This is a genomic window from Klenkia sesuvii (assembly GCF_037083825.1).
Classification (GTDB): Bacteria; Actinomycetota; Actinomycetes; order Mycobacteriales; family Geodermatophilaceae; genus Klenkia; species Klenkia sesuvii.
In genome coordinates this window covers 1-57,671 of record NZ_JBAPLU010000006.1, presented here as the reverse complement: position 1 = coordinate 57,671, position 57,671 = coordinate 1, and the positions used below count along the sequence as shown (strand labels likewise).

Annotated in this window: 49 protein-coding genes and 1 pseudogene (1 of these 50 running past the window's edge); 33 read left to right on the top strand and 17 right to left on the bottom strand. The window is 74.8% G+C overall.

Annotated elements, in window-relative coordinates; genetic code table 11:
• On the bottom strand, positions 1–902 hold the 5' portion of the coding sequence (locus TEK04_RS07650; RefSeq protein WP_336403736.1) for a DEAD/DEAH box helicase. It extends 895 nt beyond the left edge of the window; only the first 902 of its 1,797 coding nucleotides appear in the window; its start codon is at positions 900–902; its stop codon lies off the left edge, out of view.
• A gap of 37 nt (positions 903–939) precedes the next feature.
• A complete protein-coding gene (locus TEK04_RS07645; RefSeq protein WP_336403735.1) occupies positions 940–1,668 on the bottom strand; it encodes a glutamine amidotransferase-related protein in 729 nt (242 codons plus the stop codon).
• 167 nt (positions 1,669–1,835) lie between these two features.
• Here TEK04_RS07645 and TEK04_RS07640 point away from each other — a divergent pair, with 167 nt between their 5' ends.
• Positions 1,836–2,699, top strand: coding sequence for an alpha/beta fold hydrolase (locus TEK04_RS07640; RefSeq protein ID WP_336403734.1), 864 nt, complete (start codon positions 1,836–1,838; stop codon positions 2,697–2,699).
• Here TEK04_RS07640 and TEK04_RS07635 read toward each other — a convergent pair.
• The gene (locus tag TEK04_RS07635; RefSeq protein WP_336403733.1) at positions 2,696–6,001 is read right to left on the bottom strand and encodes a DEAD/DEAH box helicase; all 3,306 of its coding nucleotides are present in this window, start codon (positions 5,999–6,001) and stop codon (positions 2,696–2,698) included. The genes TEK04_RS07640 and TEK04_RS07635 overlap by 4 nt on opposite strands.
• Positions 6,002–6,149: 148 nt before the next feature.
• On the opposite strand from TEK04_RS07635, the gene TEK04_RS07630 reads away from it, so the two are divergent.
• Both TEK04_RS07630 and pgm read left to right on the top strand, forming a co-directional pair.
• The gene (locus TEK04_RS07630) at positions 6,150–6,599 is read left to right on the top strand and encodes a DUF4190 domain-containing protein (RefSeq protein WP_336403732.1); all 450 of its coding nucleotides are present in this window, start codon (positions 6,150–6,152) and stop codon (positions 6,597–6,599) included.
• A gap of 55 nt (positions 6,600–6,654) precedes the next feature.
• Positions 6,655–8,289, top strand: coding sequence for a phosphoglucomutase (alpha-D-glucose-1,6-bisphosphate-dependent) (pgm, locus tag TEK04_RS07625; protein WP_336403731.1), 1,635 nt, complete (start codon positions 6,655–6,657; stop codon positions 8,287–8,289).
• Positions 8,290–8,423: 134 nt separating this feature from the next.
• Here pgm and glpK (TEK04_RS07620) read toward each other — a convergent pair whose 3' ends face one another.
• Together glpK (TEK04_RS07620) and TEK04_RS07615 are read right to left on the bottom strand one after the other, a co-directional pair.
• Positions 8,424–9,944, bottom strand: coding sequence for a glycerol kinase GlpK (gene glpK, locus TEK04_RS07620; RefSeq protein ID WP_336403730.1), 1,521 nt, complete (start codon positions 9,942–9,944; stop codon positions 8,424–8,426).
• Between the two features lie 37 nt (positions 9,945–9,981).
• Positions 9,982–10,722, bottom strand: coding sequence for an MIP/aquaporin family protein (locus tag TEK04_RS07615; RefSeq protein WP_336403729.1), 741 nt, complete (start codon positions 10,720–10,722; stop codon positions 9,982–9,984).
• Positions 10,723–10,902: 180 nt separating this feature from the next.
• Here TEK04_RS07615 and TEK04_RS07610 point away from each other — a divergent pair, with 180 nt between their 5' ends.
• Together TEK04_RS07610 and glpK (TEK04_RS07605) are read left to right on the top strand one after the other, a co-directional pair.
• Positions 10,903–11,619 carry an IclR family transcriptional regulator gene (locus TEK04_RS07610; protein ID WP_336403728.1) on the top strand — a complete coding sequence of 239 codons (717 nt, stop codon included), beginning with the start codon at positions 10,903–10,905 and terminating at the stop codon, positions 11,617–11,619.
• 6 nt (positions 11,620–11,625) lie between these two features.
• A complete protein-coding gene (gene glpK, locus TEK04_RS07605; RefSeq protein WP_336403727.1) occupies positions 11,626–13,131 on the top strand; it encodes a glycerol kinase GlpK in 1,506 nt (501 codons plus the stop codon).
• On the opposite strand, the gene TEK04_RS07600 is transcribed toward glpK (TEK04_RS07605), so the two are convergent.
• On the bottom strand, positions 13,128–14,333 hold the full coding sequence (locus tag TEK04_RS07600) for an APC family permease (RefSeq protein WP_336403726.1): 1,206 nt from the start codon (positions 14,331–14,333) through the stop codon (positions 13,128–13,130). The two genes, glpK (TEK04_RS07605) and TEK04_RS07600, sit on opposite strands and share 4 nt — an antisense overlap.
• Before the next feature lie 159 nt (positions 14,334–14,492).
• Here TEK04_RS07600 and TEK04_RS07595 point away from each other — a divergent pair, with 159 nt between their 5' ends.
• The 6 genes from TEK04_RS07595 to TEK04_RS07570 all read left to right on the top strand — a co-directional run bounded on the left by TEK04_RS07595 (position 14,493) and on the right by TEK04_RS07570 (position 21,713).
• A complete protein-coding gene (locus tag TEK04_RS07595; protein ID WP_336403725.1) occupies positions 14,493–16,223 on the top strand; it encodes a glycerol-3-phosphate dehydrogenase/oxidase in 1,731 nt (576 codons plus the stop codon).
• 193 nt (positions 16,224–16,416) lie between these two features.
• Complete coding sequence (locus TEK04_RS07590) at positions 16,417–16,851, top strand: SRPBCC family protein (protein WP_336403724.1); 435 nt, start codon at positions 16,417–16,419, stop codon at positions 16,849–16,851.
• Between the two features lie 62 nt (positions 16,852–16,913).
• Positions 16,914–17,534, top strand: coding sequence for a TetR/AcrR family transcriptional regulator (locus TEK04_RS07585; RefSeq protein ID WP_336403723.1), 621 nt, complete (start codon positions 16,914–16,916; stop codon positions 17,532–17,534).
• A gap of 8 nt (positions 17,535–17,542) precedes the next feature.
• The gene (locus TEK04_RS07580) at positions 17,543–19,852 is read left to right on the top strand and encodes an MMPL family transporter (RefSeq protein ID WP_336403722.1); all 2,310 of its coding nucleotides are present in this window, start codon (positions 17,543–17,545) and stop codon (positions 19,850–19,852) included.
• Between the two features lie 25 nt (positions 19,853–19,877).
• Positions 19,878–20,591: a hypothetical protein gene (locus TEK04_RS07575; protein ID WP_336403721.1), complete on the top strand. Its 714-nt coding sequence runs from the start codon at positions 19,878–19,880 to the stop codon at positions 20,589–20,591.
• A 30-nt stretch (positions 20,592–20,621) separates the two neighbouring features.
• Positions 20,622–21,713 carry a M20 family metallopeptidase gene (locus TEK04_RS07570; RefSeq protein ID WP_336403720.1) on the top strand — a complete coding sequence of 364 codons (1,092 nt, stop codon included), beginning with the start codon at positions 20,622–20,624 and terminating at the stop codon, positions 21,711–21,713.
• Here the strand turns inward: TEK04_RS07570 and TEK04_RS07565 are convergent.
• Positions 21,697–22,698: a LacI family DNA-binding transcriptional regulator gene (locus tag TEK04_RS07565; RefSeq protein WP_336403719.1), complete on the bottom strand. Its 1,002-nt coding sequence runs from the start codon at positions 22,696–22,698 to the stop codon at positions 21,697–21,699. The two genes, TEK04_RS07570 and TEK04_RS07565, sit on opposite strands and share 17 nt — an antisense overlap.
• Before the next feature lie 220 nt (positions 22,699–22,918).
• On the opposite strand from TEK04_RS07565, the gene TEK04_RS07560 reads away from it, so the two are divergent.
• Genes TEK04_RS07560 through TEK04_RS07525 form a run of 8 tightly spaced genes read left to right on the top strand, consistent with a single transcriptional unit; the run spans position 22,919 to position 29,930 of the window.
• Positions 22,919–23,758, top strand: coding sequence for a BtpA/SgcQ family protein (locus TEK04_RS07560; protein WP_336403718.1), 840 nt, complete (start codon positions 22,919–22,921; stop codon positions 23,756–23,758).
• Positions 23,755–24,636: a carbohydrate kinase family protein gene (locus TEK04_RS07555; protein ID WP_336403717.1), complete on the top strand. Its 882-nt coding sequence runs from the start codon at positions 23,755–23,757 to the stop codon at positions 24,634–24,636. Before TEK04_RS07560 ends, TEK04_RS07555 begins: the two co-directional genes overlap by 4 nt.
• A gap of 47 nt (positions 24,637–24,683) precedes the next feature.
• The gene (locus tag TEK04_RS07550; protein ID WP_336403716.1) at positions 24,684–25,697 is read left to right on the top strand and encodes a substrate-binding domain-containing protein; all 1,014 of its coding nucleotides are present in this window, start codon (positions 24,684–24,686) and stop codon (positions 25,695–25,697) included.
• A gap of 2 nt (positions 25,698–25,699) precedes the next feature.
• Entirely contained in the window at positions 25,700–26,485 is a 786-nt protein-coding gene (locus tag TEK04_RS07545; protein ID WP_336403715.1) for an ATP-binding cassette domain-containing protein, read from the top strand.
• The gene (locus TEK04_RS07540) at positions 26,482–27,519 is read left to right on the top strand and encodes an ABC transporter permease (RefSeq protein ID WP_336403714.1); all 1,038 of its coding nucleotides are present in this window, start codon (positions 26,482–26,484) and stop codon (positions 27,517–27,519) included. Before TEK04_RS07545 ends, TEK04_RS07540 begins: the two co-directional genes overlap by 4 nt.
• The gene (locus tag TEK04_RS07535) at positions 27,516–28,550 is read left to right on the top strand and encodes a phosphotriesterase family protein (protein WP_336403713.1); all 1,035 of its coding nucleotides are present in this window, start codon (positions 27,516–27,518) and stop codon (positions 28,548–28,550) included. Before TEK04_RS07540 ends, TEK04_RS07535 begins: the two co-directional genes overlap by 4 nt.
• A 1-nt stretch (position 28,551) precedes the next feature.
• Positions 28,552–29,301, top strand: a complete 750-nt coding sequence (locus TEK04_RS07530; protein ID WP_336403712.1) for a glutamine amidotransferase — start codon at positions 28,552–28,554, stop codon at positions 29,299–29,301.
• Positions 29,298–29,930 carry a TenA family protein gene (locus tag TEK04_RS07525; RefSeq protein ID WP_336403711.1) on the top strand — a complete coding sequence of 211 codons (633 nt, stop codon included), beginning with the start codon at positions 29,298–29,300 and terminating at the stop codon, positions 29,928–29,930. Before TEK04_RS07530 ends, TEK04_RS07525 begins: the two co-directional genes overlap by 4 nt.
• Before the next feature lie 22 nt (positions 29,931–29,952).
• On the opposite strand, the gene TEK04_RS07520 is transcribed toward TEK04_RS07525, so the two are convergent.
• A complete protein-coding gene (locus tag TEK04_RS07520; RefSeq protein ID WP_336403710.1) occupies positions 29,953–31,146 on the bottom strand; it encodes an AGE family epimerase/isomerase in 1,194 nt (397 codons plus the stop codon).
• Positions 31,147–31,233: 87 nt separating this feature from the next.
• Between TEK04_RS07520 and TEK04_RS07515 the strand changes: the two genes are divergently transcribed.
• From TEK04_RS07515 to TEK04_RS07500, 4 genes are read left to right on the top strand one after another with little or no spacing between them, the layout of a single operon-like run.
• Entirely contained in the window at positions 31,234–31,974 is a 741-nt protein-coding gene (locus TEK04_RS07515) for an AIM24 family protein (RefSeq protein ID WP_336403709.1), read from the top strand.
• Between the two features lie 29 nt (positions 31,975–32,003).
• Entirely contained in the window at positions 32,004–32,417 is a 414-nt protein-coding gene (locus TEK04_RS07510) for a VOC family protein (RefSeq protein ID WP_336403708.1), read from the top strand.
• 24 nt (positions 32,418–32,441) lie between these two features.
• The gene (locus TEK04_RS07505) at positions 32,442–33,380 is read left to right on the top strand and encodes a hydroxymethylglutaryl-CoA lyase (protein ID WP_336403707.1); all 939 of its coding nucleotides are present in this window, start codon (positions 32,442–32,444) and stop codon (positions 33,378–33,380) included.
• Entirely contained in the window at positions 33,377–33,892 is a 516-nt protein-coding gene (locus TEK04_RS07500; protein ID WP_336403706.1) for a flavin reductase family protein, read from the top strand. The genes TEK04_RS07505 and TEK04_RS07500 overlap by 4 nt, the downstream gene beginning before the upstream one ends.
• Positions 33,893–33,929: 37 nt before the next feature.
• Here the strand turns inward: TEK04_RS07500 and TEK04_RS07495 are convergent, their stop codons facing one another.
• From TEK04_RS07495 to TEK04_RS07485, 3 genes are all read right to left on the bottom strand, one after another.
• Positions 33,930–36,245, bottom strand: coding sequence for a SpoIIE family protein phosphatase (locus TEK04_RS07495; RefSeq protein ID WP_336403705.1), 2,316 nt, complete (start codon positions 36,243–36,245; stop codon positions 33,930–33,932).
• A gap of 71 nt (positions 36,246–36,316) precedes the next feature.
• A complete protein-coding gene (locus TEK04_RS07490; RefSeq protein ID WP_336403704.1) occupies positions 36,317–36,820 on the bottom strand; it encodes a hypothetical protein in 504 nt (167 codons plus the stop codon).
• Positions 36,813–37,178 (bottom strand): hypothetical protein, encoded by a 366-nt coding sequence (locus TEK04_RS07485; protein WP_336403703.1) that lies wholly within the window; start codon positions 37,176–37,178, stop codon positions 36,813–36,815. Before TEK04_RS07485 ends, TEK04_RS07490 begins: the two co-directional genes overlap by 8 nt.
• A 160-nt stretch (positions 37,179–37,338) precedes the next feature.
• On the opposite strand from TEK04_RS07485, the gene TEK04_RS07480 reads away from it, so the two are divergent.
• Together TEK04_RS07480 and TEK04_RS07475 are read left to right on the top strand one after the other, a co-directional pair.
• Complete coding sequence (locus TEK04_RS07480; protein WP_336403702.1) at positions 37,339–38,826, top strand: S8 family serine peptidase; 1,488 nt, start codon at positions 37,339–37,341, stop codon at positions 38,824–38,826.
• A 67-nt stretch (positions 38,827–38,893) separates the two neighbouring features.
• Positions 38,894–39,340, top strand: coding sequence for a peroxiredoxin (locus TEK04_RS07475; RefSeq protein WP_336403701.1), 447 nt, complete (start codon positions 38,894–38,896; stop codon positions 39,338–39,340).
• Between the two features lie 43 nt (positions 39,341–39,383).
• On the opposite strand, the gene TEK04_RS07470 is transcribed toward TEK04_RS07475, so the two are convergent.
• A complete protein-coding gene (locus tag TEK04_RS07470) occupies positions 39,384–40,472 on the bottom strand; it encodes a CaiB/BaiF CoA transferase family protein (RefSeq protein ID WP_336403700.1) in 1,089 nt (362 codons plus the stop codon).
• Between the two features lie 146 nt (positions 40,473–40,618).
• Between TEK04_RS07470 and crcB (TEK04_RS07465) the strand changes: the two genes are divergently transcribed.
• From crcB (TEK04_RS07465) to TEK04_RS07440, 6 genes are all read left to right on the top strand, one after another.
• A complete protein-coding gene (crcB, locus tag TEK04_RS07465; protein WP_336403699.1) occupies positions 40,619–41,068 on the top strand; it encodes a fluoride efflux transporter CrcB in 450 nt (149 codons plus the stop codon).
• Positions 41,065–41,418: a fluoride efflux transporter CrcB gene (gene crcB / locus TEK04_RS07460; RefSeq protein ID WP_336403698.1), complete on the top strand. Its 354-nt coding sequence runs from the start codon at positions 41,065–41,067 to the stop codon at positions 41,416–41,418. The genes crcB (TEK04_RS07465) and crcB (TEK04_RS07460) overlap by 4 nt, the downstream gene beginning before the upstream one ends.
• 40 nt (positions 41,419–41,458) lie before the next feature.
• Positions 41,459–42,865, top strand: coding sequence for an alpha,alpha-trehalose-phosphate synthase (UDP-forming) (locus TEK04_RS07455; RefSeq protein WP_336403697.1), 1,407 nt, complete (start codon positions 41,459–41,461; stop codon positions 42,863–42,865).
• Positions 42,862–43,602 (top strand): trehalose-phosphatase, encoded by a 741-nt coding sequence (gene otsB, locus TEK04_RS07450; protein WP_336403696.1) that lies wholly within the window; start codon positions 42,862–42,864, stop codon positions 43,600–43,602. Before TEK04_RS07455 ends, otsB begins: the two co-directional genes overlap by 4 nt.
• A 156-nt stretch (positions 43,603–43,758) precedes the next feature.
• On the top strand, positions 43,759–45,348 hold the full coding sequence (locus TEK04_RS07445; RefSeq protein WP_432277321.1) for a methyl-accepting chemotaxis protein: 1,590 nt from the start codon (positions 43,759–43,761) through the stop codon (positions 45,346–45,348).
• Positions 45,349–45,423: 75 nt separating this feature from the next.
• On the top strand, positions 45,424–49,032 hold the full coding sequence (locus TEK04_RS07440; protein ID WP_336403694.1) for a fibronectin type III domain-containing protein: 3,609 nt from the start codon (positions 45,424–45,426) through the stop codon (positions 49,030–49,032).
• Position 49,033: 1 nt separating this feature from the next.
• Here the strand turns inward: TEK04_RS07440 and TEK04_RS07435 are convergent, their stop codons facing one another.
• Both TEK04_RS07435 and TEK04_RS07430 read right to left on the bottom strand, forming a co-directional pair.
• Positions 49,034–50,908, bottom strand: a complete 1,875-nt coding sequence (locus tag TEK04_RS07435; protein ID WP_336403693.1) for an alpha-amylase family protein — start codon at positions 50,906–50,908, stop codon at positions 49,034–49,036.
• A gap of 34 nt (positions 50,909–50,942) precedes the next feature.
• The gene (locus TEK04_RS07430; protein WP_336403692.1) at positions 50,943–51,383 is read right to left on the bottom strand and encodes a MarR family winged helix-turn-helix transcriptional regulator; all 441 of its coding nucleotides are present in this window, start codon (positions 51,381–51,383) and stop codon (positions 50,943–50,945) included.
• Between the two features lie 91 nt (positions 51,384–51,474).
• Between TEK04_RS07430 and TEK04_RS07425 the strand changes: the two genes are divergently transcribed.
• Complete coding sequence (locus tag TEK04_RS07425) at positions 51,475–53,652, top strand: MMPL family transporter (protein ID WP_336403691.1); 2,178 nt, start codon at positions 51,475–51,477, stop codon at positions 53,650–53,652.
• A 14-nt stretch (positions 53,653–53,666) separates the two neighbouring features.
• Here TEK04_RS07425 and TEK04_RS07420 read toward each other — a convergent pair whose 3' ends face one another.
• A complete protein-coding gene (locus tag TEK04_RS07420; RefSeq protein ID WP_336403690.1) occupies positions 53,667–54,344 on the bottom strand; it encodes a response regulator in 678 nt (225 codons plus the stop codon).
• The gene (locus tag TEK04_RS07415; protein WP_336403689.1) at positions 54,341–55,945 is read right to left on the bottom strand and encodes a sensor histidine kinase; all 1,605 of its coding nucleotides are present in this window, start codon (positions 55,943–55,945) and stop codon (positions 54,341–54,343) included. Before TEK04_RS07415 ends, TEK04_RS07420 begins: the two co-directional genes overlap by 4 nt.
• Before the next feature lie 122 nt (positions 55,946–56,067).
• On the opposite strand from TEK04_RS07415, the gene TEK04_RS07410 reads away from it, so the two are divergent.
• On the top strand, positions 56,068–57,477 hold the full coding sequence (locus TEK04_RS07410; RefSeq protein ID WP_336403688.1) for a cation:dicarboxylate symporter family transporter: 1,410 nt from the start codon (positions 56,068–56,070) through the stop codon (positions 57,475–57,477).
• A gap of 91 nt (positions 57,478–57,568) precedes the next feature.
• Here the strand turns inward: TEK04_RS07410 and TEK04_RS07405 are convergent.
• Positions 57,569–57,671, bottom strand: a pseudogene (locus TEK04_RS07405) (IS5/IS1182 family transposase); the annotation flags it as partial.

Here is a 57,671-nt window from a genome sequence, read left to right as displayed (position 1 = left end):
GCGCGCAGCGGCTCGCCGTGCAGCGCGGCGAAGTGCGGCGCGAGGTAGGGCAGCTCCAGCGGGGAGTGCGCCGGGGTCGCCGTGGCCAGCAGCACGAACGGTGCGTCCTTGACCCGCCCGGACCCGGAGACCGCCTTCCAGTGCTTCCACCGCTGAGTGGTCGTGTGCCGGACCATGTGCGCCTCGTCGGCCACCACGACGTCGAACCGCAGGTCGCGCACCTTGGCCAACCGGTCCCAGGTGGTGACGCACCAGCGCAGGCCACCGTCGCCGAAGGCGCTGATCGAGCGCGTCCAGTGCGGCACGGTGATGGCCGCGGGCCGGTCGGCGACGACCAGCACGGTCCGGGCCCCGCGGCGGGCGGCGACCTGCTGCACGGCCAGGACGGCGGTGCCGGTCTTGCCGACGCCGGGGTCGTCACCGAGGAGGAACATCCGCCCCCCGGCTGCCTCGTGCGCGGCGACCGCGGCGGCGCCGGTGACCTGCTCGGCGCGCGGGATCATCCGGTCCCCGGCCGGCACGGGGCGCGGGGCGTCGTTGAGCTCGTCCTCCAGGAACCGCTCGAAGGTGTACGGGCCGGGGACGTAGGCCGCGAGCTCCGGCGGCGGGGCAGCGCCGATCCAGACGTGGGCCTGCAGGTCCTTGTCCCAGGTGGCCCCGGGCGCCGGTGCCCGGAAGGGGACGGCGAGCACCCACACCCGCTCCCCCGGCCCGGCGGTCGGTCGGGCCGGCTGCGCCGCGGGGCCGCGCGCCGCGGTCCCGGTCGGGGCCGCCTTCCGGCCCGCCTTCGGGGTCGCCTTCGGGGCGGTCGTGCGGGCGGAGGCGGCCCTCGACGGTGCGGCCTTCCGGGTGGCGGCCTTCCGGGTGGTGGCCGAGCGGGTGGTCCTGCGGCGTCCGGGCACGGGAGGCGACGCTACGGGTCCGTCGGACCCCGGTCGGTCAGGCCGCGAGCGCGCCGAGCGGCCGGGCGACGCCGGCGGCGGCCAGGACGGTGCTCAGCGCGGCGTGCGGGTCCACCGGGCCCGTGGCCGGCGGGGCGTCGGGGACGTCGAGCAGCGACCGGAAGGCCGCGGTCGCCCGGTGTGACTCCGGCTCGGTCAGCTCGGGGTGGAACTGCACCCCGACGGCACCGGCGCCCACGGCGAAGCCCTGCACCGTGGTGACGGGGTTGCTCCACAGCAGCCGGACGTCGTCGTGCGCCAGCAGCGCAGCGGGCACCTCCTGGACGTGGGCGGTGGCCACGGTCAGGTCGGGGACGCCGTGGCCGCGCACGGTGGTCACGCCGGCTTCGCCTCCGGAGGCCACCGGCAGCGGAGCGGCGCCCGCGGCGACGGCGGCCAGCAGCTGCGCGCCCTGGCAGACCCCGAGGACGGCGGCCCGGCCCGCCCGCGCCTCGACCAACGCGCCCCGGACGGCGTCGAGCCGCTCGGCCATCGCGGCGGTGCGGGAGCCGACGGCCTCCAGCCCGCCGCTGAACACGTGCACCACGCCGGGCCGGCCGCGGTGCTCACCGGCCGGGTCGCCCCACGGGACGAGGGACACGCGCCAGCCCAGCTCGGCCAGCCGGGCGGCCAGCGGCTCGCCCCAGCCGACGCCGGGCCAGGCAGTGCCGCTGCCCGACCACACCACCGCCTCGGTGGTCACCGCACCGTCCGTCTCGCCGCGCACGCCGTCCACCATGGCCGGGTGGCGGTGCCGCCGGGGGTGGCGACACGGCCGGGTGGGGCCGCACCCGGTCACACTGGCCCCGTGCTGCTCCTCCTGCCCCGTGCCCCGCTCGCGTCCCGCCCGGCCGGTGGGTGCGCCGTTGCCGCGCCGTCGTCGGCGGTGCCCCGGTGAGCGCCGAGCTGGAGCTGGCGACCCGGACCGTCGGGGAGGAGGGCCCCCGGGTGGTCTTCGTGCACGGGCTGTTCGGGCAGGGCCGCAACTGGACGACGGTGGCGCGCCGGCTGGCCGACCCGACCTCGGACGGCCCCGGCCACCGGGTGACGCTGGTCGACCTGCCCAACCACGGGCACTCGCCCTGGACCGACCGGGTGGACTACGTCGACATGGCCGGCGCGGTGGCCGACCTGCTCGAGGGGTTCGGCGAGCCGGTGACGCTGGTCGGGCACTCGATGGGCGGCAAGGTGGCGATGCAGCTGGCGCTGCGGCGGCCCGAGCTGCTGCGCGGTCTGGTGGTCGTGGACATCTCGCCGTCGGTCTACCCCGAGACCGGGGGCCGCACCGACGACCCCGACGAGGATGCCTCACCGTTCGCCGCGTTCATCGCCGCGATGCAGGCGGTCGACCTCGAGGGCCTGACCACCCGGGAGGACGCCGACGCCGCGCTGCGCACCGCCGTGCCCAGCGACATGGTGCGGGCCTTCCTGCTGCAGTCGCTGGTGCGGGAGAACGCGGCCGGCGGGGCGGGCAGGTCGTGGCGGTGGCGGTTGAACCTGGAGCTGCTGGGCCGGGACCTGGGGGTGCTGCGGGGCTTCCCCGACCCGCCCCCGGGTGCGGTGTTCGAGGGGCCGACGCTGTGGATCGCGGGGGCGGACTCGACCTACGTGCTCGACGAGGACCGTCCGCGGATGGAGGAGCTGTTCCCGCTGGTCAGGTTGGTGCGGGTGAAGAACGCCGGCCACTGGGTGCACTCGGAGGCACCCGAGGTGTTCACCGAGGCCGTGCGCCGCTTCCTGGTCCAGGTCGAGCGCTAGTCGAACAGGCCCCGGACGTCGTCGGCGGTGAGCGGGGCCGAGAGCACCCCGTCGTCGTCGACGACCTGGTCGAACACGGCCTGCTTGCGGGCCTTGAGCGCCATCACCTTCTCCTCGATGGTGTCCTTGGCGACCAGCCGGTAGACCATCACGTTGCGGGTCTGGCCGATGCGGTGCGCGCGGTCGACGGCCTGCGCCTCGGCTGCGGGGTTCCACCACGGGTCGAGCACGAAGACGTAGTCGGCCGCGGTGAGGTTCAGCCCGAAGCCGCCGGCCTTGAGGCTGATGAGGAACACCGGCACGTGGCCGTCGGTGAAGCTCTGGATCACCGCCGGGCGCTGGCGGGTGCTGCCGTCGAGGTAGGCGTAGCCGACCCCCTCGGCGTCGAGCTGCGCGCGGATGCGGGCCAGGTACCCGGTGAACTGGCTGAACACCAGCACCCGGTGGCCCTCGGCCAGCACCTCGCGCAGGTGCTCGAGGAAGGCCTCGGACTTGTCGGACCGGACCCCGTCGTGGGCCGGGTCGGCCAGTGCGGGGTCGAGCGCGAGCTGCCGCAGGAGGGTGAGCGACCGCAGGATCTCGAAGCGGTGGGCGTCCATGTCCTCCACCAGCCGCAGCACCTTGCGCCGCTCGCGCTGCAGGGCCGTGCGGTAGAGGGTCTCGTGCCGGCCGGTCAGCCGGACCTCGAGGACCTGCTCCTGCTTGGCCGGGAGGTCGGCGGCCACCAGCTCCTTGGTGCGGCGCAGCATCAGCGGCCGCAGCCGCCGGCGCAGGGTGCCCAGCCGGCCGGGGTCGGTGCCCCGCTCGATGGGCCGGCGCCACAGCTCGTTGAAGGCCTCGGGGTCGGGGAACAGGCCGGGCGCGCAGATCGACAGCAGGGACCACAGGTCCATGAGGCTGTTCTCCATCGGCGTGCCCGTGATGGCGAGCTTGAACGGCGCGTCGACGGTGCGGGCTGCGCGGTAGGCCTTGGCCTGGCGGTTCTTCACGAACTGCGCCTCGTCGAGCAGCATGCCGCGCCAGGTCTGCGCGGCGTACTCGTCCTCGTCGAGGCGCAGCAGGGTGTAGGAGGTGATCACCAGGTCGGCCCCGGCCACCCGGCCGGCGAGCGGCACCCCGGCCTTGGCCGAGGTCTCCTCGACGGCGGTGACCCGCAGGCCGGGGGCGAACCGGGCGGCCTCGGCCACCCAGTTGCCGACCACGCTGGTGGGCGCGACCACCAGGACCGGCGCGGTGAGCTGGCCGGCGTCCTTGGCCCGCTGCAGCAGCGCCAGGGCCTGCAGGGTCTTGCCCAGGCCCATGTCGTCGGCCAGCACCCCGCCGAGGTCGTGGTCCCAGAGGAAGGACAGCCACCGGTAGCCCTCGAGCTGGTAGGGCCGCAACTGGGCGGTGATCGCGGCGGGGACGTCGGGCACCGGGAGCTCGTCGAGCTCGAGCAGCGCCGCGGTGCTGCGCTCCCAGCGGGCGCTCTGCTCGGCCACGACGCCCAGCTGCCGCAGGTCGCCCCACAACCCGGCCTGCCAGCGGTTGATGCGCGTGGGTGGCTTGCGGGGGTCCTGCATGGCGCCGGCCTCGGCGATCAGCTGGGACAGCACCGCGAACTCGGGCCCGTCGAGCGGGAAGTAGGTGCCACTGGGCAGGAAGAGGTGGGCCTGCTTCGTGGCCAGTGCCCGGAAGAGGTGGGCGAAGGGCACGTCCTGGCCGTCGACGGTGACGGTGATGCCCAGGTCGAACCAGTCGGCGCTGTCGACCGCGGGGTCGGTGACCGACACGCTCACCACCGGCGCCGAGGTGGCCGCGCGGTAGTCGGGCGCGTCGCCGAGCTCCTCGACCCGCACCCCCTGGTCGCGCAGCGTGGGCAGCACGCCCTCGCAGAACACCGCCGCGTCGAGCTCGCGCAGCTCGACCGTGGGCACCAGGCCGCGCTGCACGGTGGCCTGGCGCAGCTGCGGGAAGCGCCCGTCGGGCAGCACCAGGGCGCCCAGCAGGGCGCGCTCGGCGCGGGCGTCGCGGCCGGGGTCGGCGGCCGCCGCGGTCAGCGCCAGCCGTCGCCCCCCGGGGACGCCGTCGGCCGCGGGGTCCAGCGGCTGCTCGGGGTAGACCACCGACCACTCGAGGGTGAGCCGGGCGCCGTCGGCGTGGCGGACGGCCAGCGCCAGCACCGGCGGCTGCACCGAGGGCAGCTCGACCGAGCCGTCGGGGGAGACCAGCTCGACCATGCGCTGCAGGGCGGGCACGAGCTCGGCCCGCACTCGCGGCACGTCGGGGGCCGGCACCTCCAGCCGCGGGAAGCGGGACACCATCCGGGACAGCTCGACCGGTACCCGGTCGGCGAAGGGGACCAGGTGCAGGGCGTCGTCGTCCACGACGAACGCGCCGTGCACCGGTGTGCCGACGAGGGTCAGCCCGGCCAGCGGGGTGGGCCCGGCCGTGCGGCCGAGGACGCCCTCCAGCAGCAGGTCGCCGGCAGCCGACGCGGTGGCGTGCATCCGCAGCGGTGCCGGGCCCTCGAGCACCACCCGGTCGGCCGGGGTCTTGGCGGTGACGAACGTGACCCCCGCGCGCCGGGCCTCCCGCAGCAGCCGCCACAGCTGCGGCCCGACGTCGTCGAGGAAGACCGCGTCGGTGGTGCCGTAGTAGCCGTAGCCGCCCGAGGCCCCCGACTGCGCCGCCCGGTACAGCTCGACCAGGACGTCGCGGTGCTCGGGCACCCGCCGCACCGGACCGTGCTCGAAGGGCAGGTCGCGCCAGGAGACCCCGGTGCGCACCCAGCGCCCCGCGCGGCCGGGCACCACCGGGCGCAGGCGCACCTGCACCGGCACCCGCTGCCCGGCGCGGCCGGTGCCGGCGTTCAGCTCGAACTGCAGGCCCACGGGGACCAGGTCGGTCGCGGCCGAGCTCGGGGTGAGGTCGGCCAGTGCCGTCTCCCACGCCGGCCGGGGGGCGGTGGTGACCCGGGGCGCGGCCGCGGGCCAGGCCTCGACCAGCTCGCCGGCCTGGTCGACCGCCGTCCCCTGGCCGTCGGGACCCAGGCTGAGCAGCACCGCGACCGCGTGCTTGCAGTCCTGCACCACCGGGCAGGTGCAGCGGCTCACCCACTCGTCGAGGTCGGCGAAGGCGGCCACCTGGTAGACCTCGCCCCGCGAGCCGGTGACCACCCCGCCGACGTGGTCGCCGGCGTGCACGGTGACCGAGCGGACCTTGCGCTCGCGCAGGCACTCCCGACCGCGGAAGGTCACGGCGTCGCCGAAGCAGGACGCGAGGAACTCCTCGTCGAGGGGGAGGGAGAGCGCTGCGGTCACGTCGTCGACGGTAGCCACGACCACCGACGGTCCGGGCGCTCCGCGGGCAGCTGTGGACCGCGGCCCCGGGTGTGCACACCGGACCGGGCGGTGTCGGTGGTGCCGCGTAGGCTGCCCGGACCCCCGCTGACCGTCGAGACGAGGACCGATGAGCGACCGGCAGGACGACACCCCGCAGGCGGGACGCCGCGAGGAGACCGGTCCGCAGGCCTACGGCGCCGGGTACGGCACGCCGCAGGCCTGGTCGTCGCCGTCCGGCCAGTACCCCGCCCAGCACCAGGGCCAGTACCAAGCCCAGTACCCCGCCCAGCACCAGGCGCAGTACCCCGCCCAGCCGGGACCGTGGGCGCCCTACGGCCAGCCGGCCTACGTCGTCCAGCGGTCCACCAACGGCCTGGCCGTCGCGTCGATGGTGCTGGGCATCCTGTGGATCTACTGGATCGGCAGCGTGCTGGCGCTGGTGTTCGGCTACGTGGCCCGCCAGCAGATCAGGCAGCGGGGTGAGTCCGGCGACGGCATGGCCATCGCCGGCATCGTGCTGGGCTACGTGGGGCTGGCGTTCCTGGCCATCCCCGTGCTGCTCCTCGCCAGCAGGTAGCCCGACCCGTCGTCCCGGGTCGCGACGACGGCGCTCGACGGTCCAGGATCACCGCATGAGCAACGAGCGCGCCGGCACCCCGGCCCAGCCGTCGGACCTGGTGGACCTCCCGCACCTGGTCACGGCCTACTACGCGACGCAGCCCGACCCGGAGGACCCCGACCAGCAGGTCGTCTTCGGCACCAGCGGGCACCGGGGCTCCAGCCTGGACGCCGCGTTCAACGAGGCGCACATCCTGGCCACCACCCAGGCGATCGTGGAGTACCGGCGCGACCAGGGGTTCGACGGCCCGCTGTTCATCGGTCGCGACACCCACGGGCTCAGCGAGCCGGCGTGGGTCAGCGCGCTCGAGGTGCTGGTGGCCAACCAGGTCACCGTGCTGGTCGACGACGCCGACCGCTACACCCCCACCCCGGCGGTCAGCCACGCCATCCTGCGGGCCAACCGCGGGAAGAGGTCCGGGCTGGCCGACGGCATCGTCGTCACCCCCAGCCACAACCCGCCCCGCGACGGCGGCTTCAAGTACAACCCGCCGCACGGCGGGCCGGCCGACTCCGACGCCACCGGCTGGATCGCGAACCGGGCCAACGAACTGCTGCGGGGCGGGCTGGACGGCGTCCGGCGGGTCCCGTTCGCCCGGGCCCGGGCGGCGGCGCACGGTCACGACTTCATGGGCGACTACGTCGCCGACCTGCCCGACGTGCTCGACCTGGACGCCGTCCGGGCTGCCGGCGTACGCATCGGCGCCGACCCCCTCGGTGGGGCGAGCGTGGACTACTGGGGACGCATCGCCGAGGTGCACGGCCTCGACCTCACCGTGGTGAACCCGCTGGTCGACGCCACGTGGCGGTTCATGACCCTCGACTGGGACGGCAAGATCCGCATGGACTGCTCGTCGCCGAGCGCCATGGCCTCGCTCATCGAGCAGAAGGACCGGTTCCAGACCGCCACCGGCAACGACGCCGACGCCGACCGGCACGGCATCGTCACCCCCGACGGCGGGCTGATGAACCCCAACCACTACCTGGCCGTGGCCATCTCCTACCTGTTCGCCCACCGGCCGGGCTGGGCGCCGTCCACCGCGGTGGGCAAGACGCTGGTGTCGTCCTCCCTCATCGACCGGGTGGTCGCCGACCTGGGCCGCGAGCTGCGCGAGGTGCCGGTCGGGTTCAAGTGGTTCGTGCCCGGGCTGGTGGACGGGTCGGTCGGGTTCGGCGGCGAGGAGTCGGCCGGCGCGTCGTTCCTGCGCCGGGACGGCGGGGTCTGGACGACGGACAAGGACGGCATCCTGCTGGCGTTGCTGGCCAGCGAGATCCAGGCCGTGACGGGCCGGTCCCCCTCCGAGCTGCACCGCGAGCTGACCGACAAGCACGGCGAGTCCGCCTACGCGCGGGTCGACGCCGCGGCCAGCCGCGAGGAGAAGGCGAAGCTCGGCAAGCTCTCGCCCGCCGACGTCGCGGCCACCGAGCTGGCCGGCGAGCCCATCACCGGCAAGCTCACCGAGGCCCCGGGCAACGGAGCGAAGGTCGGCGGCCTCAAGGTGACGACGGAGAACGCCTGGTTCGCCGCCCGGCCGTCGGGCACCGAGGACGTCTACAAGATCTACGCCGAGTCCTTCCGCGGCCCCGACCACCTGGCGAAGGTCCAGGAGGAGGCCCGCGCGGTCGTCTCCGCCGCCCTCGGCAGCTGACCGGGCCGCCTCGGGCGAGGACGACGGGAGGACGCGAGGGACGAGCCGGCCCTCCCCGAGGACGAGCAGGACGCGCTCCGCGCCACCCACCACGGCACGTGGCCGCGGTGGGAGCGCGGAGCGCGACAGCGTGCTCAGCTCACGTCGTCGTCGACCCAGTCCAGGGTCTTGGTGACCGCCTTCTGCCAGTTGCGGTACTGGCGGTCGCGCTCGTCGGCCTCCATGGCCGGCTCCCAGCGCTTGTCCTCGGCCCACTTGGCGGTGAGCTCGTCGAGGTCGGACCAGAACCCGACCGCCAGACCCGCGGCGTAGGCCGCACCCAGCGCCGTGGTCTCGACGATCTCGGGCCGGATGACCGGGACGTCGAGGACGTCGGCCTGGAACTGCATGAGCAGCTCGTTGCCGACCATGCCGCCGTCGACCCGCAGCTCGGAGAGCGCCACCCCGGAGTCGGCGTTCATCGCGTCGAGCACCTCGCGGGTCTGGAAGGCAGTGGCCTCCAGCACGGCGCGGGCGATGTGGCCCTTGTTGACGTAGCGGGTGAGCCCGACCAGCGCACCGCGGGCGTCGGAGCGCCAGTGCGGGGCGAACAGGCCGGAGAACGCGGGCACGATGTAGGCCCCGCCGTTGTCCTCCACGCCGGCGGCCAGGGTCTCGACCTCGGGCGCCGAGCCGATGATCCCCAGGTTGTCGCGCAGCCACTGCACCAGCGACCCGGTGACGGCGATCGAGCCCTCGAGGGCGTAGACCGGCTTCGCGTCGCCCAGCTGGTAGCAGAGCGTGGTGAGCAGGCCGTTCTCGCTGGGCACGGCCTCCTCGCCGGTGTTGAGCAGCATGAAGTTGCCGGTGCCGTAGGTGTTCTTGGCCATGCCGCGCTCGAAGCAGACCTGGCCGAAGGTGGCGGCCTGCTGGTCGCCCAGCGAGCCCGAGATCGGGACGCCGGCCAGGAACCCGGCGGCGCGGCCCTCGCCGTAGACCTCGGAGTTGGACCGGATCTCGGGGAGCATGGACATCGGGATGCCCATCTCCTCGGCGATGTCGGGCAGCCACTCGAGGGTGCGGTAGTCCATGAGCATGGTGCGGCTGGCGTTGGAGACGTCGGTGAGGTGCTTGCCGCCGTCGGTGCCACCGGTCATGTTCCAGATCAGCCAGGAGTCGATGGTGCCCATGACCAGGTCCCCGGCCTCGGCCCGCTCCCGTGCGCCGTCGACGTTGTCCAGGATCCAGCGCACCTTCGGCCCGGCGAAGTAGGTGGCCAGCGGCAGGCCGACGCGGTCCTTGTAGCGCTCGTCGCCGCCGCCCAGGGCCGCGAGGGCGTCGCAGATCTTCCCGGTGCGGGTGTCCTGCCAGACGATCGCGTTGTAGACCGGCTGCCCGGTGGTCCTGTCCCACACGACGGTGGTCTCGCGCTGGTTGGTGATGCCGACGGCGACGATGTCGCCGGTCGAGGCGTTGCCGCGGGCCAGGGCCTGGCCGACGACCTCGCGGGTGTTGGCCCAGATCTCCAGCGGGTCGTGCTCGACCCAGCCGGCCCGCGGGAAGATCTGCTCGTGCTCCTTCTGGCCGGTGGCCACGATCTTCCCGTCGTGGTCGAACAGGATGCAGCGGGTGCTGGTGGTGCCCTGGTCGATCGCGGCGACGTACTTCCCTGCCATGGTGTCTCTCCTCAGCTCTGAGTCGGGTGGGTCGGGGTCAGACGGGGACGCGGGAGAACAGGCCCGCGATGATCGCGCCGAGGACCGGCCCGACGATCGGCACCCAGCTGTAGGCCCAGTTGCTGGCGCCCTTGTTCTTGATGGGGAGCAGGGCATGGGCGATGCGGGGCCCGAGGTCGCGCGCCGGGTTGATGGCGTAGCCGGTCGGCCCGCCCAGCGAAGCACCGATGCCGACGACGAGCAGCGCGACGGCCAGCGGGCCCAGGCCGGTGGGGGTGTCCCCGAACCGGATCACGATGTACACCAGCACGAACGTGCCGATGGCCTCGGTGATGACGTTGTCGGCGTAGCTCTTGATCGCCGGGCTCGTGGAGAACGTACCGAGGATCGTGCCCGGGTCGGTCTCGGCCTCGTAGTGCTTGCGGAACGCCAACCAGGCCAGCACCGCGCCGATGAAGGCCCCCACCAGCTCGCCGGCGAAGTAGGTCAGCGTGGAGGCGAGGGTGATGTCGACCCCGGGGGCGTACTCGGTGCTGTCGCTGGTCAGCAGCCCGATCGTGACCGCCGGGTTGAGGTGCGCGCCCGACTTCGCGGCGGCGAAGACGCCGGCGAACACCGCCAGGCCCCATCCGAAGATGATCACGATGTAGCCGCCGCCGAGGGCGCCGGACTTGGCCAGCAGGACGTTGGCGACGACGCCGACGCCGAGCAGGATCAGCATCGCCGTGCCGGTGACCTCGCTGCCGAACACGGTCAGCAGACTGGTGGTCTGGTCCAAGGAGAACTCCTGTCGGGACACCCGCGGCGGTGCGGGTCGGTTCACGGGCCGGGGGTCCGCCTGTGTCCCCGATCACCCCGGCGTCTGGACGCTAGGTGGCCCGCGTCACCGGGCGGAAGCGCCTCTGTCCGACATGGTCGGACAGGACGCGTGGGTACCGGATGCCCTACCGTCCGCGGTGTGCCCGGCACCGTGCAGTCCCTGGAGCGGGCGGCCGCCATCCTGCAGGTGGTCGCCGGCAGCGGGGGCACGCTCGGCGTCACCGACATCGCCGCCGCCGTCGGGCTGCCCAAGACCACCGCGCACAGCCTGCTGCGCACCCTGCTCGGCATCCGGTTCGTCGAGCAGGACCGCGCCGGCCGCTACGCGCTGGGCCCGGGCCTGCTCAAGCTCGGCGCCGGCCACCTCGACGTGAACGAGCTGCGCTCGCGGGCGTCCAACTGGGCCGACGCCCTGGCCTCGCGCAGCGGGCAGGCGGTGCGGCTGGCCACCCTGGACGGCGACCGGGTGGTCGTCGTCCACCACGTCTTCCGGCCCGACGACTCCGCGCAGGAGCTCGACGTGGGTGCGGTGCTGCCGGCCGACCGGACGGCGCTGGGCCGGGTGCTGGTCGCCTTCGCCCCGCACCGCACGGTGGGCGGCGCCGGTCCGGTGCGGGCCGACGTCGCCGCCGTGCGTGCCCGGGGCTGGGCGGTCGTCGACGGCGGGTGGGAGGCCGGGGTCGCCGGGCTGGCCGCGCCGGTGCGGGGGTCGACCGGTCTGGTCGTGGCCGCGCTGGGCATCAGCGGGCCGGTGGAGACGGTGCTGGAGGGCCAGCGCGGGCCCCGCCCCCGCCTGGTGGCGATGGTCACCGAGTCGGCCCAGGCCATCTCGCGCGAGCTGGGCTGGCAGGGCTGAGGCGTGGTGACCGAGCGCTTCGTGCTGGCCGTCGACCAGGGGACGACGTCCACCCGGTCGATCGTCTTCGACCGCGGCGGCCGCCTGGTGTCGGTCCGCCAGCGCGAGCACCGGCAGTTCTTCCCCCGCCCGGGCTGGGTCGAGCACGACCCGATGGAGATCTGGGCCAACACCCAGCGGACGGCGGCGCAGGCGCTGCGCGACGCGGCGTCCTCCGCGGGCGAGGTCGTCGCGCTGGGCATCGCCAACCAGCGCGAGACCACGGTGGTCTGGGAGCGCGCCACGGGCCGGCCGATCACCCGGGCGATCGTCTGGCAGGACACCCGCACCGAGGAGCTCGTGGCCCGGCTCTCGGCCCGGCCCGACGCCGGCATCGTGCGCGAGCGCAGCGGCATGGACATCGCCGGCTACTTCGCCGGCCCCCGGCTGCGCTGGGTACTCGACCACGTCCCGCGGGCCCGCGAACGGGCCGAGCGCGGCGAGCTGCTGTTCGGCACCATGGAGACCTGGCTGGTCTGGAACCTCACCGGCGGCCCGGACGGCGGCGTGCACGTCACCGACGTGACCAACGCCAGCCGCACCTCGCTCATGGACTGCCGCACCTGCGCCTGGGACCCCGAGCTGCTGGACTTCTTCGGCATCCCGGTCGCGATGCTCCCCGGGATCCGGCCCTCCGTCGGCGAGCTCGGGACGGCGACCGCGCTCGGCTCACCGATCCCCATCACCGGGGCGCTGGGCGACCAGCAGGCCGCGCTGTTCGGGCAGGCCTGCTTCGCCCCGGGCGAGGCGAAGTGCACCTACGGCACCGGCAGCTTCCTGCTGCAGAACACGGGCACCGAGCTGGTGCACACCCGGTCGGGCTCCATCTCCACGGTGGCCTACCAGCTGGCGGGGGAGCCGGTGCACTACGCGCTGGAGGGCTCGGTGGCCGTCGCCGGCGCCCTGGTGCAGTGGCTGCGCGACGGGCTGGGGCTCATCGGCACCGCCCCCGAGATCGAGACCCTGGCCCGCAGCGTGGCCGACAACGGCGGGTGCTACGTCGTGCCGGCGTTCTCGGGCCTGCTGGCCCCGCACTGGCGGGGCGAGGCACGCGGGCTGGTGGCCGGGCTGACCTCCTACGTCACCAAGGGCCACCTGGCGCGCGCGGTGCTCGAGGCGACCGGGTGGCAGACCCGCGACGTCGTCCTGGCCATGGCGGCGGACTCCGGGCTGGCGCTGCCGGCCCTGCGGGTCGACGGCGGGATGACGACCAACAACCTGCTCATGCAGTTCGTCGCCGACGTGCTGGACACCCCCGTGGTGCGGCCGATGGTCGGGGAGACCGTGTCGCTGGGCGCGGCCTACGCCGCCGGCCTGGCGGTGGGGTTGTGGGCCGACGTGGAGGCGCTGCGCCGCAACTGGCACCGCTCGGCGCAGTGGAGCCCGGTGCCCGCGCGGGCGGCCCAGCTCGACGCCGAGTACCCGACCTGGGAGAAGGCGGTGCGGCTGTCCATCGCCTGGGGCGCGGACTAGCGACGCAGCGCCGCGTGCCGGAGCAGGCGCAGCAGCACCGCCACCGCGAGGACGCCGAGCGCGACCAGCACCGAGCGCACCGGCAGCGCGGCGACCAGCACCAGGCAGGCGACCAGCCCGGCGGCCGGCACCCACCGGGCCGGCCGCTCGCCGGCGGGCAGGGTCCAGGCGGCCGCGTTGGCCACCGCGTAGTAGACGAGCACCCCGGCCGAGGACGCCCCGATGACCGCGGTCAGGCCGCCGGTGAGGACCAGGGCGCCCACGGCCACCGCCAGGACGGCGTGCGCCACCAGCGGGGTGCCCCGCCGGGCGTCGACGCGGGCCAGCGGGGCGGGCAGGTCGCGCTCGCGGGCCATCGCCAACGCGGTGCGGGTGAGGCCGGCGACCAGGCCGAGCAGGGCTCCCCCGGCCGCGGCGACCGCGCCGGCGGTGACCACCCAGACCAGCGCGGGGGCCGGGCCGGCGGCCACCGCGTCGGCCAGCGGTCGGGTCGAGCCGGCCAGCGCCCGGGGGCCCACGGCGACCAGCAGCGCCGTCCCCACGACGGCGTACACCGCGACGGCGGCCGCCAACGCGACCGACACCGCCCGGGGGATGGTGCGGGCCGGGTCGCGCACCTCCTCGGCCAGCGTGGCGATGCGGGCGTAGCCGGCGAAGGCGAAGAACAGCAGGCCCGCGGCGGTCAGCACGCCGCCCGGCCCGCCCGGCGGGTCCACGGACCGGACCGGTCCGTCCCCGGCGAGGGCCAGCCCGGTGCCGACGGCGAGGGCCGACAGCGTCACCACGAGCAGCACCCGGGTGGCGCCGGCGGTGCGGGTGATGCCGGCGGCGTCGACCGCGACCAGCAGCGCGACGGCGGCGAGGGCGACGAGCCGGGCCTGCCCCGGCCAGAGGTAGGCACCGATGGTCAGCGCCATCGCCCCGGCGGAGGCGGTCTTGCCCACCAGGAACGCGCAGCCGGCCAGGTAGCCCCACCAGGGCCCCAGCCGGGCCCGGCCGAAGGCGTAGGCCCCGCCGGAGACCGGCAGGTGGACGGCGAGCGCGGCCGTGCTGGTGGCGTTGCACCATGCGACCCCCGCCGCGAGGGCCAGGGCGGCGAGCAGCCACCAGCCCGCGGCCGCGGCCGCCGGCGCCCAGACGACGAACACCCCGGCGCCGAGCATCGAACCCAGGCCGAGCACGGCGGCGTCCCGGGTACCCACCCGCCTCGCCAGCGGGCCGTCATGAGGCACGGACGCAGTGTGCCTGTCCGACATCGTCGTACGAGCTGCGTCGCAGGTGGTGCGGGCCGGACCTACCGTGGACGGCGAGCGTCCGGGATGCGCCGAGGCTCCCGGGCCGCACCGAACCGAGGAGTGCGCATGTCCGCCGTCCCCCCCATGGGTCCCGAAGCGCGTGCCGCGGCCTGGGCCGCGCTGGCTGCCGAGGAGTTCGAGGTCCTGGTCGTCGGCGGTGGCGTCACCGGGGCCGGGGTCGCCCTGGACGCCGCCACCCGCGGCCTCAAGACCGCCCTGGTCGAGGCCCGCGACTTCGCGTCGGGCACGTCGTCCCGGTCCTCCAAGCTCTTCCACGGCGGCCTGCGCTACCTGGAGCAGTTCGACTTCGGCCTGGTCCGTGAGGCGCTGCACGAGCGCGACCTCGCGGTGAACCGGATCAGCCCGCACCTGGTCAAGCCGCTGCCGTTCCTCTACCCGCTGACCCACCGCGTGTGGGAGCGGCCCTACGTCACCGCCGGTCTCGCGCTGTACGACGGCCTGGCCCGGTTCGGCGCACTCAGCGAGCCGATGCCCTCCCAGAAGCACCTCTCGCGCACCGGCGCCCGCAAGCTGTTCCCCGCGCTGAAGCCCGACGCGCTGGTCGGCGCCGTCCGGTACTTCGACGCCCAGGCCGACGACGCCCGGCACACCCTCACCGTGGCCCTCACCGCGGCCAAGTACGGCGCCACCGTGCTCAACTCCGCCGAGGTCGTCTCCTTCACCCGCGTGGGCGGCCGCGTCGTCGGCGCCCGGGTGCGCGACGTCGAGACCGGGCAGGAGGTCGACGTCAAGAGCCAGGTCGTGGTCAACGCGACCGGCGTCTGGACCGACGACCTGCAGACCCTCGTCGGCGGCCGCGGCCGCTTCCACGTGCGGGCCTCCAAGGGCGTGCACATCGTCGTCCCGCGCGACCGGATCAACGGCGAGACCGGCCTGATCCTCAAGACCGAGAAGTCGGTGCTGTTCGTCATCCCGTGGGGCTCGCACTGGATCGTCGGCACCACCGACACCGACTGGGACCTCGACAAGGCCCACCCCGCGGCGTCCAAGGCCGACATCGACTACATCCTCGAGCACGTCAACCGGGTGCTGACCACCCCGCTGACCCACGAGGACATCTCCGGCGTCTACGCCGGTCTGCGCCCCCTGCTGTCCGGCGAGAGCGAGGACACCAGCCAGCTCTCCCGCGAGCACGCGGTGGCCCGCCCCTCGCCCGGCGTCATCTCGGTGGCCGGCGGCAAGTACACGACCTACCGGCCCATGGCCGCCGACGCCGTCGACGCCGTCGTCGAGGACGTCACCCGGTCGGTGCCGGCCAGCGTCACCGAGGACATCCCGCTGGTCGGGGCCGAGGGCTACCACGCGATGGTCAACTCCCTCGACCGGTTGGCCGAGCAGTGGGGCATCGGCAAGTACCGCGCCGAGCACCTGCTCAACCGGTACGGCTCGCTGACCCCCGACGTGCTGGCCCTGGCCGCCGACGACCGCTCGCTGCTCGAGGCCGTGCCCGGCGCCGAGGAGTACCTGATGGTCGAGATGGTCTGGGGTGCCGCCCACGAGGGCGCCCTGCACGTCGACGACCTGCTCGCCCGGCGCACCCGCATCTCGATCGAGACCCCGCACCGGGGCACCGAGAGCGCGCAGGCCGTGGCCGAGGCCGTCGCCGGCGTGCTGGGGTGGGACGACGAGCGGGTCGCCAACGAGGTGGCCTCCTACGCCGCCCGGGTCGAGGCCGAGCGTCGCTCGCAGACCGAGGCCGACGACCAGGCCGCCGACGCCGTGCGGGTCGCCGCCCCCGACACCCGCGCCGTCGCGGTCGGCCGCGCCCTGGTCTGAGTACATGGTCGGCCTACGGCCTCCGACCGCGACCAGGTGCCGGCCCGGGTCGAGCTGAGCCGTTGCTGCTCGTCCTCGGGGAGGGGCCGCTCGTTCCTCGGGTCCCTCCCGTCGTCCTCGCGTGCGGTGGCGCGGTGCCCTGGCCAGCGGAACCGGTGGTTGGCGTCGGGCGATCCGGGGGAAGGACGGCTCCATGCCGACCGTCGAGCGCACGTTCACCGTCCCCGCCCCCGTCGAGAAGTTGGGGCCCTACCTGGCCGACTTCGCGAACGCCGAGGAGTGGGACCCGGGCACGAAGACCTGCACCCCGCTGGACGGTCAGCCGGTCCAGGTCGGGTCCCGGTGGCGCAACGTCAGCGAGTTCATGGGTCGGGAGACCGAGCTGGAGTACCGGCTCGAGGTGTGGGAGCCGGACCACGTCCGCCTGGTCGGCGAGAACAAGACGGTGACCTCCCACGACGACATCACGCTGCGCGCCGTGGATGCGGCGTCCACCGAGGTGACCTACCACGCCGAGTTCGACTTCCACGGGGTCGCGGCGCTGGCCGGTCCGCTGCTGAAGCCGGCGCTGGAGAAGCTCGGCAACGACGTGGTGGAGCAGCTGACCGAGGCCGCCCGCCGCCTCTGACGCCCCTCCGCGCCTGGGGGACGCCCGGCGATGCACGGCTGCATCCAATACGGTCGTGCATCGTGAGCGCCCCGACCACCCGCCGCCGCGCGGTCACCGTCGAGCGGCTGCTGGACGCCGCGCTCGAGACCTTCGCCGACACCGGGTTCGCCGCGGCCAGCGTCGAGGACGTCTGCCGCCGCGGCGGGTTCACCCGCGGCGCCTTCTACTCCAGCTTCAGCACCAAGCACGAGCTGTTCGCGGCGCTGATGACCCGCGAGACCGCCCGGGACCTGGCTGCCGCCGAGCAGCTGGTGGCCGAGGTGTCCGGCGCAGCTGACCCGCTGGTCGCCGCGGTCGACCGGGTGACCGAGCTGCTCGCCGCCAGCCGCGCCTGGACACTGGTGCTGACCGAGTACCAGCTGCTGGCCGCCCGCGACGCCGACGCCGCCGACCTGCTCGACCGGTTCGCAGCCGCCAAGACCACCCAGGTGGCCGAGGTGCTCACCCGCGCCGCCGACACGCTCGGCATCACCCTCACCGCGCCGGCGGTCGACGTCGCCCAGGCGTTCCTCGCGCTGCACCACGGCCTCGCCCTGGCGTCGGCCAGCACGCCCGGCACCCCGGTCGGTGCGCTCGAGCGCTCGGCCTTCCTCGCCCTCGTCCGGGGCGTGACCGCCCCGGCGGCCGCCCCCACCCCGTAGGAGCACCTGTGTCCACCCTGCTGCAGCGGCTCGGCCGCGCCTCCTTCCGCAACCGATGGGTCGTGGTGGCCGTCTGGGTGCTGGTGCTCGCCGGTGTCGCGGCCGCGGTGCTCGTGCGCGGTCTGTCCTTCGACGACCGGTTCACCATCCCCGGCTCGGAGTCCCAGCAGGCCCTCGACCGGCTGACCGAGGTCTCCCCCGCGGCGGCGGGTGCCAGCGCCCAGGTGGTGTTCATCGCCCCCGACGGGTCCAGCGTCACCGACCCCGCCAACCAGCAGGCCATCGAGACCGCCGTGCAGGCGATGGGCCAGGTGGCCGATGTCGGAGCCGTCGTCGACCCCTTCCAGTCGCAGGCCGTCAGCGTCGGCGGCGAGGCCGCCCTGGCCAACGTGCAGTACACGGTGGACAACACCGAGCTGGCCGGGGACGCCCTGGAGCAGCTGCAGGCGGCGGTGGCCCCGGCCGAGCAGGCCGGGCTGACCGTGGACGTCGGCGGCAACGCCTTCCAGCTCACCTCCGTCACGATCGGGCCGCTGGAGTTCATCGGGGTGGCCGTCGCCGTCCTGGTGCTGGCGATCGCCCTCGGGTCGCTGCTGGCCGCCGGCATGAACCTGCTGACCGCGCTGGTCGGGGTGGCCGTGGGGCTGCTCGGCTTCCTGGCGGTCGGCAGCTTCACCACGCTGTCGTCGTCGGCCCCGACCCTGGCGCTGATGATCGGCCTGGCGGTCGGCATCGACTACACGCTGTTCATCCTGTCCCGGCACCGCACCCAGCTGGCCGCGGGCAGCGACCCCGAGGAGTCCGCCGGCCGCGCCGTCGGGACGGCGGGCTCCGCCGTCGTGTTCGCCGGGTTGACCGTCGTGGTGGCCCTCGCCGGGCTCTCGGTCGTCGGCATCCCCTTCCTCACCGTCATGGGGTTGGGCGCAGCCGGCACCGTGCTCGTGGCGGTGGCCGTCGCGCTCACCCTCGTGCCGGCACTGATGGGGTTCGCCGGCGCCCGGCTGACCCCGCGGCCGGGCAGCCGCGCCGCCCGGCTGGAGCAGACCAGCGCATCCGGCGGCCGGTCCCTGGGGGTGCGGTGGGCCGCGGTGGTCACCAGGGTGCCGTGGCTGACCGCCGTGGTGGTGCTGGCCGGTCTCGTGGTGGTCGCGCTCCCGGCCAGCCAGCTCCAGCTGGCGCTGCCCGACAACGGGTCCGCCGCCGAGGGCAGCTCGCAGCGGGCCACCTACGACGCCGTCGACCAGTACTTCGGCCCCGGCCTGAACGGGCCCCTTGTCGTGCTCCTCGACGGCGTGGACGCGGCCGACGGGCAGGCCGCTGCGGGTGCCGTCGCCCAGGCGATCGGCGGTCAGCCCGGCCTGCTGCCCGGCACCTCCAGCGGCGGTCTGGACGACGTCCTGGCCGCCGTCCCGCAGCAGGTCGGCGAGACCACCTGGCTGATCCAGGTCATCCCCGGGAGCGGCCCGCAGGACGAGGCCACCACCCGGCTCGTCGGCGACATCCGCGACCTGGCGCCGGAGCTGGAGCGCCAGACCGGCGCCTCGGTGGCCGTGACCGGGCAGACCGCGGTGGCCATCGACGTGTCCGACCGGCTGGGCCAGGCGCTGCTGCCCTTCGCCCTGGTCGTCGTGGGGCTGTCGGTCGTGCTCCTGCTGCTGGTCTTCCGCTCGGTCCTGGTGCCGGTCAAGGCCGCGCTGGGCTTCCTGCTGTCGGTGGTGGCCGCGTTCGGCGCCGTCGTCGCGGTGTTCCAGTGGGGATGGCTCATCGACCTGCTGGGGGTCCCGAGCACCGGCCCGGTGGTCAGCCTGATGCCGATCATCCTCATCGCCGTGCTCTTCGGGCTGGCGATGGACTACGAGGTCTTCCTCGTCTCCCGCATGCGCGAGGCCTACGTGCACGGGGCGTCGCCCCGCGAGGCCGTGCTCGACGGCATGCGGCACGCGGCCCGGGTCGTCACGGCGGCCGCGCTGATCATGTTCTCGGTCTTCGCGAGCTTCCTCACCATCGACGAGCCGGTGGTGAAGTCGATCGCGCTGGGCCTGGCCGTCGGCGTGCTGGTCGACGCGTTCCTGGTGCGCATGACGCTCGTGCCCGCGGTCCTGGTGCTGCTGGGCCGCTCGGCCTGGTGGCTCCCGCGGTGGGCGGACAGGGTGCTGCCCGATCTCGACGTCGAGGGGGCGAAGCTCGGGGCCCCGGCGTCCGCGCGCGGCGCGCACGAGGCGCCCGAGGGCGAGCCGGGCACCTTCACCGAGCTGGTGCACCCGCACGGGCGCCACGAGGCACCCGGACCCGCCGACGAGGCGGCGGACCGCCGCTGAGCCCGGCGTCGGACAGACTGGGCCGGTGAGTGCAGAGCAGGGCCACGACGACCACCCCGGCTACGCCGGACCGCCGCCGTCCACCCCGGGCCCGCCGGCCGGTCAGCCGTGGGCCGGCCAGCCGTGGGGGGCGCCACCGGGGTACGGACCGCCGCCGGCCTACGGTCCGGCCCACGGCGCCCAGCCGGGGTACGGGCCCCAGCCGGGGTGGGGGGCTCAGCCGGGTTGGTGGACGCCGCCCGCCCCGCCGCCGCCGTCGTGGCCGAACGGGCCGGGACGCCCGCAGCAGGCCGGGGCCGCGGCGGTGCTCGGGTTCGTCGCCGGCGGCACCGCCCTGATGTGGGGCCTGGTGGCCATCGTGCTGCTGGCCGGTTCCGACGGCGGCAGCGCCAGCTGGCTGGGCCTCGTGGTCGGCCTGCCCGCGGGGGCCGCGCTCGTCGCCGGCGGCACGCGCCTGCTGGCCGGCGCCGACCGCTGGCTGGTCGTCGGCGGCGGCGCCGCGCTGGCCCTGGCGGTGCTCGCGCAGGCCGTGGTCAGCGCAGCCACCTCCTACGGCTCGGCGTTCGGCCAGGCGGTGCTGGTCGTCCTGCTGCTGCCGGTGCCGACCACCGCGGCGGTGCTGGCCGGTCTTCCGGTCGTGGGCGGGTGGGTCGAGCACGTGCGCGGCGGCCGGGCCGCAGAGGGCGCACGCGGCGGCCCCGCCGCGGAGGGCCGCCCGGGGAGCCCGCCGGCCTGGTGACCCGTCGTTCCACGTGGAACGCTCGGCCCGGTGACCTCCCTCGACCCCGTCGACCTGGTGCGCGAGCTGGTGCGCCGACCCACCGTCTCCGGTGCCCCCCGGCCGCAGCGCGACGCGATGGGGCTGGTCACGGAGGTGCTCACGGCCGTCGCCCCGCACCTGCAGCGCCGCGACGGCGACGACCCCGACCAGCCCTGGCGCCTGCTGACCACGCCCACCGACCCGACCCGGCCGCGGTTGCTGTTCGCCTGCCACGTCGACACGGTGCCGGCCGCCGATGCCGGGCAGTGGGCACGGGACCCGTTCGGGGCCGACCACGAGGACGGCCGGGTCTGGGGCCGCGGCGGGTCGGACATGAAGGCGGGGCTGGTCGCGGCGGTCGCTGCGCTGGCCGCCGCCGACCCCGAGACCCCCGTCGGCCTGCTGCTGACCAGCGACGAGGAGATCGGCTCGAAGGGTGCGGCGGTGGCGGCGCGGGCGTTGGCCGGGTCGGCGACGGGGGCGGTCGTCGTCCCGGAGGCCACCGGCAACGAGGTCGTGCTCGGGCACCGCGGGGCGCTGTGGCTCGCCGTCCGCACCGCCGGCCGTGCCGCGCACGGCAGCACGCCGCACCTGGGCCACAACGCCGTCCTCGACCTGGTCGCCGTCCTGGCCCGGGCCGCGGCCGGGGGTGGCGGCGGGCTGCCGCTGGCCACCGAGCCGTTCCTGGGCACCGAGACCTGGAACCCCGGCGTGGTCGCCGGGGGCACCGTGCCCAACGTGGTGCCCGATGCCGCCGAGGTGGTCGTCGACATGCGCACGGTCGGCGACGGCGCCGCGCTGCAGGCCTGGTGGCGGGCCCAGCCCGAGGTGGCCGAGGTCGACGTCCGGGTGGACCTGCCCCCGCTGCGCACCGACGGCGCCGACCCGTGGGTGCGTGGGCTGCCGGCGGTCGTGCGGTCGGAGCCGGCCACCTACTTCACCGACGCCTCCGTGCTGGGCGCGGTCGCGGGCGGCGCCCCGGTCGTGGTGTGGGGGCCGGGGACGCCCGCCGTCATGCACGCCCGCGACGAGTACGTCGAGGTGGCCGAGCTCGAGCAGGCGGTGCGGGTGTTCGGCGAGGTGGTCAGCCGCTGGGCGTGATGCCCGTGCTCGACCGGACGACCAGCGACGGCGCGAGCGCCGAGCGCGCTGGTGGGGCCCGGTCGGGGCCGAGGGCGGCCGACAGCAGCCGCACCGCTTCGCCGGCGATGCGGTCCTGCGGCTGGCGGACGGTGGTCAACGGCGGGTCCGACAGCGCGGCGTACGGGATGTCGTCGAACCCGGTGACCAGCAGGTCGGCCGGCACGGACACGCCGGTCTCGGCGCACACCTGCAGCACGCCCAGCGCGATGAGGTCGTCGGCGCAGGCCACCGCGTCGGGCAGCGGGCCGGCCGCCAGCAGTCGACGCATGGCCTCCCGACCCCAGTCGATGGAGTACTCGCCGAGCAGCACCTGGTCGACGGCGACTCCCCGCCGGGCGGTGTGCTCCTGGAACCCGGCGACGCGCAGCTCGGTGGAGGAGTTGGTCAACGTGGAGCTCACGAACGCCGCGGTGCGCACCCCGAGGTCGGCGAGGTGGTCCACGACCAACCGGAGGGCCAGGTGGTCGTCCACCCCGACCCAGTCGCTGTCCACCCCGGCCACGTACCGGTCGACCTGCACCAGGGGCAACTGGCCGGCCGCCCAGGACACCGCGTCGTGGCTGCGCACACCGTGCACGGGGCTGATGATGATGCCGTCGACCTGCCGGGCGACCAGGCTGCGCAGCCGCTGCGCCTCGAGGGCGGGGTCCGAGCGCGACGAGCAGAGGAAGAGCTGACGACCTGCCTGCTGCAGGGCGTGCTCGACCCCTTCGACGAGGGCGGTGAAGAAGGGGTTGGCGATGCTCGGCACGACCATGCCCACCGTGTCGGTCCGGCTGCGCCGCAACGCGCTGGCGATGCCGTTGGCGGAGTAGCCGAGGTCGCCGGCGGCCCGCGTGACCTGCTCGAGCACCGCCGGCGAGACGGGCCGGGCGCCGGACAGCGCCCGGGAGACGGTGGCGGTGGACACGCCTGCGCGCTCGGCGACGTCCCGGATCGTCACCCGGCCCACGGTCACCCCGTTCCGTCCTGTTCCGTTCCGGCCCGGGGGCGGGCCGCGCGACCATCATGGCGGAGCGGTGCGGGGTGCGCTCGTGTCGATCGTGTGACGAGCCCCCGACCAGCTGGAACAAGAAAGTAATCGATTGCCCATTGACGTGGGCAGGGCGGTGCGCTGTAGCGTCGGTCACGTCAGGCAATCGATTACATGGATGGTGACGACGGTGTCCGCTCCGCTCGGGGTCTACCCCCGCAAGCCCTCGGCGATGGCCGAGCTCTTCGGGGAGGGGACCGCGCTGATCGGCGCCGTGCACCTGCCGGCACTGCCCGGCAGCCCGGCCTACCGGGGGCAGCCGGTGGCCGAGATCGCCCGCTTCGCCGTCGAGGAGGCCCAGGCCTACACCGGCAACGGCTTCGATTCGGTCATCGTCGAGAACCACTGGGACCTGCCCTTCCTCAAGCCCGGCGAGCACGGCTACGAGGTGGCCGCCGCGATGGGCGTCGTCACGGCCGCGGTGGTGGCCGAGCTGGGGCCGAAGGTCGGCGTGAGCGTGCTGTCCAACGCCGGCGAGTGCTCGGTGGCCAGTGCCTGGGCCGCCGGCGCCGGCTGGGTGCGCGTCAACCAGTGGGTGAACGCCTACGTGGCCAACGAGGGCGTCATCGAGGGCCAGGCCGCCCGCACCACGCGCTACCGGCACGGCATCGGCGCCGACCCGGTCAAGGTCTTCGCCGACGTGCACGTCAAGCACGGGGCGCACGCGATCGTCGCCGACCGCACGCTGGCCGAGCAGACCGAGGACGCCGAGTTCTTCGACGCCGACGTGCTCATCGCCACCGGCTCGCGCACCGGCCACGCCACCAGCGTCTCCGAGGTCGTCGGCATCCGGGACCACACCCAGCTCCCGGTGATCATCGGCAGCGGGGTCGACCCGACCAACGCCGCCGCCCTGCTGGCCGAGTGCGACGGCGCCATCGTGGCCTCGGCGGCCAAGGACAACAGCCGCTGGTGGGGCCGGGTCGCCCCGGAGAAGGTGCGCGCCGTGGCCCGGGCGGCGGGTCGGTGACGCCCGGCGCCCCGGTGGTCTTCTGCGGCTACGCCAACCTCGACGTGGTGGGCCGGGTGCCCCGGTTCCCCGCCCCCGACGAGCGGGTGCACGCCACCGCCATCGACCAGCTGCCCGGCGGCATGGGCGCCAACGCCGCCGTGGCCGCAGCCCGGGCCGGGGCCCGGTCCGCCTTCGCCGGTGTGGTCGGGTCCGACCTGCCCAGTGACCTGTTCCTCGCCCAGCTCGACGCCGAGGGCGTCGACACCGGGTGGACCGACCGCACCGGTTACCTGTCCACCGCGATCGTGCTGGTCGACGGCGCCGGACGCCGTTCGGTGGTCAGCCAGGACGACGCCCTCGGTGCCGGCCACGTCGCCCGGGTGGCCGACCGGCTGGCCGGCGTGGGCGGCGGGGTGCTCTACCTGGACGGCTACCGGGCCGCCCAGCTCCCCGCCGCCGCGCGCCCGGGCATCGTCCTGGCCGTCGACCTGGACGGCTGCGAGGACCCCGAGGTGGCCCGCGCCGCGATGGCCGCCGCCGACCACGTCGTGGTGGGCCGTACCCGGCTGGTCTCCCTGCTGGGGTTGTCGACCGCCGACCGCGGTCCGCGCACCACCCTGGTCGTCACCGACGGTGCCGCAGGCTGGGAGATCGCCGGCCCGGACGGCGCCGCCACCGGGCCCGCGCTGCCCGTCGACGTCGTCGACGACACCGGCGCCGGCGACTGCTTCGTCGGCACCCACCTGGCCGCGCTGGCCGCCGGGATGGCCCCGGTGGACGCCGCCACCCGGGCCGGGGTGGCCGCCAGTCTGTCCTGCACCCGGGAGGGTGCCCGGGCCGCCCCGGCACCCGCGCAGGTCACCTCTGCCCTGGACCAGCTCGCCCGCACCGCCTGACCGCAACCGCCAGCCCGGCTCAGCCCCACCCACCCCGAGGAGAACCCGTGAAGCGCCGCCCCCTCGCCCTTGCCGCAGGCGCCTGCCTGCTGGCCCTCGCCGCCTGCGACAGCGGCTCCCCCGCCGACTCCGCGGCCCCGGACAACCAGGCCCCGGCCTCGTTGCCCGCCCCCAGCGTGCAGCCCACCGGGTGCGACCAGCCCGCCGACGGGCCGTTCAAGGTCGGGCTGGTGACGATCAACCTGCAGGCGCTGTTCTTCAACCAGATCAACGCCGCAGCCCAGAAGATGGCCGACGACAACGGCGTCGACCTGCAGATCATCAGCGGCAACGACGACTCGGTCACCCAGGCCAACGCGATCGACACCCTGGTCGCCGGCGGGGTGGACGCGATCATCGTCGACGCCATCGACACCGAGGGCATCAAGCCCTCCGTGCAGGCCGCCGACGCCGCCGGTGTGCCGGTCGTCGCCGTCGACGCGATCGTCGACGACCCCAGCATCGACGCCCAGGTGGGCACCGCCAACGCCGAGGGCGGCGCGCAGATCGCCGACTACCTGCTCGAGCAGTCCGGTGGGCAGGGCGAGGTCGGCATCGTCGGCGCGCTGAACTCCACCATCCAGCTCGAGCGCCAGCAGGGCTTCAGCGACGCCGTCACCGCCGGCGGCATGACCGTGGGCACCGTGGTCGACGGCAAGAACGTGCAGGAGACCGCGCAGTCGGCCGCGGAGAACCTGCTGACCGGCAACCCCGACCTCGAGTACGTGTACGCCACCGGTGAGCCGGCCCTGATCGGTCTGGCCGCCGCCGTCCGCGGCCAGGGCGCCCAGGACCGGGTCGACGTGGTCGGCTGGGACCTCTCCGACCCGGCCGTCCAGGGGCTGCGCGACGGCTGGATCACCGGCGTCGTGCAGCAGCAGACCTTCGAGTTCGGCTACCACGCCATGGCCTCGGCGATCGACCTGGCCTGCGGCAACCCGGTCGAGCAGGACCAGCCCGTGCCGACCGAGATCGTCACGCCCGACAACGTCGACGACTACACCTTCTACCTGGAGGACTGACCATGACCGAGGGCCTCCCCGCGGACCGGACCGGTGACCTGCTGGTCGAGCTGGCCGGGATCACCAAGTCCTACGGGCCGGTGAAGTCGCTGCGCGGCGTCGACCTGACCCTGCGTCGCGGGGAGGTCCTCGGCCTGGTCGGGGACAACGGCGCGGGCAAGTCGACGCTCATGAAGGTGCTCGCCGGCGCCGTCCAGCACGACGGCGGCGAGATCCGGGTGCACGGCAAGCCGGTGCGCTTTAATTCCCCGTCCGACGCCCAGGCCGAGAAGATCGGCATCGTCTACCAGGACCTGGCGCTGTGCGACACCCTCGACGTCGCCAGCAACCTGTTCCTGGGCCGCGAGCCCAAGCGCGGCCCGTTCATCGACCGGAAGGCGATGCACGAGCAGGCCGCCCGCATCCTGGCCGACCTGCACGTGAAGGTCACCAGCACCCACCAGGAGATCGGCACCCTGTCCGGCGGCCAGCGCCAGACGGTGGCCATCGCCCGGGCGGTGTCCTTCGCCCCCGACGTGCTGATCCTCGACGAACCCACCGCGGCGCTGGCCGTGGCGGAGGTCGAGTCGGTGCTCAAGCTCATCGGCGACGTCGCCGCCCAGGGCGTCGGCGTCATCCTCATCACCCACCGGCTGCAGGACCTCTTCCGGGTCTGCGACCGGATCACCGTGATGTACGAGGGCCAGAGCGTCGACGACGCCGCCATCGTCGACCTCGACATCGAGAAGCTGGTCGGCCTCATCACCCGCACACCGCAGCAGACCAGCACCGAGGGGAGCCGGGCATGAGCACCACCCAGACCCCGACCGACACCGAGGCCGCCCCGAGCGCCCAGCGGTTGGCCCGGCGGAGCTCGCTGTGGGAGCGCACCAACAAGGCCACCGTGGTCATGGCCGGGGTCACCCTGGCGGTGTTCGTCTTCTTCGCCGTGGCCGACGGCGCCTTCCTGAGCTTCGCGAACCTGTCCAACCTGGCCACCCAGGTCGGCCCGGTGCTGATCGTCGGCGTGGCGATGACGTTCGTCATCACCGCCGGGCAGATCGACCTGTCGGTGGGGTCGATCGTCGCCTTCGTCGCGGCCATCTCCGCCCAGTTGCTGGTGGCCGGCTGGGACTCCTCGCTGGTGATGGTCGCCGCCCTGCTCATGGGGCTGGGCTGGGGCCTGGTCAACGGCTGGTTCACCGCCTACCAGGGCATCCCGGCGTTCATCGTCACGCTGGCGACGCTGTCGGTGGTCCGCGGCCTGGCGTTGTTCCAGACCGGGGGCTTCTCGGTGCCGATCGCCTCGACCACCTTCGTGGCCCAGCTCGGGACGGCGAAGTGGCTGGGCTTCTCGGCCACGGCGTGGATCGCCCTGGTGGTCGTCGTGGTGGGCCTGGTGCTGCTGCACGGCACGCAGTTCGGGCAGTACGTCATCGGCATCGGGGCCGCGGCCGAGTCGGTCCGCCGGGCCGGGGTGAACGTCAAGCTCGTCACGATGTCCGCGCTCGGGTTCTCCGGGCTGGCCGCGGGCCTGGCCGGCCTGCTCATCGCCGCCCGCCTGGGGTCGGGGTCGGCCAACAGCGCGCAGGGCTTCGAGCTGACCGTCATCGCCGCCGTGGTGCTGGGTGGCACCAGCCTGCTGGGTGGGCGCGGCACCATCGTCGGCACCCTGATCGGGGCGCTGCTGACCCAGATCATCGCCAACGGGCTCACCCTGCTCTCGGTCAGCCCGTACCTGACGCCCATCATCACCGGCACGGTCCTCGTGCTGGTCGTGTGGATCAACCTGCGCGGCCGCGACCTCGCGTGGTTCGTCCAGCGCCTGACCCGCCGCGCATGACCGTCGTCCGCACCGTCACCGGTGACGTCGACAGCGCCGAGCTCGGCCTGGTGCTGCCGCACGAGCACCTGGCCAACGACGTCGCGGTGGCGTTCCGGCCCTCGCCGGACCCGCGGCTGCGCGACCTGCTCGACGCCCCGGTCAGCGCCGGCCTGGCCTGGCTGCTGTCCGACCACCCCTACGAGAACGCCGACAACTGCACCCTGGACGACGACGGCGCGATGGCCGAGGACCTGCACCGGTTCGTCGGCGTGGGCGGTCGCACGGTGGTCGACCTGACCCCGCCGGGGATCGGCCGGTCCCCCGGGCGGCTGCGGGCGCTGGCCGAGCGGACCGGGGTCCAGGTCGTCATGGGCTCGGGCTGGTACCTGCAGGCCACCCATCCCCCGCACCTGGCGGGGGCGACCACGGACGACCTGGCCGCCGAGCTGGTGGCCGAGTTCGACGTCGCGCACGACCTGCGCCCCGGGGTGATCGGCGAGATCGGGGTCTCCCCGGCCTTCACCGCCGACGAGCACAAGGCGCTGCGCGCGGCCTGCCGGGCCCAGCGCGAGGTCGGCGTCCCGCTGTTCGTGCACCTGCCCGGCTGGCAGCGCCGGGCGCACGAGGTGCTCGACGTCGTCGTCGGGTCCGAGGGCGTCGACCCCGGCGCCGTCGTGCTCTGCCACATGGACCCCTCGGGGGCCGACCGGGACCACCAGCTCTCCGTCGCCGCCCGCGGGCCGGTGCTGGAGTTCGACATGGTCGGGATGCCCTTCGACTACCCCGGCGAGGGTCAGTCGCCCTCGCCGACGGAGACCGCCGCCGCCGTCGTCGCCCTGGTCCGGGCCGGGCACGGCGACCGGCTGCTGCTCTCCCACGACCTGTTCCTCAAGGCCATGCTCAGCCGCCACGGCGGCAACGGCCTGGCCTACGTCCCCGTCGTCTTCGCCGACCGGCTGCGCCGCAGCGGGCTGGCCGACGACGTGGTCGCCGACCTGATGACCGCCAACCCACGCGCGCTGTTCGAGCGCGCGACGAGAGGACGCTGACGTGGCGAAGATCCTGATCGCCGGCGAGAGCTGGATGACCACCTCGACGCACGTGAAGGGGGTCGACGAGTTCTCGGTGCACTCCTACGTGGAGGGTGTGGGCCCGCTGCGCGACGCCCTGACCTCCCGCGGCCACGAGGTCGTGCACCTGCCGGCCCACCTGGTGCCCACGGGCTTCCCGGACGACGCCGCGGCGCTGGACGCCTACGACCTGGTGGTGCTCTCCGACATCGGGGCCAACTCGATCCAGCTGGCCCCCGGGGTGTTCGAGCGGTTCATCCCCGGCGCCGACCGGCTGGGCGCCCTGCGCGACTGGGTCGGGGCCGGCGGCGCGCTGCTCATGGTCGGCGGCTACCTCTCGTTCTCGGGCTTCCAGGCCCGCGCCGCCTTCCGGCAGACCGCGATCGCCGAGGTGCTGCCGGTCGAGATGCTGCCCGAGGACGACCGGGTGGAGGCCCCCGCGGGGATCACCCCGGCCGTCGACGACGCCGACCACCCCGCCCTCGGCGGCGCCGGCGAGCAGTGGCCGCTGCTGCTCGGGTACAACCGGGTGGTGGCCAAGCCCGGCGCCGTCGTCCCCGCCCGGGTGGGGTCCGACCCCCTCGTGGCGCTGGGCGACTACGGCTCGGGGCGGGCCGGGGTGTTCACCTCCGACTGCTCCCCGCACTGGGCGCCGCCGGAGTTCTGCGAGCAGTGGCCCGGGTACGCCGACCTGTGGGACGGACTGGTCCGGTGGGCGACCCGTTCGTGAGCCGCGCCGCAGCCCTGCTGGACCGGCAGGCCGCCGCCCTCGACGCCGCCTGCGCCATCCCGTTCGTGCGGCAGGTCACCGAGGGCACGTTGACGGACGCGGCACTGGCCCGCTACCTGCTGGTCGAGGAGGCCTTCGTGCTCACCGCCTCCCGGGTGCTGGGCCGGGTCGTGTGGGAGTCGCCGACCTGGGACGAGCTGCTGCCGCACGCCCGGTCGCTGACCAACCTGGTGACCGACCAGCGCGACTACTTCGCCGCCGTCCGCCACCGGCACCCGGTCGACCCGGCGCAGGCCGCGCCGGTGCTCGACCGCGCACGGGTGCTGGCCGACGTCGTGCTGGCCCAGGTCGCCGAGGGCGGTCGGGCCGCGGCCGTGGTGGGCATGTACGCCGCCGAGACGATGTACGCGCGCTGGTGCACCGCGGCCGCCGCGGTCGACGCCCCGCGCCAGGCCGACCTCCAGGAATGGGTGCAGCTGCACGCCGAGCCGGCGTTCCTCGCCCAGGTCGACGCCCTGCGCGACGACGTCGACCAGATCGGTCCCGAGGTGCCCGACGCCGACCTGGACCGCTGGTACACCGCCGTGCTGACGGCCGAGGAGGAGTTCCACGGGGTCGCCGTCGGCTGACCCCGTTCCACGTGGAACGGGGTCAGCCCACCGCCCGGACGACGGACTCGGCGACGCTGCCGGTCACCGGCAACCGCGGGAGCAGCAGCGCCTGCGCCACGTGGTAGGCGTCGGGCTGGCCGGTCCAGGTGGTGTGCCCGACCTGGCCCTCGGGCGTCAGCTCGTGGTGCCAGTTGCCGGTGCGCGGGTCGCGGACCAGCAGCTCCACCAGCGCCGACCACCGCTCGTGGTCCGCGCCGTACCGGGGGTCCCCGGTCAGCGCGCCCAGGACGGCGGCCGCGGCCAGTGCCTCGGCCATCACCCAGTGCATCCGGGCGGGGACGACGGGCCGGTCGTCCCAGTCGAGGGTGTAGACGAAGCCGGGCTGCCCGTCGGGGCTCTCGCCGCGCTCCACGGCCACCCGGTAGAGCTCGGCGGGGGCGTCGGCCAGCACCGCGGGCAGCTCGACGACGGTGCCGAGCTGGGCGACCAGCCGGGCCCACTCGAGCTGGTGCCCGACGGTGACGCCGAAGGGCCGGAACGGGTCGGCGGGGTTCTCGCGGTTGTGCTGCAGCTGCGCGACCCAGGCGTCGTCGAAGTGCTCGGGCAGCCGCCCGTCGCGTGCCCGGGCCTCCCCCACCAGGCGCTGCGCGGTGCGCAGGCACCGCTGCCGCAGCTGCGCAGCCCGGCCGTCGTCCCCCCGCGCGGCGAACGCGTCGGCGGCGGCCAGCTGCGCCTCCACGCCGTGCATGTTGGCGTTGGCGCCGCGGTAGGCCGCGCAGGTGGTCCAGCCGGCGTCCCACTCGTCCACGGCGGCGCCGGCGTCGTCGTCCCAGAAGTGCTCGTCCCAGATCGCGAGCGCGTCGTCGAGCAGCGCGTCGCCGCCGGGCAGCCCGACCCGGCTGAGCGTGGCGCCGGCCAGCACGACGAAGGCGTGCACGTAGGCCTGCTTGGGGCCGGTGCCGTGCGCGTCGGACCACCATCCCCCGTGCTCGTCGTCGTGCAGCAGCCCGGTGAGCGCCCGCCGGCCGTGCTCGGCGAGTTCCGCGGCCCCGGGCCGTCCCCACGCGGCGGCCAGCCCGAAGACGTGGGTCATCCGCGCGCCGATCCACGTCTCGGCGACCTTCCCCGGCGTCCGGGACCCGTGCTCGTCGAGCCACCCGAAGCCGCCGTCCGGGTCGGCCGCCGCTGCCGCGGTGGTGAGCAGCTGGTCGAGCTCGGGCGTCTCCGGGGTCATCGGTCGACCGTAGCCACGGGTTCCCGGGCGCGGCAGGATGACGGCGGCACGGGGGCCCACCACCATCCCGAGGAGCAGGAGAGCGCGATGCGCAGCGAGTTGTTCGCCCCCGAGTACGCCGAGCAGCAGGCGGCCGGGATCCAGAAGCAGGGCGGCAAGATGTGCCGCGTCGGGCTGAACGGGGAGGTGTTCGCCCGGGCCGGCTCGATGGTGGCCTACCAGGGCAACCTGCAGTTCGACGCCATGGGCTCCGGTGGCATCGGCGGGTTCATCAAGCAGAAGCTCACCGGCGAGGGCGTCCCGCTGATGAAGGTGCGCGGGCAGGGTGACCTCTTCCTCGCCGACACCGCGCAGGACGTGCACGTCATCGACCTCGACGGCTCCGACGGCCTCACCATCAACGGCGCCAACGTGCTGGCCTTCGACCCGTCGCTCTCCTACGACATCCGGCGCGTCTCCGGCGCCGGGATGAGCAGCAGCGCCGGCCTGTTCAACTGCGTCTTCACCGGGGTCGGGCGCATCGCGATCACCACCAAGGGCCAGCCGGTCGTGCTGGCCGTCGACCAGCCCACCTTCGCCGACCCGCAGGCGGCCGTCGCGTGGTCCTCGGGGCTGCGGACCGGTGTCCAGGTCAACGACTCGTTCGGGCTGGGCACGCTGCTGGGCCGCAGCACCGGTGAGCGGTTCACCCTCTCCTTCCACGGTCAGGGCTTCGTCGTCGTCCAGGCGTCCGAGGAGCCGCCGGTCAGCGCGGTCGCGGGCCAGGGCTCGGGCCAGCAGGCCGGCGAGGGCGGGCTCGGCGGGGTGCTCGGCGGGTTCCTGCGATGACTTCTGCCGCCGGGGGGCGTCCTCAGGGCATGACTGCGAACCTGTGCCCCTACCTGAACTTCGACGGCGACGCCCGCGAGGCGATGGAGACCTACCAGCGCGTGCTCGGCGGTGAGCTGACCATCAGCACCTTCGCCGAGTTCGGCATGGACGGCCCCGACGCCCAGAAGATCATGCACGGCCAGCTCGACACCCCCGACGGCCTCCTGCTCATGGGTTCCGACGCCGGCCCCGGCATGGGGTTCGAGAAGGCCGCCGGCATGACCGTGTGCATCAGCGGCACCGACACCGAGAAACTGCGCGGCTGGTGGGCCGCGCTGGCCGAGGGCGCCGAGGTGTCGGTGCCATTGGCCGTGCAGATGTGGGGCGACGAGTACGGCGCGCTGACCGACCGGTTCGGCACGCCCTGGATGTTCAACATCGGCCAGGCTCCGCAGGACTGACGGGGAGGGGGCAGGATCGGGGCCGTGAACGACTTCGACCTGGTCCTCCCGCCGTCCGTCGACGTGCGAGAAGTGGGCATGCGCGACGGCCTGCAGCTCGAGGCGCCGGTGCCGCTGGCCGGCAAGCTGGCCATGCTCGAGGCGCTCGTCGCCACCGGGGTGCGCCGCATCGAGGTGACGTCGTTCGTGTCGCCGAAGGCGGTGCCGGCCCTGGCCGACGCCGACGAGGTCGCCGCCGAGCTCGGCCGGTTCGACGGGGTGCGGTTCTCCGCCCTGGTCGCCAACGCCCGGGGCGCCCAGCGGGCCGTGGACGCCGGCATCGCCGACCTCGAGTACGTCGTCAGCGCCGCCGACTCGCACTCCCGCGCCAACGCCGGCCGGACGACGTCGGAGGCCGTCGGTGCCGTCGGGGAGATCGCCGGGCTGGCCCACGGCGCCGGCGGGTCGCTGGAGGTCATCGTGGCGACCGCCTGGGACTGCCCGTTCGACGGCCGGACGCCGGTCGACCGCACCGTCGACGTCACCCGGGCCGCGGTCACCGCCGGCGCCGACGCCCTGTGCCTGGGCGACACCATCGGGACGACGACCCCGCTTCGGGTCGTGCGGCTGCTCGACGAGGTGCGCCGGGTCTCCCCCGGGGTCCCGCTGGGGGTGCACTTCCACGACACCCGCGGCACCGGCCAGGCCAACGCGCTGGCCGCCGTGCAGGCCGGGGTCACCCAGCTCGACGCCTCCGTCGGGGGGCTGGGTGGCTGCCCGTTCGCCCCGGGCGCCAGCGGCAACGTCGCCACCGAGGAGCTCGTGTACTGGCTGGAGGACTCCGGGGTGGCCACCGGCATCGACCTGGACGCCGTGCTCGCCGCCGCCCGGGTCACCGAGGACGCCGTCGGCCGCGAGCTGCCGAGCTCGCTGTACCGGGCGGGTGGGAAGAACGCGCCGCGCGGGGCGTTCCAGCCGGCATGAGCGAGCCGCACGAGATCGTCGACCCCCGTGTGATGCGCGACGTGCTGGGCCACTTCGCGTCCGGCATCACCGTGGTGACCGCGGTCGAGGAGTCGGGGCCGATCGGGTTCACCTGCCAGTCGTTCAGCTCGCTGTCCCTGGACCCGCCGCTGGTGGCCTTCGCCCCCGCCCGCACCTCCAGGACCTGGCCGCGGCTGCGCGCCGCCGGCCGGTTCTGCGTCAACGTGCTCGCCGACGACCAGGACGCGCTGTCGACCCAGTTCGCGCGGTCGGGCACCGACAAGTTCGCCGGGGTCGGCTGGACGCCCAGTGCGCACGGCTCCCCGGTCCTGGACGGCGTGGTGGCCTGGATCGACTGCGCCCTGTACGCCGAGCACGAGGGCGGCGACCACACCATCGTGGTCGGCCGGGTGCTCGACCTGGGCGCCACCGCCGAGCGCACGCCCCTGGTCTTCCACCGCGGCGCCTACGGCCTGCAGCAGAAGGACCCCCTGCCCCCCACCACCCGGTAGCTCGCGGCGGGCCCCGGCAGGGGGCCGGGGAGGAGCCTCAGCCGAGCCGGACGGCGATGAGGGCGACGTCGTCGCGGCGGTCGAGCTCGGTCTCCACGGCGTGCGAGCAGAGGTCCGCCGGCGGGGCGTCCACCGGGGCGTTGCGCAGCCGGTCCACCAGCGCCGCGATGCCCTCGTCGAGGTCGGCACCCGGGTGCTCGATCAAGCCGTCGGTGTAGCCCACGACCGTGGTGCCGGCCGGCACCTCGAGGTGCACGCTGTCGCGGCGGGTGTCGCCGTCGACGCCGACGAGCAGGCCGGTGGCCGCGGTGAGCACCTCGACCCGGCCGTCGGGGTAGCGCAGCACGAGGGGTGGGTGCCCGGCGTTGGCCACGACCAGCTGCCACGGGCGGCCCTCGCCGGCCGGCGGGACGGCCCGCACGTACGCCATGGTCGCCATGGAGGCGACGTGCAGCCCCTGGACGAGGCGGTCGACCCGGCCCAGGACGGCGGCGGGGTCGGCGTCGGTCGGGTCCCACATGCAGGCCCGCAGCAGACCGCGGAGGTGGCCCATGGCCGCGGCGGCGGCGACGTCGTGGCCGACGACGTCGCCGATGGCCACCCCGATCGCGCCGTCGGGCAGCTGCAGCAGGTCGTAGAAGTCGCCGCCGACGTCGGCGGCGGTGGATGCGCTGACGTAGTGCGCCGCCGCGGCGACGCCCGGGATGTCGGGCAGCTGGGGCAGCAGCGAGCGCTGCAGGGTCTCGGCGACCTGGTGCTCGGCCTGGTACAGCCGCACGTTGTCCAGCGCGAGCCCGGCCCGGCGGGCCAGGTCCTGCACGAGCTCGACGTCGGCGTCGTCGAAGCCGCGGTCCTCCCCGGTGATGACCAGGGCCATGGCCCCCAGCACCCGGCGCCGGGCGATCATCGGGACGGCGACCACCGTGCGACCACCCAGCCGCTGGTAGGCCTCCCGCGCCGGGGTGCGGGCGAACACCGAGTCGACGCGCTCGCCGGTGAGGTCCTCGACCACCACCGGCCGCCGGGTGTCCATCGCCTGGCGGCTGGGGGAGGCCGGGGTCAGGTTGCTCGCGTGCTGGGTGCTGATCGCCCGCAGGTCGTCGTCGAGGCCGCGCCGGTGCTTGGCGGCGGTCTCCACCACCTCGCCGTGCGCGTCGACGACGGTGACGAAGATCCAGTCGGCCAGCAGCGGCACGCAGAGGTCGGCGAGCCGGTCCAGCAGCTCGGTGCGGTCGAGGGTGGCGGCGAGCGAGCTGGTCGCCTCGGCCATGAGGGCCAGCCGGTTCTGCGCGGTCTCGGCCTCCTCCCGTGCCCGCTCGGCGTCGGCCTGGGCCTGCTCGGCGTAGGCCTGGGCGGTCTCGGCCTCGCGGCGGGCGGCCTGCTCGGCGGCGAAGGCGGCGGCCCGTTCGCCCTCCGAGCGGACCCGCTCGGTGACGTCGGACTGCACGCCGACGAAGCTGACCAGCTCGCCCGCACCGTTGAAGACCGGGCTGATGGCCACCTGGTTCCAGAACGCGGTGCCGTCGCGGCGGTAGTTCAGCAGCGTCTCGGTGACCGGCTGGCGCTCCTCGAGCGCCCGCCGGATGGTGGCCACCGCCGCCGGGTCGGTGGCTGGGCCCTGCAGAAAGCGGCAGTTGCGGCCGACCGACTCCTCGTAGGGGTAGCCGGTGACCCGGGTGAAGGACGGGTTGACCCACACGAGCGGGTCGTCCTCGCGGCGCGGGTCGGTGATGGTGAAGCAGATGTCGGTGGCCAGCACGGCCCGGTCGCGCAGTGCCTGCAGCCGGTCGGCGGGGTCGTCGCTGGCGCGGTCGGCGTCGAGCTGGAGGAACACCACCAGCGCGAGCTGGTCGGTGTCGGGCTCGCGGGACAGCGGGAACCCGGTGACCCAGAGGGTCATCTCCTGCTGGCTGCTGCTGGGGGCCAGCCGCACGGCCTCCCCGGCCACCGGGGTGCCCTCGGCGACCTGGGACAGCGGACTGCCCGTGCTCTCCAGCGGTGCGCCGGTCAGGTCGGTGAGCCCGGCGGAGGCCCCCCACTCGTCGATGGCCACGGGGAGCCGCACGTTGCCCGCCAGCTCCACCGCGGCGGAGTTGGCGAAGACGACGGTGCCGGCCTTCTGGTCGATCACGAGCACGGCCACCGGGACGTCGACCAGGACGCCGGGGAGGGCCGACCGGGCACCCTCGGCGGAGTCGGTGGCCGACACGACGGCGGCGGCTGCGCCGACCGCCTCGGCCTGGTGCCCGCGGTCGTCGTCGTCGGCACCCGAGGCCGACCCCGGAGCCCCGGGCACGAGGGCGGCGGCCTCGGCGGGCACGTCGGACCCGGGTGGTACGGGGGCCTGCGGCACGCCGAGATCGTACCGGGGGTCCACGATCTGCGCTGTGCCCCGATCGGGGGGACCCCGACGGTGGGGTGGGGTCAGCCGGTGGGGGCCGGATCAGCCGGTGGGGCCGAGCCAGCCGGTGGGGGCCCGCCCTTGGCCGCCTCGCGGTCGAGCTCGGCGAGGTGCCGCAGCCACAGCAGACCCAGCACGGGCAGGGCGAGCGGCACGAAGCCGTACCCCTGCCCGTACACCGACCAGACGGTGGCGTCGGGGAAGGCGGCCCGGTCGGCCAGCGACAGGGTCCCCACCACCAGGACGCCGACCAGCTCGACGACGCAGGCCACCACCGCGGTGCGCCGGCCGGACCGACCACCACGGGCCAGGCCGACGGTGGCCACGAGGTAGACGGCGGCGGAGAAGGCCGACAGCAGGTACGCGACGGGCGCCTCGTCGAACTGGGTGGCCAGCTGGACGGCGGCCCGGGCGCCCGCGGCCAGCGCGAAGGTGCCGTAGACGGCGACCAGCACCCGCCCCGGTCCGCGCGCGGTGGTCCCCGCGTCGTCCCCGCCGGCCGCGGGGGCGCCCAGCCGGTCAGGCACCGGTGGCCTCCCACAGCTGCAGCAGCCGCCACACCATGACCGCCACGACGAGGGCCGCGACGGCGAGCACGGTGCCGGCCCACCGGGTGGGTTCGGTGCGTGACCACAGCACCCCGGCGACCGGGACGAGGACGACGCTGAGCAGGTAGGCCAGGAACGTCGCCGTCTCGGGCGGGCGCACCCCGCCCGCCAGCTGCACCAGCACCACGACCAGCTGGACCAGCAGCACGAGCTCGAGCACCCCGGCGGCCGCGAGGTGGGCCAGCCCGGTGCGCCGGCGCAGGGCGGTGGACAGCCCGCCCAGCGCCGCCACCACCAGGGCGGCGACCGTCGCCAGCACGACGAGGGGGGTGGTCACTGGCCCATCCTCCCAGTGCGCCGGGACCCGTCGGCGGGGGCCGACACGCCGGTGTCCGTGTCCACGGGTAACTGTTTCCCCGAGACCTCGTTGCACCCGGCACAGCCCGCGCACAGGTGCGACACCGTCGTCGCGCCGTGCCGAGACCGAGGAGTCGCCCGTGCACCGGTTCCGCCGCGCCGTCGGAGTGGTCGGGGGTGCCGCCCTCGTGGCCGGCGTCCTCGCCACCGCATCCCCGGCCACCGCATCCCCGACCACCGCATCCCCCTCGCTCGCGCCCGTCCAGCAGTTCCTCGCCCAGCAGCTGGGTGGCCTCGCCGCGGCCGTGCCCACCGAGGTGCTGGTGCACGGCACCGACGTGGCCGCCGCCCGCGCCGCGGTCGCCGCCACGGGGATGGCCACGGTGACCGAGTTCGAGAGGATCGGCGTCGTGGTCGCCCGCGGCACCGCCGCGCAGGTCGAGGCCGCCCGCAGCGAGCCCGGCATCACCTACCTCGAGGGCAACGCGCCCATCGAGTTCGCCGACTCCACCTCCAACCTGGCCACCCGCGGCGCCGAGGCCGCCACCACCCTCACCGGCGCCGACGGGCAGGCGCTCGACGGCTCCGGGGTGTCGGTCGCGGTCATCGACTCCGGGGTCGATCCGCTGCACCCCTACCTGCGCGACCCCGACGGCGGCAGCGCGGTGGTGGCCAACCTGAAGAGCGTCTGCCTGGTCGAGAGCGCGCCCACGCCCGACTGCGTCGTCCCCGTGCCCGGGGTCGTCGACACCGACACCCTGTCGGTGGGCGGGCACGGCACGCACGTGAACGGGATCGTCGCCGGCCGGCCCACGACGCTGGCCGACGGCACGCGGCTGCAGGGCGCGGCACCGGGCGCGTCGCTGGTGTCCATCTCGACCGGCGCGGTGCTGCTCATCGTCGGGGCCGACTCCGCGCTCAACTGGGTGCTGGAGAACCACGAGCACCCGTGCGGCGAGGGCGTCAGCGCCGAGGTCTGCCCCCCGATCAAGGTCACCAACAACTCCTACGGGCCCAGCGGCGGCGGGGCGTTCGACCCGCAGTCGGCCACCGTGAAGCTGCAGCGGGCGCTGGCCGACGAGGGCGTGGTCACGGTCTGGGCCGCGGGCAACGACGGCGGCGACGGCTCGGCGTCGCTGACCAACCCGCCCGGCCAGGACCCGACCGGCGGCATCATCTCGGTGGCCTCGTACTTCGACGAGGCCACCGGTACCCGCGACGGCGCGGTCAGCGAGTTCTCCTCGCGCGGCGCAGCTACCGACGCCTCGACCTGGCCGGACCTGTCGGCCCCGGGCGAGGACATCACGTCGTCCTGCCGGCTGTACCTGCCCATCTGCGCGACCGGGCTGCAGCCGCAGAACGGGCCGGGCCTGCTCGACGTCGGCACGTTCAACACCATCAGCGGTACGTCGATGGCTGCCCCGCACGTCGCCGGCATCGTGGCCCAGCTCTTCCAGGCCGACCCGACCGCCACCCCCGCCGAGGTCGAGGCGGCCCTCGTGGGCACGGCCCACCGCTACACCGACGGCGCGGACTACCAGGCCGTCGACGGCCGGACGACGTCCTACGACAAGGGCGCCGGCCTGGTGGACGTCGTCGCCGCCGTCGAGGCGCTGCTCGCCCGCTGAGCGGGCAACCGGTGTTCCACGTGGATCATCGGTGAACCGGTCGGGCGGTCCGGGACGAAGGAGGAGCATGAAGACCGGTGACGTGGCCCCTGACTTCGAGCTGCCGGACCAGGACGGCGTGCCCCGCCGGCTGTCCACGATGCTGCAGAGCGGCCCGGTCGTGCTGTTCTTCTACCCGCTGGCGTCCTCCGGCGGGTGCACGACCGAGATGTGCACGGTCCGCGACGAGGCCGCCCGCTTCGCCGAGGTCGGCGCCCAGCGGGTGGGCATCAGCCAGGACCCCGTCGCCAAGCAGAAGGCGTTCGCCGAGGGCAACGGGTTCGACTACCCGTTGCTGTCCGACGCCGACGGGGCCGTCTGCACCGCCTACGGCACGAACCGCGGGTGGAAGGCCGCCCCGGTGAAGCGGCACACGGTGGTGATCGGCACCGACGGCGTCGTCCGCGACGTCGTGAAGAGCGAGTTCCGGTTCGCCGCGCACGCGGACAAGGCGCTCGCGGCGCTGCAGCCCTGATGCTCCGGCCGGGTGGCGGGCCACTCCCCCACCCGGCCGGGTCTCACAGCCCGAGCTCGGCCCGCACCTCGGCGTCGTGCTGGCCCACCGCGGGCACCGACCCCACCGAGCCGGGCGTGGCCGAGAACCGCGGGGCGACGGCGGGCTGCACGACGCCGTCGACCTCGACGAACACCCCGCGCTCGCGGTTGTGGGCGTCGGTGGCGGCCTCCCGCAGGGACCAGACCGGCGCCACGCACGCATCGGTGCCGGCGAACACCTCCCACCACTCGGCCCGGGTGCGGCCACCGATGACCTCGGCGAAGCGGGCCCGCAGCGCCGGCCAGGTCGACCGGTCGTCCCGGTCGGGCAGCGAGGGGTCCTCGGCCAGCCCCAGGCCCGTGAGCAGCGCGGCGTAGAACTGCGGCTCCAGCGCGCCCACGGCCAGGAACGCGCCGTCCGCGCAGCGGTAGACGTCGTAGAACGGTGCGCCGGTGTCGAGCAGGTTCACGCCGCGGGCGTCGGTCCAGGCGCCGGTGTCGAGCATCCCGTGGAGCATCGTGGTGAGCACCGCCGTCCCGTCGACGATCGCGGCGTCCACCACCTGGCCCGTGCCCGTCGTCCGGGCGTGCAGCAGACCGGCCACGACGCCGAGGGCGAGGAAGACCCCGCCACCGCCGAAGTCGCCCAGCAGGTTGGCCGGCGGGGCCGGTCGCTCGTCGGGGCGGCCGGTGGCCCCCAGTGCGCCGGTGAGCGCGACGTAGCCGATGTCGTGCCCGGCGCTGTGCGCCAGCGGCCCGGTCTGGCCCCACCCGGTCATGCGACCGTAGACCAGCGCCGGGTTGAGGCGGGTGGCGTCCTGCGGCCCCAGCCCGAGCCGCTCCATGACCCCGGGCCGGAAGCCCTCGAGCAGGACGTCGGCCCGCGCCACCAGCGCCCGGACGACGGCCAGGTCGTCGGCGTCCTTGAGGTCCAGGGCGATGGACCGCTTCCCCCGGTCCAGCAGCGAGGGCCCGCCGAGCGGGGAGGCCGGGCCGCGGCGGTCGACCCGGACGACGTCGGCCCCCAGGTCGGCCAGCAGCATTCCGCAGAACGGCCCCGGGCCGAGCCCGGCGAACTCCACGACCCGCACACCCTGCAACGGTCCGGCCACGTCGCCGTCCTCCCCCTCGTCCGCTCCCCCGCCACCCCGCCCCCTCGGGGCATGGGAGCCCATGCACCCGGTCACGGGCCCCGTCACCGGGTGCACGGGCTCCCATGCCGGGGGGTGGGGGGCTCCCGGTGGCATGCTGCCGCACCGTGCGGACCTCCCTCGTCGCGGCCCTCGGCGTGTCCGTCGTGGTGGCCCTCGGTGGGGCGCTGGGCGCGCTGGGCCGGTGGGGCGTCTCGCTCGCCCTGCCGCACGCCCCGGGCGCCTGGCCGTGGGCCACGGTCACCGTCAACCTCACCGGGTGCCTGGTCATCGGCGCGCTGCTGGCCGTCCTGATGGCCCGCTGGCCCGGTCACCCGTGGCTGCGGCCGTTCCTGGCCACCGGGGTGCTCGGCGGCTACACGACCTTCTCCGCCTTCGCCGTCGACGCCGTCCAGCTGGTCGAGGCCGGCCGGGTCGCGGCGGCGTCGGGGTACGTGCTGGTGAGCGTGGTCGGTGGGCTGGGGGCCGTCGTCCTCGGGCTGGTCACGGGCCGGGTGGCGGTGGGCGCGCACGACCCCGTGCGGGCCGAGCTCGAGGCCGGGGAGGACCGGTCGTGACGGCGCTGTGGGTGGCCCTCGGCGCGGCGGTGGGCGCGGTGCTGCGGTTCGCGGCCGACCGGCTCGCAGTGCGGTGGCGGGGCGCGGGCAGCGTGGTCGGCGTCCTCGCGGTCAACGTGGTGGGCAGCCTCGTGCTGGGCGTCGTCCTGGGGGCACGCGACCTGCCACCGGCCGTCGTGGCGCTGGTGGGCACCGGGTTCTGCGGGACGCTGACCACCTTCTCCACCTACGGCTACGACGTCGTCCGGCTGGTCGAGGAGCGCCGCACGGGCCGGGCGCTGGCCTACCTGACCGGCTCGGTGCTGCTGGGCGTCGGTGCCGCGGCGGCCGGGTACGCACTCACCGGCTGAGCTGCGACCACCGGCCGGCCTCAGTAGGGTCGGGTCCGGTATGGCAGATCAGCAGAGCTCCGAGAGCCCCGTCGTCGTGGTGGCCAACCGGCTGCCGGTGGACCAGGTCGTCGCCGCCGACGGGTCGGTCAGCTGGACCCGCAGCCCCGGTGGCCTGGTCACCGCCCTCGAGCCGTTCGTGGCCGGGCGCGGCGGCGCCTGGGTGGGGTGGTCGGGCAAGGCCGGCGACGCCCCGGAACCCTTCGAGTCCGGCGGCATGCAGCTGGTGCCGGTGGGCCTCAGCGACGACGACGTCGACCAGTACTACGAGGGCTTCTCCAACGCCTCGCTGTGGCCGCTCTACCACGACGTGGTCGAGAAGCCCGAGTACCACCGGGCCTGGTGGAACAGCTACGTGCAGGTCAACCGCCGGTTCGCCGAGAAGGCGGCCGAGGTCGCCGCCGAGGGCGCCATCGTGTGGGTGCACGACTACCAGCTGCAGCTGGTGCCGGCCATGCTGCGCCAGCTCCGCCCCGACCTGACGATCGGGTTCTTCTTGCACATCCCGTTCCCGCCCTACGAGCTGTTCACCCAGCTGCCCTGGCGCAACGCGATCGTCGAGGGGCTGCTGGGCGCCGACCTCATCGGGTTCCAGATGCCGGCCGCCGCGACCAACTTCGTGCAGCTGGCCCGGCGCCTGCACGACCTGCCGACCCGGGGCAGCACCATCACCTACGACGGCCGCACGATCACGGCCAAGGCGTTCCCGATCTCGATCGACGTCGCCGACTTCGAGTCCCTGGCCCGGCGGCCCGACGTCGTCGAGCGGGCCGCCGAGATCCGCCGCGAGCTCGGCGACCCGGAGAAGGTCGTCCTGGGTGTCGACCGGCTGGACTACACCAAGGGCATCGCCGTGCGGCTCGAGGTGTTCCTCGAGCTGCTGGAGGACGAGCAGGTCGAGGCCCCGTCCACGGTCTTCGTGCAGGTGGCCACGCCCTCCCGCGAGCGGGTCGAGCACTACGTGACGATGCGGGAGACCATCGAGCAGCAGGTCGGGCACATCAACGGGGTGTTCGGCTCGGTCAGCGGCCCGGCGGTGCACTACTTCAACCAGTCGATGCCGCGCGAGGAGCTCGCCGCCCTCTACCGGGCCGCCGACGTCATGCTCGTGACCCCCTACCGGGACGGCATGAACCTGGTGGCCAAGGAGTACGTGGCCGCCCGCAGCGACAACGGCGGCACGCTGGTGCTCAGCGAGTTCGCCGGCGCCGCCGCCGAGCTCAAGCAGGCCTACCTGGTCAACCCGCACGACAAGGACGGCGTCAAGAAGCAGCTGCTGCGCGCGCTGCGGGCCGACCCCGCCGAGTCGGCGAAGGCGATGAAGGCCATGCGCCGGTACCTGGCCAAGCACGACCTCGAGCACTGGGCGTCCTCGTTCTTCGCCGCTTTGCAGGAGGAGGCCCAGTGACCACCGACGCCGAGGTCCTGGCCCGGTTGGCCGACCGCCGTCCGCTGCTGGTGGCGTCGGACTACGACGGCGTCCTCGCCCGGCTGCGCGACGTGCCCGGCGAGGCCGTGCCCGAGCCCTGGGCGCCCGACCTGCTCCGCCGGCTGGCCGCCGCTCCCGACGTCACGGTTGCGCTGGTCAGCGGCCGCGGCGTGGCGGACCTGCGGACGACGTCCGGGCTGGGCGAGCCGTTCCGCTTCGTCGGCAGCCACGGTGCCGAGTTCGACGACGGCCTCGACCCGGCCGCAGCCGCCGAGCGGGACCTGCTGGTCGAGGCCGTGCAGCCGCTGGTCGACGCCGTCCCGGGCGCCCGGCTGGAGGTCAAGCCGGCCGCGGTCGCCGTGCACGTGCGCACCGTCGCCGACCGGGCCGCGGCGACCGCCCTGCTCGAGCGGGCCGCCGCCGCGGCCGGCCCGCACCACACCGCCAAGCCCGGCAAGGACGTGCTGGAGCTGGCGGTCACCGACGCCGACAAGGGGACGGCGGTGCTGCGGCTGGCCGACCAGCTCGGCGCCGACGGCGTGCTGTACCTGGGCGACGACGTCACCGACGAGGACGCCTTCACCGCGCTCGCTCCCCGGGTGGGGGGCGTGACGGTCAAGGTCGGGGACGGTGACACCGCGGCCGGGCACCGGGTGGCCGACCTCGACGGCGTCCGCGCGCTGCTCGAGCACCTGGCCACGGCGCTCGGGGCCTGACCGGGGGCCGGCACGGGCTGTCGACGAGTCGACCGTGCCGGGGCGGTGACCCGGCGGTCGGGCCGCAGATCGGTGACGACGGGGTCGCGCGCCTCAAGTCGTGACGGGTGTGACCGTTGTGACGGGTGAATCCGGGACGGGACCGGATCACAGCCCATGGAGACCCTCGTGCGTTGGTTCACCGACCGTTCCGTGTCCGTCAAGATCGGCGCCATCGTCGTCGTCGTCTGCCTGCTGGCCGGCGGCTTGACCGGCCTGGCCCTGTCGCGGGTGACCTTCCTGCGGGCGGAGGCCAACGACCTGTACGACGGGCACGTCGTGCAGCTGGTGGCCCTCGGTGAGCTGCAACGGGCCTACCAGGGCGACCGGGCCCGCTACGCGGGGTACGCGCTGCTGGACGACGACGCCCGGACGGCGATGCGGGCCGAGCTGGCCGAGCGGCGCACCGACCTGGACCAGAAGATCGCCGACTACGGCTCGCACGCCATCGACCCGGCCGCGTGGGCGCAGTTCACGACCGACCTGGGCACCTACTACACGATCGCCGACCAGCAGCTGGTCGCGGCGGCCGACGCCGACGACGAGGCCGGGGTGGCCCTCGTGCTCACCGGGTCGCTGCAGTCGGCGGTCGACGCGGTGATGGACGACTTCTCCGCCGAGTCCGACCGGTCCGCCGACGAGGCCGCGACCCAGATCACCGAGACCGACGCCGAGGCCGCGCAGGCGGTCTGGATCCTGGTCGCCGGCCTGGTCCTCATGGTGCTGCTCGGGTCGGCGCTGGCCTGGGTCGTGGTCCGGGGGATCCGCCGGTCGGTGCAGGCCGTGCAGAGCTCGCTGCAGGCCCTCGAGCGCGGCGACCTGACCGTGCGGGCCGAGGTCACCAGCCAGGACGAGCTGGGCCGCATGGCCACGGCGCTGGGCGCGGCGCAGGACCAGCTCCGCGCGCTGATGTCCTCGGTCGTCGGGTCCGCGGACGCGGTCGCGGCCTCCAGCGAGGAGCTGTCGGCGTCGGCGGCGCAGATCGCCGCGTCGGCGGAGCAGACCAGCGCGCAGTCCGGCGCGGTGTCGGGCTCGGCCGACGAGGTCTCCCGCAGCGTGGCGACGGTGGCGGCCGGTGCCGAGCAGATGAGCGCCTCGATCCGGGAGATCGCGCAGAACGCCAACGAGGCCGCCCGGGTGGCCGCCGAGGCCGTGACCGAGGCCGAGGCGACCAACGCCACCATCACGAAGCTGGGTGCCTCGTCGAAGGAGATCGGCGACGTCATCAAGGTGATCACCAGCATCGCCGAGCAGACGAACCTGCTGGCGCTCAACGCCACCATCGAGGCCGCCCGGGCCGGTGAGGCGGGCAAGGGCTTCGCCGTGGTGGCCAACGAGGTCAAGGAGCTGGCGCAGGAGACCGCGCGGGCCACCGAGGACATCGCCCGTCGGGTGGAGGCCATCCAGGCCGACACCGGTGGCGCGGTGGCCGCGATCGGTCGGATCGGTGAGGTGATCGGGCAGATCAACGACTACCAGCTGACCATCGCCAGCGCGGTGGAGGAGCAGACGGCGACGACGAACGAGATGTCGCGCAGCGTGGCCGAGGCCGCGGGTGGGACGACGGAGATCGCCGCGACCATCACCGGGGTGTCCAGCGCGGCCGGGTCGACCACCCAGGCGCTCGGGCAAACCCGGGTCGCGGTCGACGAGCTGGCCCGCATGGCCGGCGACCTGCGCACGACGGTCGGCAGCTTCACCTGGTGAGCAGACCTCGTCCTGGAGGTACCGAGCACTCACCCCCAGGGTGATCGGAACCGGGATCGGGTCAAGGAACACGCGTTGTGGCCGATCACGTTCCCCATGATGGTGCGGCGGAGAGCTGCCGGGTGGGCGGCCCCTCGGCGGTGGGCGCCCGCCCTGCGGGGGTTGCTCGGTGCCGCGGTGCTGGGTGGTGTCCTGCTCGCGGGCGGGCCCGCACAGCAGGCGGACGAGGACGGGCCGGCCCTGGTCGAGGTCAGCGACAGCAACCCGCTCCCCCCCACCGGTGTGGTCATCACCGCGGGCAACGGACAGTTCACGTCCGTGCGCTGGACCGCATCCACCGAGCCCAATGCCAGCGGGTACGTGGTCAGGGTCGGCTCGTACCAGACCACCGTCAGCGGCACCTCGACCACGACGCCCATCACCGGACTGGTCAACGGCACGGACTACACGGTGCAGGTGTTCACCCGCACCAACTACAACCTGCTGGGCCTGCAGACCGCCACGGGCACCGTCCCGGCGACGGCGACCAGCTACCCGCGCGACGGCGTCGAACCGGCGCGGCCCACCGGGGTCACGGCGGTGCGCGGCGACGGCCAGGTCACCGTCAGCTGGGCGGCGAACACCGAACCCGACCTCGCCGGCTACCGGGTGCTGCGCGACGGCACCCCGGTCAGCGGCACGCTCACCGGCCGCAGCTACGTCGACACCGGGCTGGTGAACGACACCACCTACCGCTACTCGGTCCAGGCCGTCGACGTGTCCCGGCAGTGGTCGGCGTCCTCGGTGCCGGCAGTGGCGGCTACGCCCACCGACCTCACCGCGCCGGGCACCCCCAGGATGCTGCTCGCCGAGCGCGGCGACCGGCAGGTGACGCTGTCGTGGGCCGCCAACCCCGAGCCCGACGTGGCGTCCTACCGGCTCCTGCGGGACGGCGTGGAGGTCGCCAGCATCCCGGCCGGCTCGCACGGCTACACCGACACCGGCCTGGACAACGACCGCACCTACCGCTACACCCTCGTCGCCGTCGACACGCACGCCAACCGGTCCGCCCCCACCGCCGGGATCGACGCGACGCCCACCGACCTCACCCCGCCCGCGGTGCCGACCGGTCTGGCCGCCACCCGCGGCGACACCCGCGTGACGCTGGCCTGGGCCGCCAACGCCGAGCCGGACCTCGGTTCCTACCGCCTGCTGCGGGACGGCGTCCAGATCGCCGAGGTGTCCCGCACGACGCTGACCTACACCGACAGCGGGCTGACCAACGACACCACCTACCGGTACGCGCTGGTCGCCGTGGACACCCACCTGAACCCCTCGGCGCCCACGGCGGCCGTGCCGGCGACCCCGACCGACCTGACCCCGCCGGCCGCGCCCACCGGGGTGACCGCGGTGCGGGGGGACGGCGTGGTCCAGCTGTCCTGGGCGGCCAACGGCGAGGCCGACCTCGCCGGGTACGTCGTGCTGCGGGACGGGGTGCAGGTCAGCGGGCTGGTGACCGGGACCGGTTGGACCGACACCGGGCTGACCAACGACACCCCCTACCGGTACGTGGTGGTGGCGGTGGACACGCACGGCAACCGGTCGGCACCCTCGGCGCCGGTCGAGGCCAGCCCGGCCGACTTCACCGCGCCCGCCGCGCCGACGGGCTTCACCGCGGTGCGCGGGGACAGCCAGGTCGAGCTGTCCTGGGCGGCGAACGGGGAGCCCGACCTCGACGCGTACCGGCTGTTCCGGGACGGCGTGCTCGTCGCCACGGTCCGGGGCACCTCCTTCCGCGACACCGGGCTGGTCAACGACACCGCGTACCGCTACCTGCTGGTCGCCGTGGACGCCGCCGGCAACGCCTCGCCCGGGGTCGGGGCATCGGCGACCCCGACCGACCTGACCGCCCCGGCGGCGCCGACCGCGCCCGCGGCCACGGCCGGCGAGCGCGCGGCGTCGGTCACGTGGACGCCGTCGCCGGACCCCGACGTCGTGGGTCACCGGGTGCTGGTGGACGGCGTCGAGGCCGCCGCCGTCACCGGGCCGCCGGCCGTGGTCGGCGGCCTGGCCCCGGGCACGACGGTGACGGTGACCGTGGTGGCGGTCGACGGGCACGGCAACGTGTCCGCCCCCAGCGCCGCGGTCACCGTGACGCCCTACGACCGCACGGCGCCGGGTGCCCCCACCGGGGTCACCGCCACCCCCGGTCCCGGGTCCACGACCGTCGCGTGGACGTCGCCGGCCGACCCCGACCCGCTCACCTTCCGGGTCCTGCGCGACGGCGTGCTGGTCGCCACGGTGGCTGCCGCACCGGTCACCGTCACCGGGCTGGCCGAGGGCAGCACCGTCTCGATCACCGTGGTGGCGGTCGACCCCAGCGGCAACGCGTCCCCGCCCTCCGCCGCGGTGCCGGCCGCCCCGCTGACCGCGGCCGTGCCCGCCCAGGGGTCGGGCCAGACCGGTGGCCTGGCCGTCAGCGGGGACGGCAGGTTCGTGGTGGTCGGGACCCGGGCCCGGCTGGAGGCCTCGGACACCAACAGCGCCTACGAGCTCTACCGGCTCGACCGGGTGGCCGGTTCGGCCACCCGCATCGCCCCGCTCGGCGCCGGCGCCACCGGGCCCGACGCCACCAACTCCGCGGCGCCGGCGGTCAGCGACGACGGGCGCTACGTCGTCCTGGCCACCACCGCCGCGCTGGTGCCGGCCGACACCAACCGCCTGGCCGACGTCTACCGGCTGGACACCGTGACCGGTGCGTGGGCGCTGGTGAGCGTCCCGGCCGACGGCCGCGTGAGCCCGACGGTGGCCGGCACCGAGCTGCAGACCGCCACCACGGTCACCGCCACCAGCCCGGCGGTGGCGACCAGCGGCGACGGCGACCTCGTGCTCTTCTACTCCGCCCGGGCCGACCTGGGGCCGGTGGACACCAACGGCGTCGTCGACCTCTACGCCAAGCGCATGTCCACCGGGGCGGTCACCCGGGTCTCGGCCGCCCCCGGTGGGGGCGACCTGCCCCGGGCCGCCACCGGTCCGGCCCTGGCGCTGACCCCCGACGGCCGGTACGCCCTGTTCCCGGCCACCGGACCCGCCGGCCCGATGGTGCTCTACCGCGCCACCCTGTCCGGTGCCGACGCCGGCCGCACGGTGGTGGTCAGCACCATGACCGCCGGCGGGCGCACCACCGAGGTCGGGGTGCTGCGCGACGCCGGGGACGTCGACCTCTCCGACGACGGCCGGTACGTGGTCTTCTCGACCTCGGCCCGGCCGACCTCGCCCGGGCAGAGCTTCTCGACCGCGCTGGCCTACCGGGCCGACACCACGACCGGTGCCGTGCAGGCGCTGGGCACCGGGCAGACCATCCACCAGGAGCACAAGGTGGCCCTGGACCCGACCGGGCGGTACGGCTTCGTGGCCACCGCGGCCCCGCTGCTGGCCGGCGACGTCGACGGGCACACCGACGTCTTCCGGCGGGACCTCGACACCGGGGTGCTGGTGCTGGTCACCGCCGACTCGTCGGGGCGGCAGACCGCCGGGCCGGGCGGGTCGGTGAGCCCGGCCGAGCACCCCCGGGTGGTGCCGGTGACCGGCGACCTAGTGGTGCTGCTGACCTCCGAGGCGCTGGTGCCCGGGGACACCAACCGGGTGCGCGACCTCTACGTCAAGGACCTCGTCTCCGGGGCGGTCCTCTCCCCGGTCTCGTGACTCAGCGCAGCCACACCGCCTGGTAGGCGGCCAGCTGCACGGCGTCCTCGGCCAGGTGCGGGGGCTGCCCGGTCAGATGGTCGACCACCCGGGCCGGGTCCAGGCCCAGGTCGCGGAGCACCTGCAGCGGGACGTGCCGCGGCTCGGGGGCGACGTTGTAGGCACCCAGCACGGTGCCCAGCGGGTGGTCCCGGGCCACCAGCAGGACGGCGGGGTCGCGCGGGTCGAGCACCCGCGCGGGCACCGACGCGTGCAGCTGGGGCAGCGAGGCGCGGGCCCGGGTCAGCGCGGCGATGCCCTCGACGACGGCCGGGGAGTCGGGCACCGGCCGGTCGTCGTCGCCCCAGGTCAGGCGGGGGCGGTGGGCCCACCGGTTGTCCGCCGCGTGCCCGGGCTCCTCGGCCCAGTGCGGGTCGTTGCCCAGCCCCAGCTCGTCACCGGACCACAGCACGGGGATGCCGCCGAAGCCGAACACCACGGCGTGGGCGAGCAGCACGCGGGCCACGGCCTGCGGGTCCCAGGTGCCGATGCCGGCGAGGGCGGCCGCCGTCCCGGAGATGCGCCGGTCGCCGGTGGCCTCGTTCTCCCCGAACACCAGGCCGCGGGCCCACGAGCCGGGGAAGTCGCCGGAGTACCAGTCGGACAGGAACCGCCGGTGCGCCCACCCGTCGAGCCCGACCGCGGCGGCGTCGCCGTCGTCGATCGCCCAGCCGATGTCGTCGTGGCAGCGGACGTAGGTGATCCACGCCGTGGTCGAGGGCGGGACCGGCAGCTGCTGCAGGGCGTGGGAGCCCAGGACGGCGTCCCGCGCGGCCAGCATGGACCAGACCTGCACCATGAGCCCGTTGTGGTAGGCCAGGTCGCTGACCTTGCCCCAGTGCTCGCCGGTGCCGTCGGCGCCGAGGTAGGCCACGAGGTCGCGCGGGCCGACGATCGCCTCGGCCTTGAACAGCACGGCCGGGCAGGCGATCCGGGCGAGGGTGCGCAGCGCCTGGGTGAGGGCGTGCACCTCGGGCTGGTTCTGGCAGGCGGTGCCCAGCCGCTTCCAGGTGAAGGCGATGGCGTCCAGCCGCAGCACCTCGACCCCGCGGTTGGCCAGGTCGAGCACGACCTGGGCGTACTCGCAGAACACGTCGGGGTTGGCCCAGTCGACGTCCCACTGGTAGCTGTTGAACGTCGTCCAGACCCAGCCGTCGAGGTCGTCGTCCCAGGTGAAGTTGCCCGGCGCGAGGTCGGGGAAGACCTCGGGCAGCGTCGCCTCCCACGCGTCGGGCCCGGTGCGGTCGGGGAAGACCCGGAAGTAGGCCCGCTTGACCGGGTCGCCGGCGCGGGCCGCGCGGGCCCAGGCGTGGGTGTCGGCGACGTGGTTGAGCACGAGGTCGAGGCAGAGGCTGATGCCCCGGCCGCGCAGGGTGCGGGTCAGTGCAGCCAGGTCGTCCATCGTGCCCAGGTCGGGGCGGACCGAGCCGTGGTCGGCCACCGCGTATCCGCCGTCGTTGGGCGGCGGACCGGGCGTGAGCAGCGGCATGAGGTGCAGGTAGGTGACCCCGAGGGACTCCAGGTAGGGCACCCGGGCGGCCACGGCTGCCAGGTCACCCGCGAACCGGTCGGCGTAGGCCGCGTAGCCCAGGACGTCGGCGCGCTGGAACCAGTCCGGCGCCAGCGAGCGGCGCAGGTCCAGGGCGTGCAGCTCGTCCTCGCGGACGGCGAAGGCGCGCGCGGCCTGCAGCAGCAGCCGGTCGGCGACGGCGGCCGGGTCGGCGTACAGCGGCGCCAGGCCCGCCAGCAGGTCGGGCAGCCACCGTTCGACGCGGGCCCCGAACAGCTCGCGACGGTGCGCCGGGAGGTCGGCGAGGACGGCGTCGGGGGTCGGCACCGGTGCATGGTCTCAGCCGGACGGCTGCGCGGTCTCAGCCGGACGGCGTCCACCGTCGCGCGGAGAGGTCGCCGATCATCCCGATGAGCTGGGCCCGCAGGGCGGGGAGGTCACCGGCGGCGGCACCGAGCAGCGCCTCGGCGGCGTCGTCGGCGGAGGCCTCCTCCAGCGCGGTGCGCCCGGCCCGGGTCAGCGACACCTCGACCCGGCGCCGGTCGGTGGTCGAGCGGGCCCGGCAGACGTGCCCGTGCCGCTCGAGGCGGTCCAGCACCCGGCTCATGGTCTGGTCCTCGACCTGCACGGCCTGGGCGAGCTCGCGCTGGGACCGCGGGGCACCCCCGAGCAGGTGCAGGACGGCGAAGCCGGCGTGGTTGAGGTCCCACCGGGCCAGGTGGGCGTCCCAGGCGTGCTCGGCCAGCCGCGCCGCGGTGGACAGCAGGCGCCCGGTGGCCCAGCCGGACATGTCGGACGACACGCGAACACCTCCCCCGTCGAATGGTCAGCCTGCTGATGGTCCTGCTACGTTCCCTCAGCAGGCTGACCATTGTGCCGCCCAGGAGCTGACCGTGCCCGAGACCGCCCCCACCCGCCGCCTCCGGTGGCTGCTGCCCGCCCTGCTGGTCGTGGGGTGGCTGGCCCTGTCCGCCGTCGCCGGCCCGTTCAGCGGCAAGCTCTCCGAGGTCCAGTCCAACGACCAGAGCGAGTTCCTGCCCGGGTCGGCCGAGTCCCAGCGGGTGGCCGAGCTGTCCGCCGGCTTCAGCGACTCCGACGCGTTCCCGGCCTTCCTGCTCGTCGAGTCCGGCACGCCGCTGACCCGGGCCCAGCTGGCCGCGTTCAGCGAGTTCGCGCAGTCGGTCCCGGGCATCGAGGTCGCCCCCGGTCGCACGGTCGCCGACTACCTCGTTCCGGGCGAGATCCCCGTCCTCCCCAGTGCGGACGGCCTGGCCGCCCTGGCCCTGGTCTCCTTCGACGCCGGCGAGCTCTCCGCCCAGCTGCCCGACGGCGAGAGCCCCATCACCACGGCGGTCGAGGAGATCCGCGCGGCCGAGCCGCAGCTGGCCGGGGCGACGGTCTACGTCGCCGGGCCCGCGGCGACCACCGCCGACCTGGTGAGCGCCTTCGGCGGCATCGACGGCACCCTGCTGCTGGTGGCCGGCATCGCCGTCCTGGTCATCCTGCTGGTGGTCTACCGCTCACCGGTGCTGCCGTTCTTCGTGCTGCTCACCGCAGGTCTCGCCCTCACCACCGCGAGCCTGGTGGTGTACCTGCTCGCCGACGCGGGCGTCGTGACCCTCGACGGCCAGGGCCAGGGCATCCTGTCCATCCTCGTGGTCGGGGCGGCCACCGACTACTCCCTGCTGCTGGTGGCCCGCTACCGCGAGGAGCTGCGCCGGCACGACGACCGCTACGCCGCGATGCGCCGCGCCTGGCGGCAGACGCTGGAGCCGGTGCTGGCCAGCGCCGCGACCGTCGTCCTCGGCCTGCTGTGCCTGCTGCTCGCCGACATCGGGCCGACCCGCGGGCTGGGCCCGGTCACCTCGGTCGGCATCGTCGCCGCGGTGCTGGCCGCGCTCACCTTCCTGCCCGCGCTCCTGGTGCTGCCCGGTCGGACGTCGGCCGGTGAGCACGGCCGCTGGGTCTTCTGGCCGGCGGTGCCGCACGTGGGCTCGCCCGGGCCGGAGTCCACCGGGGTGTGGGCACGGGTGTCCCGGCTCGTCGGTCGTCGTCCGGTCGCGGTCGGGGTGCTGAGCGCGCTGTCCCTGCTGGTGCTGGCCGCCTTCGCGCCCACCCTGCCCGCCGACGGCGTCGCGCAGAGCGACACCTTCCTCGACCGGGTGGAGTCCGTCGTGGGTGGGGAGGCCCTGGCCCGGCACTTCCCCGCCGGCTCCGGCTCGCCCACCCTCGTCGTCGCGCCCGAGGCCGACCTGGACGCGGTCACCACGGCGGTGCAGGACGCCGCCGGCGTGTCGTCGGTGACCCCGACCCCGGACGACGCCGGCCGGCCGCGCGTGGTCGACGGCCTCGTGCAGCTGCAGGTCACCCTCGCCGACCCGGCCGACTCCCCCGCCGCCGAGGACGCCGTCGCCGCGCTGCGCACCGACCTCGACGCCGTCTCGCCCGACGTGCTCGTGGGCGGGACGACGGCCCAGGCGCTGGACGTCCAGGAGATCTCCACCGCGGACCGGGACCGGATCATCCCGGTGATCCTGCTGGTGGTGTTCGTCGTCCTGGCCCTGCTGCTGCGCTCGCTGGTCGCGCCGCTGGTGCTGCTGCTGTGCAACGTCCTCTCGTTCGCCGCCACCCTGGGCGCCGCGGCACTGGTCTTCGACCACGTCCTCGACCTGCCCGGTGGTGACCCCACCGTGCCGCTGTACGCCTTCGTCTTCCTGGTCGCGCTGGGGATCGACTACTCGATCTTCCTGATGACCCGGGTGCGGGAGGAGGCGGCGCACCAGGGCACCCGGGCCGGGGTGCTCACCGGCCTGGCGGTCACCGGCGGCGTCATCACCAGCGCCGGGATCGTGCTGGCCGCGACCTTCGCCGCGCTGGGCGTGCTGCCGATCCTGTTCCTGCTGCAGATCGCGTTCCTGGTCGCGTTCGGGGTGCTGCTGGACACCTTCGTCGTCCGGTCGCTGCTGGTGCCGGCCGTCGTCCTCCGGCTGGGCCGGCGCACCTGGTGGCCGAGCCGGCTGGCCGCGGCGGACCCGTCCCGGGAGCGGCAGGTCGCGCCGGCGGCCAGCTGACCCGGCGAGCGGGCTCAGGCCTGCCAGCGGTACTCCAGCTCGGGTCGCCCGGCGCCGCCGTAGCGCGGCTGGCGGGCGACCAGGCCGGTGTCGGCCAGGTGCTCCAGGTAGCGCCGTGCGGTGATCCGCGAGGCGCCGATCGCTCGCCCGACCTCCGCGGCGCTCACCCCGTCGCCCGTGCGGACGACGGCGACCACCGCGTCCAGGGTCTCGCGCCCCATGCCCTTGGGCAGCAGGGCGGGCCGGGTGGGGCGCAGGTTCTCCAGCGCCCGGTCGACGGCGTCCTGCCCCGCGACGTCGCCCTCGCCGCGCAGCTGCGCCCGGTGCTCGGCGTAGGCGACCAGCCGGTCGCGCAGGGCGGCACCGGTGAAGGGCTTGAGCAGGTAGCCGACCACCCCGTGCGCGGCCGCGGCCCGCACGGTGGCCAGCTCGCGCGCCGAGGTCACCGCCAGGACGTCGACGTCCCGGCCGGCGGCCCGCAGCCGGCGCAGCAGCTCGGTGCCGTGGGTGTCGGGCAGGTTCATGTCCAGCAGCACCAGGTCGACCTCGTGCCGGCCGAGCGCCTCCCACGCCGCGCGGCCGGTGCCGGCGACCGCGATGCACGTGAAACCTCCCACCCGGTCGACGTGGGCGCGGTGCGCCTCGCCGGCGATGGCCTCGTCCTCGACCACCAGGACCCGCAGGTCGGTCACCGGGGGACCGCCGTCCGCACGGGGAGGGAGACCGCGAACTCCGCACCCGGCCCGGACCGCACGGCCACCGTGCCGCCGTTGCGCTCCACGGCCTGGGCGACCAGGGCGAGCCCGATGCCCTGCCCGGTGGCCTTGGTGGTCCAGCCCCGGCGGAACGCCTGCTCGGGGTCCTCGACGCCCGGGCCGGTGTCCTCCACGCGCAGCTCGAGACGACCGTCGGCCTGCCAGAGCGCCAGCTGGACCTCGCGCGGCGGGTCACCGGCCAGGGCGGCGTCGATCGCGTTGTCCAGCAGGTTGCCCACGATCGTGACGAGGTCACCGCCCGGGATGCCGGTGACGCCGACCGAGGTGCCGGGGTCGATCTCCAGGGCCACCCCGCGCTCGTGGGCCGCGGCCGCCTTGCCCAGCAGGAGGGCGGCCAGCACCGGCTCCTCGACCGCCTCCACCACCCGGTCAGTGAGGCGCTGGGCGACCGCCAGCTCCGACGTCGCGAACTCCACGGCCTCCTCGGTGCGGCCCAGCTCCACGAGGGACACGGTGGTGTGCAGCCGGTTCGCCGCCTCGTGGGCCTGCGAGCGCAGCGACTCGGCGAAGGCCCGCACGCTGTCCAGCTCCCCGGTCAGCGCCTGCAGGTCCGTGTGGTCGCGCAGGGTCACCACGGCGCCCACCGACCGCCCGCTCGAGGTGGCCGGCGCCTGGTTGACCACCAGCACCCGGCTGCCGCTGACGTGCACCTCGTCCACGGCCAGCTGCTGCTGGGCGAGGGTTGCGGTCAGCTCGGGGTCCAGGCCCAGCTCGGTGACGTGCCGCCCCGTCACGTCGCCGTGCAGGTCGAGCAGCCGGCGGGCCTCGTCGTTGACCAGCTGCACCGTGCGGTCGCCGTCGAGCAGCAGCAGACCCTCGCGGACGGCGTGCAGCACCGCGTCGTAGTACTCGAGCATCCGGGCCAGGGGGGCGGCCCCCAGGCCGTGCGTCTGCCGCCGCAGCCGCCGGCTGACCAGCCAGCTGCCCAGGGCGCCCACGCCCAGGACCGCAGCGGCCACCCCGAGCACGCCGGGCAGGGCCGCGGTGACGTCGTGGCCGATGGCCGAGACCGTGATGCCCACGCTGACCAGCGCCACCACGTCGGTGCTGCTGCCGGTGGCGAAGACCGGCGCCACGGCCCGCACCGAGGGGCCCAGGGTGCCGGTGTAGGTCTCGGTGAACGTCTCGCCCGCGAGCGCGCGGGCGATGTTGCCCACGAACGGTCGGCCGATCTGGGCGGGGTCGGGGTGGGTGAACCGGGTGCGGTCGGGGGCCAGGACGGTGATGAAGGAGGTCGCGGTGTCGGCGCGCACCTGCTCGACGTAGGGCTGCAGCTCGGCGGTGGGGTCGGCGCCCACGACGGCTGTGCGCACCAGCGGGGAGTCCGCCAGCGTCTCGGCGATGCTGCGGGCCTGGTTGGCGGCGCGGTCCTCGACGGCCCCCCGCGCCCGGTCGACGGCGAACCAGCCCAGCGCGACCACCACGACGAGCAGCACCAGCGCCTGCAGGGCCAGCAGCTGGCGGGCCAGGCTGCCGCGCTCGCGGCGGCTGCGGGCGAGCACGGCAGGGATGCGCACGCAGGGAAGTGTGCACGCAATGAACGCAACGGTGACCGGGGTCACGCGTCCGGCGACGGTGGTGCCGTCGCCACCCCGGCGGCCCGGAGCTCCCCGCTCCGCCGGACTCCACTGGAGCAGTCATGGCATCGACGTCCCCCGCACCCGGCAGCGCGCCGGTGACGCTGAAGAAGAAGCGCGACACGACCCACTGGCTCTACATCGCGGTGATCGTCGCGGTGCTCGCGGGCATCGTGGTCGGTCTGGTGGCCCCGGACTTCGGCAAGGAGCTGAAGTGGCTGGGCACCCTCTTCGTCAACCTGATCAAGATGATCATCGCGCCGGTCATCTTCTGCACGATCGTGCTGGGCATAGGCGCCATCCGGAAGGCCGCGCAGGTCGGCCGGATCGGTGGTCTGGCCCTGGGCTACTTCATCGCGATGTCGACGGTGGCCCTGTTCATCGGTCTGCTGGTGGGCAACGTCCTGCACCCGGGTGACGGCCTGCAGCTGACCGACGAGGTGCGCGGCGCCGGTCAGGACCTGATCGACCAGTCCGCCGAGGGTGCCCCCGAGGGCACCACCGGCTTCCTGCTCTCGCTGATCCCGGCCACCCTGGTCTCCGCGCTGACCAGCGGCTCGGTGCTGCAGGCGCTGCTGGTCGCGCTGCTGGTCGGCTTCGCGCTGCAGGCCATGGGCACGGCCGGTCAGCCGATCCTGACCGGCATCGGCCACCTGCAGAAGCTGGTCTTCCGCATCCTCGCCATGATCATGTGGGTCGCCCCCATCGGTGCCTTCGGCGCCATCGCCGCCGTCGTCGGCGCGACCGGCGTCCAGGCCCTGAAGAGCCTCGGCATCCTGATGCTCGGCTTCTACCTGACCTGCGCGCTGTTCGTCTTCCTCTTCCTCGGCACGATCCTGCGGGCCGTCGTCGGCATCAACGTCTTCTCGTTCCTGAAGTACCTGGGCCGCGAGTACCTGCTGATCGTCTCGTCGTCGTCCTCGGAGACCGCGCTCCCCCGCCTGATCGCCAAGATGGAGCACGTCGGCGTCAGCAAGCCGGTCGCCGGGATCGTCGTCCCGACCGGGTACTCGTTCAACCTCGACGGCACCGCGATCTACTTGACCATGGCCTCGCTGTTCATCGCCGAGGCGCTGGGTGACCCGCTCAGCGTGGCCGAGCAGATCGGCCTGCTGGTCTTCATGGTCGTCGCCTCGAAGGGTGCGGCCGGGGTCTCCGGCGCCGGTCTGGCCACCCTGGCCGGCGGCCTGTCCTCGCACCGCCCCGAGCTGCTGGACGGCGTCGGCCTGATCGTCGGCATCGACCGGTTCATGAGCGAGGCCCGCGCGGTCACCAACTTCTCGGGCAACGCCATCGCCTGCATGCTGGTGGCCACCTGGACCAAGGAGCTCGACCGCGAGCAGATGAAGGCCGTGCTGGCCGGCGAGCGACCCTTCGACGAGACCACGATGCTCGACGACGGTCACGCCGCCCCCGCGGTCGAGGACGCCGGCGACCAGCGCCGCGAGTTCGCCGGGGCCGCCACCCGCTGACCCCGCCCCGGACGCCGACGCCCGCACCTTCCCGAGGAGGTGCGGGCGTCGTGCTGTCCCGGCCCTCAGAGGGTGTTGGGTAATTGATCGGCTACTTGTCGGAGTCGAGGTCGTCGGCCAGCCGGCGGGCGGCTTCGGTCTCGATGGGGCCTTGGGGCTCGATGTGTCGGCCGGTGAGTCGGGCGGCCATCAAC

What these genes read in the sequence shown, in the direction of transcription:
- TEK04_RS07630 (WP_336403732.1), top strand. Translation starts at nt 6,150, where the DNA reads ATGAGCGACCGGCAGGACGACACCCCGCAGGCGGGACGCCGCGAGGAG.
- pgm (WP_336403731.1), top strand. Translation starts at nt 6,655, where the DNA reads ATGAGCAACGAGCGCGCCGGCACCCCGGCCCAGCCGTCGGACCTGGTG.
- glpK (WP_336403730.1), bottom strand. Translation starts at nt 9,944, where the DNA reads ATGGCAGGGAAGTACGTCGCCGCGATCGACCAGGGCACCACCAGCACC.
- TEK04_RS07595 (WP_336403725.1), top strand. Translation starts at nt 14,493, where the DNA reads ATGTCCGCCGTCCCCCCCATGGGTCCCGAAGCGCGTGCCGCGGCCTGG.
- TEK04_RS07590 (WP_336403724.1), top strand. Translation starts at nt 16,417, where the DNA reads ATGCCGACCGTCGAGCGCACGTTCACCGTCCCCGCCCCCGTCGAGAAG.
- TEK04_RS07545 (WP_336403715.1), top strand. Translation starts at nt 25,700, where the DNA reads ATGACCGAGGGCCTCCCCGCGGACCGGACCGGTGACCTGCTGGTCGAG.
- TEK04_RS07540 (WP_336403714.1), top strand. Translation starts at nt 26,482, where the DNA reads ATGAGCACCACCCAGACCCCGACCGACACCGAGGCCGCCCCGAGCGCC.
- TEK04_RS07535 (WP_336403713.1), top strand. Translation starts at nt 27,516, where the DNA reads ATGACCGTCGTCCGCACCGTCACCGGTGACGTCGACAGCGCCGAGCTC.
- TEK04_RS07520 (WP_336403710.1), bottom strand. Translation starts at nt 31,146, where the DNA reads ATGACCCCGGAGACGCCCGAGCTCGACCAGCTGCTCACCACCGCGGCA.
- TEK04_RS07515 (WP_336403709.1), top strand. Translation starts at nt 31,234, where the DNA reads ATGCGCAGCGAGTTGTTCGCCCCCGAGTACGCCGAGCAGCAGGCGGCC.
- TEK04_RS07510 (WP_336403708.1), top strand. Translation starts at nt 32,004, where the DNA reads ATGACTGCGAACCTGTGCCCCTACCTGAACTTCGACGGCGACGCCCGC.
- TEK04_RS07500 (WP_336403706.1), top strand. Translation starts at nt 33,377, where the DNA reads ATGAGCGAGCCGCACGAGATCGTCGACCCCCGTGTGATGCGCGACGTG.
- TEK04_RS07475 (WP_336403701.1), top strand. Translation starts at nt 38,894, where the DNA reads ATGAAGACCGGTGACGTGGCCCCTGACTTCGAGCTGCCGGACCAGGAC.
- TEK04_RS07455 (WP_336403697.1), top strand. Translation starts at nt 41,459, where the DNA reads ATGGCAGATCAGCAGAGCTCCGAGAGCCCCGTCGTCGTGGTGGCCAAC.
- TEK04_RS07445 (WP_432277321.1), top strand. Translation starts at nt 43,759, where the DNA reads ATGGAGACCCTCGTGCGTTGGTTCACCGACCGTTCCGTGTCCGTCAAG.
- TEK04_RS07410 (WP_336403688.1), top strand. Translation starts at nt 56,068, where the DNA reads ATGGCATCGACGTCCCCCGCACCCGGCAGCGCGCCGGTGACGCTGAAG.